General features: G+C 60.2%; 67 protein-coding genes and 2 pseudogenes (2 of these 69 cut by a window edge). 33 read left to right on the top strand and 36 right to left on the bottom strand.

The annotated features are described in order from the left end of the window. Window positions 1-530, bottom strand: partial view of an OmpA family protein gene (locus K8374_RS24950; RefSeq protein WP_054893911.1) — the 5' portion only. Its footprint begins 82 nt before the window's first position; the window shows 530 of its 612 coding nt (coding positions 1-530); its start codon is at window positions 528-530; its stop codon lies off the left edge, out of view. Between the two features lie 222 nt (window positions 531-752). Here K8374_RS24950 and K8374_RS24945 point away from each other — a divergent pair, with 222 nt between their 5' ends. From K8374_RS24945 to K8374_RS24930, 4 genes are all read left to right on the top strand, one after another. After that, window positions 753-1,625, top strand: a complete 873-nt coding sequence (locus tag K8374_RS24945) for a hypothetical protein (RefSeq protein WP_054893912.1) — start codon at window positions 753-755, stop codon at window positions 1,623-1,625. A 64-nt stretch (window positions 1,626-1,689) separates the two neighbouring features. After that, window positions 1,690-3,450, top strand: coding sequence for a type IV secretory system conjugative DNA transfer family protein (locus tag K8374_RS24940; RefSeq protein WP_054893913.1), 1,761 nt, complete (start codon window positions 1,690-1,692; stop codon window positions 3,448-3,450). Beyond that, window positions 3,443-4,717, top strand: coding sequence for a hypothetical protein (locus K8374_RS24935; RefSeq protein ID WP_054893914.1), 1,275 nt, complete (start codon window positions 3,443-3,445; stop codon window positions 4,715-4,717). The genes K8374_RS24940 and K8374_RS24935 overlap by 8 nt, the downstream gene beginning before the upstream one ends. Before the next feature lie 11 nt (window positions 4,718-4,728). Next, the gene (locus K8374_RS24930) at window positions 4,729-5,634 is read left to right on the top strand and encodes a hypothetical protein (RefSeq protein WP_023383780.1); all 906 of its coding nucleotides are present in this window, start codon (window positions 4,729-4,731) and stop codon (window positions 5,632-5,634) included. Window positions 5,635-5,680: 46 nt separating this feature from the next. Here the strand turns inward: K8374_RS24930 and K8374_RS24925 are convergent, their stop codons facing one another. From K8374_RS24925 to ligA, 3 genes are all read right to left on the bottom strand, one after another. After that, on the bottom strand, window positions 5,681-6,217 hold the full coding sequence (locus tag K8374_RS24925; RefSeq protein WP_054893915.1) for a YcbK family protein: 537 nt from the start codon (window positions 6,215-6,217) through the stop codon (window positions 5,681-5,683). Window positions 6,218-6,359: 142 nt separating this feature from the next. Continuing rightward, window positions 6,360-7,427, bottom strand: a complete 1,068-nt coding sequence (locus K8374_RS24920; RefSeq protein ID WP_023383778.1) for a toprim domain-containing protein — start codon at window positions 7,425-7,427, stop codon at window positions 6,360-6,362. Between the two features lie 60 nt (window positions 7,428-7,487). Continuing rightward, window positions 7,488-9,494: an NAD-dependent DNA ligase LigA gene (ligA, locus tag K8374_RS24915; RefSeq protein WP_060495169.1), complete on the bottom strand. Its 2,007-nt coding sequence runs from the start codon at window positions 9,492-9,494 to the stop codon at window positions 7,488-7,490. A gap of 122 nt (window positions 9,495-9,616) precedes the next feature. Here ligA and K8374_RS24910 point away from each other — a divergent pair, with 122 nt between their 5' ends. Both K8374_RS24910 and K8374_RS24905 read left to right on the top strand, forming a co-directional pair. Next, entirely contained in the window at window positions 9,617-10,513 is an 897-nt protein-coding gene (locus K8374_RS24910) for a recombination-associated protein RdgC (protein WP_023383776.1), read from the top strand. Window positions 10,514-10,593: 80 nt separating this feature from the next. After that, window positions 10,594-10,974 (top strand): hypothetical protein, encoded by a 381-nt coding sequence (locus K8374_RS24905; RefSeq protein ID WP_023383775.1) that lies wholly within the window; start codon window positions 10,594-10,596, stop codon window positions 10,972-10,974. Window positions 10,975-11,014: 40 nt separating this feature from the next. On the opposite strand, the gene K8374_RS24900 is transcribed toward K8374_RS24905, so the two are convergent. The 5 genes from K8374_RS24900 to K8374_RS24880 are packed head-to-tail and all read right to left on the bottom strand — an operon-like array spanning window position 11,015 to window position 14,698. Beyond that, complete coding sequence (locus tag K8374_RS24900) at window positions 11,015-11,410, bottom strand: hypothetical protein (protein WP_023383774.1); 396 nt, start codon at window positions 11,408-11,410, stop codon at window positions 11,015-11,017. Window positions 11,411-11,452: 42 nt separating this feature from the next. Continuing rightward, window positions 11,453-12,184: a type-F conjugative transfer system pilin assembly protein TrbC gene (gene trbC / locus K8374_RS24895; protein ID WP_224459419.1), complete on the bottom strand. Its 732-nt coding sequence runs from the start codon at window positions 12,182-12,184 to the stop codon at window positions 11,453-11,455. Further along, window positions 12,132-13,169: a TraU family protein gene (locus tag K8374_RS24890; RefSeq protein WP_023383772.1), complete on the bottom strand. Its 1,038-nt coding sequence runs from the start codon at window positions 13,167-13,169 to the stop codon at window positions 12,132-12,134. The genes trbC and K8374_RS24890 overlap by 53 nt, the downstream gene beginning before the upstream one ends. Continuing rightward, window positions 13,166-13,864 (bottom strand): type-F conjugative transfer system protein TraW, encoded by a 699-nt coding sequence (gene traW, locus K8374_RS24885; protein WP_023383771.1) that lies wholly within the window; start codon window positions 13,862-13,864, stop codon window positions 13,166-13,168. Before traW ends, K8374_RS24890 begins: the two co-directional genes overlap by 4 nt. Before the next feature lie 36 nt (window positions 13,865-13,900). Then, window positions 13,901-14,698, bottom strand: a complete 798-nt coding sequence (locus K8374_RS24880; RefSeq protein ID WP_023383770.1) for a DsbC family protein — start codon at window positions 14,696-14,698, stop codon at window positions 13,901-13,903. Window positions 14,699-14,808: 110 nt separating this feature from the next. Here K8374_RS24880 and K8374_RS24875 point away from each other — a divergent pair, with 110 nt between their 5' ends. Beyond that, window positions 14,809-15,537, top strand: coding sequence for a hypothetical protein (locus tag K8374_RS24875; RefSeq protein ID WP_041925798.1), 729 nt, complete (start codon window positions 14,809-14,811; stop codon window positions 15,535-15,537). Window positions 15,538-15,616: 79 nt separating this feature from the next. Here the strand turns inward: K8374_RS24875 and K8374_RS24870 are convergent, their stop codons facing one another. The 4 genes from K8374_RS24870 to K8374_RS24855 all read right to left on the bottom strand — a co-directional run bounded on the left by K8374_RS24870 (window position 15,617) and on the right by K8374_RS24855 (window position 16,802). After that, on the bottom strand, window positions 15,617-15,880 hold the full coding sequence (locus tag K8374_RS24870; RefSeq protein ID WP_023383768.1) for a hypothetical protein: 264 nt from the start codon (window positions 15,878-15,880) through the stop codon (window positions 15,617-15,619). A gap of 34 nt (window positions 15,881-15,914) precedes the next feature. Next, a complete protein-coding gene (locus tag K8374_RS24865; RefSeq protein WP_023383767.1) occupies window positions 15,915-16,139 on the bottom strand; it encodes a hypothetical protein in 225 nt (74 codons plus the stop codon). Window positions 16,140-16,278: 139 nt separating this feature from the next. Then, window positions 16,279-16,527: a hypothetical protein gene (locus K8374_RS24860; RefSeq protein ID WP_023383766.1), complete on the bottom strand. Its 249-nt coding sequence runs from the start codon at window positions 16,525-16,527 to the stop codon at window positions 16,279-16,281. 11 nt (window positions 16,528-16,538) lie between these two features. Continuing rightward, the gene (locus K8374_RS24855) at window positions 16,539-16,802 is read right to left on the bottom strand and encodes a hypothetical protein (RefSeq protein ID WP_054893917.1); all 264 of its coding nucleotides are present in this window, start codon (window positions 16,800-16,802) and stop codon (window positions 16,539-16,541) included. A gap of 203 nt (window positions 16,803-17,005) precedes the next feature. On the opposite strand from K8374_RS24855, the gene K8374_RS24850 reads away from it, so the two are divergent. After that, window positions 17,006-17,704 (top strand): hypothetical protein, encoded by a 699-nt coding sequence (locus K8374_RS24850; protein ID WP_023383764.1) that lies wholly within the window; start codon window positions 17,006-17,008, stop codon window positions 17,702-17,704. Window positions 17,705-17,742: 38 nt separating this feature from the next. On the opposite strand, the gene K8374_RS24845 is transcribed toward K8374_RS24850, so the two are convergent. Together K8374_RS24845 and K8374_RS24840 are read right to left on the bottom strand one after the other, a co-directional pair. Next, a complete protein-coding gene (locus K8374_RS24845) occupies window positions 17,743-18,204 on the bottom strand; it encodes a hypothetical protein (RefSeq protein ID WP_023383763.1) in 462 nt (153 codons plus the stop codon). A 19-nt stretch (window positions 18,205-18,223) separates the two neighbouring features. Next, a complete protein-coding gene (locus K8374_RS24840) occupies window positions 18,224-19,087 on the bottom strand; it encodes a hypothetical protein (RefSeq protein WP_023383762.1) in 864 nt (287 codons plus the stop codon). A 538-nt stretch (window positions 19,088-19,625) separates the two neighbouring features. Between K8374_RS24840 and K8374_RS24835 the strand changes: the two genes are divergently transcribed. After that, window positions 19,626-20,117 carry a hypothetical protein gene (locus K8374_RS24835; RefSeq protein ID WP_175442733.1) on the top strand — a complete coding sequence of 164 codons (492 nt, stop codon included), beginning with the start codon at window positions 19,626-19,628 and terminating at the stop codon, window positions 20,115-20,117. A 49-nt stretch (window positions 20,118-20,166) separates the two neighbouring features. Here the strand turns inward: K8374_RS24835 and K8374_RS24830 are convergent, their stop codons facing one another. Further along, window positions 20,167-21,225 (bottom strand): tyrosine-type recombinase/integrase, encoded by a 1,059-nt coding sequence (locus K8374_RS24830; protein WP_023383760.1) that lies wholly within the window; start codon window positions 21,223-21,225, stop codon window positions 20,167-20,169. 253 nt (window positions 21,226-21,478) lie between these two features. Here K8374_RS24830 and K8374_RS24825 point away from each other — a divergent pair, with 253 nt between their 5' ends. Beyond that, complete coding sequence (locus K8374_RS24825; protein WP_004574800.1) at window positions 21,479-22,336, top strand: hypothetical protein; 858 nt, start codon at window positions 21,479-21,481, stop codon at window positions 22,334-22,336. A gap of 95 nt (window positions 22,337-22,431) precedes the next feature. Here the strand turns inward: K8374_RS24825 and K8374_RS24820 are convergent, their stop codons facing one another. The 5 genes from K8374_RS24820 to K8374_RS24800 form a co-directional block, all read right to left on the bottom strand. Beyond that, window positions 22,432-23,091 carry a hypothetical protein gene (locus K8374_RS24820; RefSeq protein ID WP_023383758.1) on the bottom strand — a complete coding sequence of 220 codons (660 nt, stop codon included), beginning with the start codon at window positions 23,089-23,091 and terminating at the stop codon, window positions 22,432-22,434. Between the two features lie 159 nt (window positions 23,092-23,250). Beyond that, a complete protein-coding gene (locus tag K8374_RS24815; RefSeq protein ID WP_023383757.1) occupies window positions 23,251-23,541 on the bottom strand; it encodes a hypothetical protein in 291 nt (96 codons plus the stop codon). A 58-nt stretch (window positions 23,542-23,599) separates the two neighbouring features. Further along, window positions 23,600-24,115, bottom strand: a complete 516-nt coding sequence (locus K8374_RS24810) for a hypothetical protein (RefSeq protein WP_023383756.1) — start codon at window positions 24,113-24,115, stop codon at window positions 23,600-23,602. Next, on the bottom strand, window positions 24,112-24,519 hold the full coding sequence (locus K8374_RS24805) for a hypothetical protein (protein ID WP_023383755.1): 408 nt from the start codon (window positions 24,517-24,519) through the stop codon (window positions 24,112-24,114). The genes K8374_RS24810 and K8374_RS24805 overlap by 4 nt, the downstream gene beginning before the upstream one ends. A gap of 201 nt (window positions 24,520-24,720) precedes the next feature. Continuing rightward, on the bottom strand, window positions 24,721-25,182 hold the full coding sequence (locus tag K8374_RS24800) for a hypothetical protein (RefSeq protein WP_023383754.1): 462 nt from the start codon (window positions 25,180-25,182) through the stop codon (window positions 24,721-24,723). Between the two features lie 127 nt (window positions 25,183-25,309). On the opposite strand from K8374_RS24800, the gene K8374_RS24795 reads away from it, so the two are divergent. Continuing rightward, complete coding sequence (locus K8374_RS24795; protein WP_023383753.1) at window positions 25,310-25,885, top strand: hypothetical protein; 576 nt, start codon at window positions 25,310-25,312, stop codon at window positions 25,883-25,885. A gap of 96 nt (window positions 25,886-25,981) precedes the next feature. Here the strand turns inward: K8374_RS24795 and K8374_RS24790 are convergent, their stop codons facing one another. Next, window positions 25,982-26,776, bottom strand: a complete 795-nt coding sequence (locus tag K8374_RS24790; RefSeq protein ID WP_224459418.1) for a hypothetical protein — start codon at window positions 26,774-26,776, stop codon at window positions 25,982-25,984. 84 nt (window positions 26,777-26,860) lie between these two features. After that, window positions 26,861-27,223 (bottom strand): hypothetical protein, encoded by a 363-nt coding sequence (locus K8374_RS24785; protein ID WP_175442734.1) that lies wholly within the window; start codon window positions 27,221-27,223, stop codon window positions 26,861-26,863. A gap of 78 nt (window positions 27,224-27,301) precedes the next feature. Between K8374_RS24785 and K8374_RS24780 the strand changes: the two genes are divergently transcribed. Continuing rightward, window positions 27,302-27,520, top strand: coding sequence for a co-regulatory protein PtrA N-terminal domain-containing protein (locus K8374_RS24780; protein ID WP_004574529.1), 219 nt, complete (start codon window positions 27,302-27,304; stop codon window positions 27,518-27,520). A gap of 152 nt (window positions 27,521-27,672) precedes the next feature. Here the strand turns inward: K8374_RS24780 and merR are convergent, their stop codons facing one another. Beyond that, on the bottom strand, window positions 27,673-28,092 hold the full coding sequence (gene merR / locus K8374_RS24775) for an Hg(II)-responsive transcriptional regulator (protein WP_004574528.1): 420 nt from the start codon (window positions 28,090-28,092) through the stop codon (window positions 27,673-27,675). Window positions 28,093-28,163: 71 nt separating this feature from the next. On the opposite strand from merR, the gene merT reads away from it, so the two are divergent. The 8 genes from merT (at window position 28,164) to K8374_RS24735 (ending at window position 32,309) form a co-directional block, all read left to right on the top strand. Beyond that, entirely contained in the window at window positions 28,164-28,514 is a 351-nt protein-coding gene (gene merT, locus K8374_RS24770; RefSeq protein ID WP_004574527.1) for a mercuric ion transporter MerT, read from the top strand. 13 nt (window positions 28,515-28,527) lie between these two features. Further along, the gene (gene merP / locus K8374_RS24765; RefSeq protein ID WP_004574526.1) at window positions 28,528-28,806 is read left to right on the top strand and encodes a mercury resistance system periplasmic binding protein MerP; all 279 of its coding nucleotides are present in this window, start codon (window positions 28,528-28,530) and stop codon (window positions 28,804-28,806) included. Window positions 28,807-28,818: 12 nt separating this feature from the next. Then, entirely contained in the window at window positions 28,819-29,250 is a 432-nt protein-coding gene (merC, locus tag K8374_RS24760) for an organomercurial transporter MerC (protein WP_004574525.1), read from the top strand. Window positions 29,251-29,262: 12 nt separating this feature from the next. Further along, on the top strand, window positions 29,263-30,945 hold the full coding sequence (gene merA / locus K8374_RS24755; RefSeq protein ID WP_004574524.1) for a mercury(II) reductase: 1,683 nt from the start codon (window positions 29,263-29,265) through the stop codon (window positions 30,943-30,945). 20 nt (window positions 30,946-30,965) lie between these two features. Further along, window positions 30,966-31,382: a hypothetical protein gene (locus K8374_RS24750; RefSeq protein WP_004574523.1), complete on the top strand. Its 417-nt coding sequence runs from the start codon at window positions 30,966-30,968 to the stop codon at window positions 31,380-31,382. Next, entirely contained in the window at window positions 31,382-31,744 is a 363-nt protein-coding gene (merD, locus tag K8374_RS24745) for a mercuric resistance transcriptional repressor MerD (protein ID WP_004574522.1), read from the top strand. Before K8374_RS24750 ends, merD begins: the two co-directional genes overlap by 1 nt. Then, window positions 31,737-31,973, top strand: coding sequence for a broad-spectrum mercury transporter MerE (gene merE, locus K8374_RS24740; RefSeq protein ID WP_004574521.1), 237 nt, complete (start codon window positions 31,737-31,739; stop codon window positions 31,971-31,973). The genes merD and merE overlap by 8 nt, the downstream gene beginning before the upstream one ends. 123 nt (window positions 31,974-32,096) lie before the next feature. Then, on the top strand, window positions 32,097-32,309 hold the full coding sequence (locus K8374_RS24735; protein WP_004574520.1) for a DUF3330 domain-containing protein: 213 nt from the start codon (window positions 32,097-32,099) through the stop codon (window positions 32,307-32,309). Between the two features lie 137 nt (window positions 32,310-32,446). Here K8374_RS24735 and K8374_RS24730 read toward each other — a convergent pair whose 3' ends face one another. From K8374_RS24730 to K8374_RS24720, 3 genes are read right to left on the bottom strand one after another with little or no spacing between them, the layout of a single operon-like run. Then, a complete protein-coding gene (locus K8374_RS24730) occupies window positions 32,447-35,443 on the bottom strand; it encodes a Tn3 family transposase (RefSeq protein ID WP_004574519.1) in 2,997 nt (998 codons plus the stop codon). A gap of 3 nt (window positions 35,444-35,446) precedes the next feature. Then, window positions 35,447-35,857 (bottom strand): putative toxin-antitoxin system toxin component, PIN family, encoded by a 411-nt coding sequence (locus K8374_RS24725; protein ID WP_004574518.1) that lies wholly within the window; start codon window positions 35,855-35,857, stop codon window positions 35,447-35,449. Continuing rightward, window positions 35,857-36,096 carry a ribbon-helix-helix domain-containing protein gene (locus K8374_RS24720; RefSeq protein ID WP_004574517.1) on the bottom strand — a complete coding sequence of 80 codons (240 nt, stop codon included), beginning with the start codon at window positions 36,094-36,096 and terminating at the stop codon, window positions 35,857-35,859. The genes K8374_RS24725 and K8374_RS24720 overlap by 1 nt, the downstream gene beginning before the upstream one ends. Window positions 36,097-36,297: 201 nt before the next feature. Between K8374_RS24720 and K8374_RS24715 the strand changes: the two genes are divergently transcribed. Next, on the top strand, window positions 36,298-37,224 hold the full coding sequence (locus tag K8374_RS24715) for a recombinase family protein (RefSeq protein WP_004574516.1): 927 nt from the start codon (window positions 36,298-36,300) through the stop codon (window positions 37,222-37,224). Here K8374_RS24715 and K8374_RS24710 read toward each other — a convergent pair. The 4 genes from K8374_RS24710 to K8374_RS24700 form a co-directional block, all read right to left on the bottom strand. After that, window positions 37,178-37,435: a replication initiation protein gene (locus tag K8374_RS24710; protein ID WP_079392336.1), complete on the bottom strand. Its 258-nt coding sequence runs from the start codon at window positions 37,433-37,435 to the stop codon at window positions 37,178-37,180. The genes K8374_RS24715 and K8374_RS24710 overlap by 47 nt on opposite strands. Continuing rightward, window positions 37,428-37,715: a helix-turn-helix transcriptional regulator gene (locus tag K8374_RS26365; RefSeq protein ID WP_073656513.1), complete on the bottom strand. Its 288-nt coding sequence runs from the start codon at window positions 37,713-37,715 to the stop codon at window positions 37,428-37,430. Before K8374_RS26365 ends, K8374_RS24710 begins: the two co-directional genes overlap by 8 nt. Before the next feature lie 770 nt (window positions 37,716-38,485). Beyond that, the gene (locus tag K8374_RS24705; RefSeq protein WP_021703084.1) at window positions 38,486-39,127 is read right to left on the bottom strand and encodes a DUF1109 domain-containing protein; all 642 of its coding nucleotides are present in this window, start codon (window positions 39,125-39,127) and stop codon (window positions 38,486-38,488) included. After that, window positions 39,114-39,695 (bottom strand): sigma-70 family RNA polymerase sigma factor, encoded by a 582-nt coding sequence (locus K8374_RS24700; RefSeq protein WP_034011917.1) that lies wholly within the window; start codon window positions 39,693-39,695, stop codon window positions 39,114-39,116. The genes K8374_RS24705 and K8374_RS24700 overlap by 14 nt, the downstream gene beginning before the upstream one ends. 215 nt (window positions 39,696-39,910) lie before the next feature. Between K8374_RS24700 and K8374_RS24695 the strand changes: the two genes are divergently transcribed. The 5 genes and pseudogenes from K8374_RS24695 to K8374_RS24680 all read left to right on the top strand — a co-directional run bounded on the left by K8374_RS24695 (window position 39,911) and on the right by K8374_RS24680 (window position 43,251). Next, window positions 39,911-40,183 (top strand): DUF2282 domain-containing protein, encoded by a 273-nt coding sequence (locus K8374_RS24695; RefSeq protein WP_021703082.1) that lies wholly within the window; start codon window positions 39,911-39,913, stop codon window positions 40,181-40,183. A gap of 206 nt (window positions 40,184-40,389) precedes the next feature. Continuing rightward, a pseudogene (locus K8374_RS26645) lies at window positions 40,390-41,418 on the top strand (methyl-accepting chemotaxis protein); the annotation flags it as partial. 21 nt (window positions 41,419-41,439) lie between these two features. After that, window positions 41,440-42,321, top strand: coding sequence for a methyl-accepting chemotaxis protein (locus tag K8374_RS26640; protein WP_370649567.1), 882 nt, complete (start codon window positions 41,440-41,442; stop codon window positions 42,319-42,321). A gap of 40 nt (window positions 42,322-42,361) precedes the next feature. Beyond that, window positions 42,362-42,616, top strand: coding sequence for a hypothetical protein (locus tag K8374_RS24685; RefSeq protein ID WP_217989955.1), 255 nt, complete (start codon window positions 42,362-42,364; stop codon window positions 42,614-42,616). Continuing rightward, entirely contained in the window at window positions 42,547-43,251 is a 705-nt protein-coding gene (locus K8374_RS24680) for an HD-GYP domain-containing protein (RefSeq protein ID WP_263498546.1), read from the top strand. Before K8374_RS24685 ends, K8374_RS24680 begins: the two co-directional genes overlap by 70 nt. A gap of 11 nt (window positions 43,252-43,262) precedes the next feature. Here the strand turns inward: K8374_RS24680 and K8374_RS24675 are convergent, their stop codons facing one another. Further along, window positions 43,263-43,904, bottom strand: coding sequence for a DUF1109 domain-containing protein (locus tag K8374_RS24675; protein ID WP_021703079.1), 642 nt, complete (start codon window positions 43,902-43,904; stop codon window positions 43,263-43,265). Between the two features lie 342 nt (window positions 43,905-44,246). Here K8374_RS24675 and K8374_RS24670 point away from each other — a divergent pair, with 342 nt between their 5' ends. From K8374_RS24670 to K8374_RS24655, 4 genes are read left to right on the top strand one after another with little or no spacing between them, the layout of a single operon-like run. Further along, window positions 44,247-44,519 carry a DUF2282 domain-containing protein gene (locus tag K8374_RS24670; RefSeq protein ID WP_021703078.1) on the top strand — a complete coding sequence of 91 codons (273 nt, stop codon included), beginning with the start codon at window positions 44,247-44,249 and terminating at the stop codon, window positions 44,517-44,519. 18 nt (window positions 44,520-44,537) lie between these two features. Beyond that, the gene (locus tag K8374_RS24665; RefSeq protein ID WP_021703077.1) at window positions 44,538-45,371 is read left to right on the top strand and encodes a DUF692 domain-containing protein; all 834 of its coding nucleotides are present in this window, start codon (window positions 44,538-44,540) and stop codon (window positions 45,369-45,371) included. Beyond that, window positions 45,368-46,123: a DNA-binding domain-containing protein gene (locus K8374_RS24660; protein ID WP_021703076.1), complete on the top strand. Its 756-nt coding sequence runs from the start codon at window positions 45,368-45,370 to the stop codon at window positions 46,121-46,123. The genes K8374_RS24665 and K8374_RS24660 overlap by 4 nt, the downstream gene beginning before the upstream one ends. 11 nt (window positions 46,124-46,134) lie before the next feature. Then, a complete protein-coding gene (locus K8374_RS24655) occupies window positions 46,135-46,599 on the top strand; it encodes a DoxX family protein (RefSeq protein ID WP_034011916.1) in 465 nt (154 codons plus the stop codon). 142 nt (window positions 46,600-46,741) lie between these two features. Here the strand turns inward: K8374_RS24655 and K8374_RS24650 are convergent, their stop codons facing one another. Next, window positions 46,742-47,449, bottom strand: coding sequence for a glutathione binding-like protein (locus tag K8374_RS24650; protein ID WP_021703074.1), 708 nt, complete (start codon window positions 47,447-47,449; stop codon window positions 46,742-46,744). Further along, entirely contained in the window at window positions 47,446-48,060 is a 615-nt protein-coding gene (locus K8374_RS24645) for a TetR/AcrR family transcriptional regulator (protein ID WP_034011914.1), read from the bottom strand. Before K8374_RS24645 ends, K8374_RS24650 begins: the two co-directional genes overlap by 4 nt. 101 nt (window positions 48,061-48,161) lie before the next feature. Here K8374_RS24645 and K8374_RS24640 point away from each other — a divergent pair, with 101 nt between their 5' ends. Together K8374_RS24640 and K8374_RS24635 are read left to right on the top strand one after the other, a co-directional pair. Next, window positions 48,162-48,860 (top strand): glutathione S-transferase family protein, encoded by a 699-nt coding sequence (locus K8374_RS24640; protein WP_021703072.1) that lies wholly within the window; start codon window positions 48,162-48,164, stop codon window positions 48,858-48,860. Between the two features lie 65 nt (window positions 48,861-48,925). Further along, entirely contained in the window at window positions 48,926-49,600 is a 675-nt protein-coding gene (locus K8374_RS24635; RefSeq protein ID WP_021703071.1) for a haloacid dehalogenase type II, read from the top strand. 213 nt (window positions 49,601-49,813) lie between these two features. Here K8374_RS24635 and K8374_RS24630 read toward each other — a convergent pair whose 3' ends face one another. Next, window positions 49,814-50,050 (bottom strand): DUF2798 domain-containing protein, encoded by a 237-nt coding sequence (locus K8374_RS24630; RefSeq protein ID WP_021703070.1) that lies wholly within the window; start codon window positions 50,048-50,050, stop codon window positions 49,814-49,816. A 360-nt stretch (window positions 50,051-50,410) separates the two neighbouring features. Between K8374_RS24630 and K8374_RS24625 the strand changes: the two genes are divergently transcribed. Beyond that, the gene (locus tag K8374_RS24625; protein WP_060495442.1) at window positions 50,411-51,157 is read left to right on the top strand and encodes an SDR family NAD(P)-dependent oxidoreductase; all 747 of its coding nucleotides are present in this window, start codon (window positions 50,411-50,413) and stop codon (window positions 51,155-51,157) included. 413 nt (window positions 51,158-51,570) lie between these two features. On the opposite strand, the pseudogene K8374_RS26635 reads toward K8374_RS24625, so the two are convergent. Beyond that, window positions 51,571-51,778, bottom strand: a pseudogene (locus K8374_RS26635) (methyl-accepting chemotaxis protein); its annotated part runs 317 nt beyond the window's last position; the annotation flags it as partial.

Here is a 51,778-nt window from a genome sequence, read left to right as displayed (position 1 = left end):
CGCTTGCCCCGGCCGTAAACCTTGATGTTTTTCTTCTTAACACCGTGCCGAACCAGGTAACGCGCAGCTTCGATGGCGCGGTTCTCGGACAGGCGCTGGTTGTAAATCGCCTCGCCCACTTCGTCCGCATAACCGATCAGGGTGATGGTGCTGCCGACGCGAAGTGCGTCAGCGATGACGTTGGTCAGCGGCCACCAGCCCGTAGGCATGCTCTTGTCGAAGTCAAAGTAGAGCGTGGTCCGCGTGTGACGGGCCTCCTCGGCGATCTTTGCATCTTCTGCATCGAGCAGAGCCTCTTCTGCCGGCATCAGGGCCCGAGGCCTGGCTGGCTCAGTCACCGTCCAGACCGGAGATTCGGCTTTCTTCTGGGTGTCGCGAATGGATTCAACAAGCGCGTGCCCTGCATGCGCGGGCTCAATCGCAACGCCGTAGCTGTCTGGAACCACTACCTGTCGCACATCAACGGCACCCGCGGTGCTTGCTGAGAGCGCAAGCGACGCAAGCAGAATGGCTCTGTTCAAGGTGATCATAGAATACTCGTTGGTTTGGAATGCTAAATAACACGTAGCGATAATACAGATAGTTGGCTTTTTGTTGCAACCGTCCTCTTGTGGCGCCTAAAATATAGCGACGTGTTACGTATTGCAAACGCTTTTGGCGATTTCGCGGTCTAGCCCCACCACCTTATCAGCAGCTGTGCTTCATACCCCTGCATTAGGTATTCCCTCTTTGCAGAGTCGTAGGAGTCAAAAATGCAAACCAGAACAGACGCAGCAACCCACCAAAGCTCGGCCAACGGCGAATCGCTGTGGGCCAGCCAGGGCCAGGCCGCGGCTTCTATTGGCCTGCAGGTGTGGAACAAGGTTGAGAAGACCAATCCTGATGAGACCAAGTCCTTCAACAAGGGTGGTTTCCAGGGGACCGCGATCGCGCCCATCTATCAGATCAAGCGTGCTACTGAGGTTTTCGGACCTTTTGGCCTTGGCTGGGGTGTCGAGCTGATCAGTGAAGCGTACGTGGACGGGAAACCGTTCGTTGTGGATGGCCAGGTCGTTGGTAAAGAAGTCATTCACAAGGTGTACGTTGAGCTGTGGTACCTGCAACAGGGATTCCGCGGTTCAGTGAAGCAGTTCGGCGCTACCACCTACATCACGCGAGATTCCTACGGAATCATCAGTAGTGATGAGGATCACGCCAAGAAAAGTCTCACAGACGCAACTTCAAAATGCCTTTCGTTGCTTGGCTTCAGTGCCGATGTCTTCACTGGCAAATTCGATGACACCAAATATGTCGAGGGTCTCCGCGAGGAAGCCCAGCATGGTCAGGTAAACGAATCAGTTGGAGGCACAACAGGTGCAGCTGAGACTGTTCAATCAGATACCCAACAGCAGACATCGACGCAACCGCCAGAGAAATCTCGGTACCAGAAGTACAAGGATCAGCTGGATCAAATTGCTCAAACCGGGCAGACCGTAAAGGACGTGCCAGGCGTTCGGACCACCATCGAGCAGGACAAGCTCCTGTCGCAGATGGAAATCCAAACGCTTTTGCAATCGCCGCTGCTGCGCTTACCCGCAGCAGAGAAAGACAATGCGCAGGCTTCCGAGTCGAGCGTTTTCCTCTAACCCCCACAACCCGGGCGCCTCATGGTGCTCGGGTTTTTTTGTGCGTAGCTTAAGGCTCACCTCCATGAGTATGGATCAGATACTTCGCTCGAAAATCGGTGGCTTCAAAGACACCCTGGCACTGAGTTCGATCGGTGCTGGTGGACTTCTGACATCGCCTTTTTTCAGCTCTGTGCCGGCCACCCTCCCCCTCGCCATGGGGGCTGCGGGTGCGGCGTACGTGGGCAACCGTGTCTTTGATTTCTGGAAGAACCAGCTCCTCCTTGAGTCGAAGATCAATATCCGCTCGGCTACCGATCTGGCGCACGGAGATGGCTTGCTGCTTGGCTTCACTACCGACACGGGACAGCCTGTACGTGTCCCTGATGAAGACTTCATGCGGCATGGATTTATCCTGGGCCAGTCCGGTGTAGGTAAAACCGTATTGGGCAAACTGATGATGTTCCAGCAGATCCAGCGTGGCGGCGGCCTGACGTTCATCGACGGTAAGATGAATGCGGACGACATTCAAACGATCTACCAGTACTGCGTCTGGGCGGGCCGCGAGCAGGATCTGCTGATTCTGAACCCGGGTAACCCATCACTCAGCAATACATACAACCCCATCCTCAGGGGTGACCCTGATGAGATCGCCGCCCGCATCCTGTCCATCATTCCCTCTACCGAGAATAACCCTGGCGCTGACCACTACAAACAGTCGGCGAACCAAGGCATCACCACCCTCGTAGCGGCAATGCAAGCTGCTGGCCTCGCTTACAACTTCATCGACTTCACGATCCTGTTGATGAACCACAAAGCGATCGAGGAACTGGAAACCCTGCTCAAGAAGACCCAGCCTCACAACCCGGCGACCAAGAACTTCTCCCTGTTCCTTGAGCAATACAAGATCGGCGGAAAGCCGGGCATGGAGAACGTGGTTGACATCAAGCGGATGAAGGAAACGTTCGGCGGTCTTGCCGGCCGGATGTACTTGTTCGGTACGGGGAAATTCGGTGACGTGATGAACACCTACGCCCCCGAGATCGACCTGTTCGAAGCAATCCGGGCGAAGAAGATCATCTACGTCGCTCTCCCGACGATGGGTAAAAACGAAGCCGCCTCCAACTTCGGCAAGATGTTCCTGGGCGACCTGCGTACGGCTATCTCGTGGATCCAGGCGCTGCCTGAAGAGGACCGGCCTAACCCCCCGCATTTCAATTTCATGGATGAGCTGGGCAGTTACGCCGTTCAGTCGCTAGCACGCCCCTTTGAACAGGGGCGCAGCGCGCAGATGGCACTGTTCCCCGCAGCCCAGACCTTGGCCAACCTGGATGTGGTTTCTCCTGACTTCAAAGAGATGGTCATCGGTAACACCTGGACCAAGATCTTTTTCAAGATCGGTACCCAGGCCACGGCCGTTGAGTGTGCAGACCTCATCGGCATGAAAATCGGTATCACGAAGTCATTGAGCGGTACGCAGAACGAAAGCAGTAGCACCCCCCTTCTCAATGTGGCGCCAGAGGGTGGCACCGGTGCTGCCGCCGGCATATCGGTCGGTGAGCGAGAGCAGGAGGAGTACAAGGTCTCGCCGGATGACCTCAAAGCGCTCGGTAAGGGGGAATGCATCATCCAGTACGGCGGAGACCAGATCTTCAACGTCCGGGTGCCGATGATCAGCATCGACAGAAAGCTGCAGAAAGAAATCGGCCCTATTCGAATCAACCACTTCCGCAGGCCGTCCGTTAAGGGTGCGGACTTCTTCAAGAATAGTGACAAGTACCTGGGTGGCAGCGGGCTGCCCACTGGTGGGCGGAAGAAACAACAGGAGCAGCTGAGAGATGAGTAACGTAGAACCTAAGGGCGCTCATGTTGTGCCCGGGCATACCCTTGTGCTCGATGAGAGCACTGAGGGCCAGGGGCAACTGATCAGGGAGGTGATTCAGCGACGCATTGCAGCCGGCGCTGCGGTCTTCGTGGTCGGCTCATCGGTCGATGAATCACTTTTGGGAGCGATGATCGGCGCCAGCACTGCAGTTGGCCGGGGAGCTGATCTGCTCATCGTGAATCCTGGTAGTCCCGCCTTGAGCCATACCTACAACCCGGTGCTGCACACAGCTCCTACCAAGGTCGCGAGCCATGTCTTGAATTTCCTCGCGGATCAGGATGCGACGGCAGGTCACGATTCAACCCCAACCGCAGCTCTTGTTCGGGCGATTGTGTCCTCGCTGCAGCTCGCTGGCCTGCCCTACTCGTACCTTGATCTGGGTATGTTCGTGATGAAGCCTGACGCTATTTCAGCGCTGATCGAACACATGGCCACTGCATACCCTCGTTCAGTGCAGCTGGGAGCCCTGCAGCAGGCCTGCAAGGCCTTTCAGGATGATGTTGGCGACATCTGTGCGGTAAAGCTGAAAGGACGCTTCTCGGGCCTCGCTGGGAGCATGTGCATGCTCGGCGCCGGTAGAGCGGGTGAAGTGTTCAACAGCTACCAGCCTGACGTCGTGCTGCACGAGGCGCTGGTAACACGAAAGATCGTGTATCTCGCAATTCCCTACATCGGCCGAGGCCAGGCGGCGTCCAATCTCCGCCGCATCGTGATCTCGAATCTGGCGGATGCTGTTCTGCGGTCGATCGGTGAGCCTGGTGCACCCACTGCGCTGGCTGTGTTCACCGATCCAGGTGGTTGCAATGACCCGAGCATCGAGCAGCTGCTCTCGCCACAGACTGAGCAGGTGATGAGCGTATGGGTTGCAGCTGGTTCGCTCGACGATCTTGGGCGTGAGTCTCTGGATCTGCGCGAGGCCTGCCTGAGTCGAGCTCGCAACCTGGTTCTGTTCAAACCTCAATCCGAGTCGGCAGCGCAGGTCTATTCGCAGCTGTTGCCTACGGAGCCTGAGCAAGCCCAGGGCACAGGGGATGTGATGCAAAAACTCTTGTCGATGGGCACCACCGACTACGCGATTGTTTCCGGCGAGCACCAGGTGACCTGGGCGAGTGTGGCCACCCCTGGTGAAGTGAGGTTCGCCACAGCGGCCGACATCAGATGGCCGGCCAGGCGCCAGCATGCCCGAATGGCTGGCGCAGATCAATTCACGCAAACAGTTCCGGTTTAAGGGTGGTGCCAATGAACGAATTCACTGATATGCCCCTGGGCAACGAGGAAGAAAATGATGTCTTCGGATCTGAGCTTCTATCTGACGATTCTGGCGGTCTTTCTGATCCTGGCGATGTTCGTAACTGGCTTGAGAGCTTTGATAGCGCCAATCTTTTCGAAGGTCTTGACGCCTTCGATCTTGATAACGCTGCAGACGATGCTCAAGTGGATTTTCTGGGGACTGACGAAACTGTGGTCGAGTCATATCCTTTTGCTGAAGAACTTGGGCTCGCCGCACTCAATAATCTATCGAACCTTGGAGCGCAAAGACGAAAACTGAAGAAGGATGAGCTGCGCCGGCTTGATGAAGAGGATTTCGAGGACGGCGTAACGCGTCTCGCGTTTCGCATCATTAAGGCCAACGTCGAGGCTTTGTTCGCGAAGAAACTGCCGACCGATGTGTATGTGACAGCTGCCCAATGGGTGTTCGGGCCTACCCTTGGCGACTGGGCATTTGATAAGTGCTGTGAGGTGCTTGGAGCTCGCAAGGACGTCATTCGTCTGCGGATCCACTACGAGTTCTGGCGTCGCTGGTACGTGTTCCCGGTCGAGTTTCCTTTCATGATCGACCCCGTGCCAGAAGCTGTTGCGGATGAGATCTTCATCCTGGCCGGTGATGAAGGGTACGATCTTGCTCGGGTAGCGTGGGGGCAGCCTGGCATTCGATCGGCTGACCTGCTGGCACTCGCATCCGGCGGCAATGTCACAGAGGCCTATCGTTCGGCTTTGGAGCGGCTGTGTGATCGATACATGCTGAGTCAGCAAAATGATTGCTGGTACCTCACCGGCCGTAACCCAGCACTGAGGGCCGTGGACCTGGCCTTGCTCCCTCACAAGCCCCTCGTCAACCAGATCTCCTGGTCCAGCATGTTCTAAGCATGATCGGGGGCAGCCAGGCTCTTCATCGAGCGAGAGCCTGGTACTATCCCCGCCAGACCCTCAAATTTCCATCGTCTACGTGAATGAAGTTCCGGCCTGGGTAAACGCCCACGCCGCCGCCCTCAAGATATAGGGCTAGTCGTCGAAGGTAGTCTACCGGTACGCCTGGCACTGTGAGGTCGCAAGCGCCACCTCTTAGGTGCGCAGAGTGCTTTTTGCCACCCACCTTCTTGTTGGTCGACTCTTCGCGATACCCTGAAAGCACGATGATGGGCTTCGTTATCCCGTGAATTTTGAACCAACCTTGAATTCCTGCGACGTCCAGGAGCACAGGGCTCATCTGCACAGCCTTGCCCGTGTGAACATCGCGCATCAGTCGGCACACGGGGTCATAGCCGGACCAATCGAGTCGACCGTTCTGGTAATAGACCTTGTCGACCTCCTCCCACTGCCCGGGTTTGATCTCACGCTTCAGCCAGAGACGTCTGGGTTGATCCCAGAAGGTGCTGGCGCTTGAGAGCAGCGGAGTTGAGGAAGCGGCCAAGCCGAGGGCATATTGCAGGAATGTTCGACGGTCCAAAAGGGGGGCTCCACTTCTCTGAGCGGTGATTTTATCACCCGTATTGATGTATGTGTACGCGTTATGAATCTACCGACGCACTCCCCGGGGTCGCATTGTAACAAGCCAAAAAAACCCGGCTGCGAGAGCCGGGTTTGGTGGGTTAGTTTAGGAGGCCACGCATGTGCTTGAGCTGCTCGTTTAAGTCGCCGACCCGGTTGGGTGGATTGAAGGTGCCAAGGTTGGCTTCAAGAGCCACTAGCACTGGCTTGAGGTTCTCTGCAGCCTTGAAGCCCGGCTTATCAGGATCGAGCGCCTGAAGCACGTTCTTCTTGGCCATCATGTTGAACCATTCAGGCTCCCAATTCTCGCAACCAGGAAGCGCGAAGATCGTCCTTTTCGACCCCATTTCGACGGCTGATAACATGTCGATCGGACCTTCGACGATCATGAACTCACTTTCAGAGCCTTCCCAGATCCAAGGAGATTTTCCGCCGTACCGCATGGCCTTCTTCTCCCCTTCTTTGGGTTCACGCATGAGCCTAAACTCAGCAGCACAGTGCGATTGCGACCGAAACCACAGTGGCCGAAATGCACAGGCTGGCGCCTTTTTTTCGGGGTTCCACAGGCCCGCTTTCACCATCAGTTCCTGCCCTGCGACTTCAGTCAAGAACCCCTTGGCTTCCATCGGGTTGTTCGGGATTGTGATGAGGATGCCTCGGTTGCAAGCTTCCCGGGCTACATCCTCAGATATACCCCGGCCAGCAAAGTACTTCAGGGCATCTTTCGAGGGATAACTGCAAGCTTCGGCGACGCGTTGCAATACCAGCGCAAGAGCACTGTCATCGCGTTGGATCGCGTCCATGGGCTTGGGCGGAACATAGTGCTTCAGCAGCTCAACATCGGCGCCCATCAGGTCAAGACCTGCCTCCCGATGAGATTTCCCCCAGTAAAATGCCGCCGCAGCGACCACGTCACCTTGCTCACCGCACGAGTAGCAGAGCCACCCGCCGTTTTTCACGCTGATCTTCACCGAGTGAACGGAAGAAGCTCCGCATTCAGGGTTTGGACAGATGTTGTACCGAATTGCACCTGCTGATGGTCTCGCTTTCGCACCGAGCATGTGCTCGAAGAACCAGTCGAGCGGGACGTTATCTCGCACATACTCAAAGTCGACTTCATAGGCGACTCCATTAGCATCGCGCTTGTATGGTCCATTAGTTACTGACATTTTCTGGTTCTCCAGATGAAATCTTAATGCTCTGTGATGCTTCACGCCGGCCTGTAATACTCAGCCCGCGGCGGCGGCCAATAGCCGGGCTTCATCCCACACATCGATGTCCAGGTCCTTGGCGGCTTCGAGTTTCGAGCCTGCTGCCTCGCCGGCAACGACGAAGCTGGTTTTGCTTGAAACCTTGCTTGAGACCTTCCCCCCGGCTCCTTCGACCAGAGCTTTGGCAGCCTCTCTGCTGAGGGTTGGAAAAGTGCCGGTGAGGACGACAACCTTCCCTTTCAGCGAGGCCCCGCCGATGGCAGCGAAGTCGTTGGGTGTGGTGATCGTGGCCAGCCGATCTGCCTCAGCACCGAGAGTAGAATCCTCGAAGAATCGGGTGATGTTGGTGGCGGTACCATCCCCAACATCCGCGATGGCCAGCAGTTGCGCGTAAGTCGCTGCGCGGAATGCTGACCAGGACCCGAACTGCGCCGCCAGAGCTTTGCTGGTGGCCTCGCCGACACCCTCGATCCCCAGCGAGAAAATGAATCGCGGAAGGTCCGGAGCTTTCGAGCCCTCAATGCCCGCGACCAGGTTCTTCGCTGAGACCGGCCCAAACCCGGGGAGCGGTGCGATGACCTTGTCGTTCAGACTGTACAAGTCGGAAGGCATGCTGATCAGGCCGGCGGCGATCAGAGTTGAGACCGACTTGTCGCCCAGGTTGTCGATGTTCATTCCCAGCCGAGACGCGAAGTGAGCGATCTTGCCCTGCTTCTGTGCCGGGCATTTAATGCCACCTGGGCAATGCAGCTCGACGGCGCCCTGCAGGCGAACGAGGGGGCTACCACATGACGGGCACTCTGTCGGCATCACATAGTGGGAGAGGGTCTTATCGCCGATCGAGGGCACTGTCCGAACGATCTCCGGTACCACATCGCCCGCTCGGCGAACGATGACGGTGCTACCGACCTTGATACCCTTGGCCTCGATCTGATCGGCGTTGTGGAGGTTGGCGCTGGATACCACTACGCCACCGACGCGCACAGGCTTGAGCTTTGCCACAGGGGTCGCAGGCCCCGTTCGGCCGATCTGCACCACAATGTCTTCGACGACGGAGACGGCCTCCTCTGCTGGGTACTTGGACGCAATGGCGAATCGGGGGGTGCGATTGTTCCAGCCAAGGCGTTCTTGGTCGGCGAGGGAGTTGACCTTGAATACGACGCCGTCGATGGCTACTGGGAGGTTGTGGCGATTCGCACCCACCGCATCGTAGAACCCTTTGATGCCATCCCAGCCGTGGACCACGGTCGTTTCCGGGGCAATGCTGAATCCGAGCTCCAGCAAGCCCTCAATGATCTTCCACTGTTTGGTTGCCTTGAACGCAGGGGTGCCGTCGAGCTCTTGGGCGCCATACGCGTAGAAAGACAGTCTCCTGGACGCAGTTACTTTGGGGTCCAGCTGGCGCATGCTGCCGGCGGCGGCGTTGCGGGGGTTGGCGAGGGTCTTCAAGCCCTGGCTCTTGAGGCGCTCATTCACGATCTTAAAATCGCTATTGAGTATGACAACCTCGCCACGAACCTCCAGATCAGTGGCCGCTGGTAGGGTCAGGGGCAAGTTCAGGATGGTTTTGGCCTGTGCCGTTACATCCTCACCGGTCGTTCCATCCCCGCAGGTGACTGCGCGAACCAGGACGCCAGCCAAGTATCGAGCCGAAAGCGCTAAGCCGTCGTACTTCAGTTCAGCGGTGAACTCGATGTCCGCCGGCTGTGACAGCTCATCCACCACAGAGCTTGCAAATGCCCGGGCCTCTTCCTCGTTCATGGCGTCTTTGAGCGACAGCATTGGGACATCGTGTTGTGCTTGGAGGAACTCTTCCAGAACCCGGCCACCGACCCGCTGCGTTGGTGAGTCAGCGGTAGCCAGATCTGGATACGCAGCTTCCAGTTGCTCCAGTTCACGAAACAGGAGGTTGAATTCTCCGTCCGGGATCGTCGGGGCATCGAGTCGGTGGTACGCATCCATGTGTCCAGCGACCTCTGCACGGAGTTGAAGAAGGCGTTGCTCAACCTGGGCGAATTCAGACATGGTTTTTCCACTGGCAGGATAGGTGTGTGCATGATTATAAATCTGCCAGTATTATGCGTACATGTTTCTTTTTCGTGCGCCAAATTGTGCTGGCGGTAAGCCGGCCAGGAGTGAGTTGCATCATGTTTTCGAACCTTCACCTCTACCGGATTACTGAGCCCTGGAGCTTGTCTACGGCCGAGCTTGCGAAACGTCTGGAAAAAAGGGCATTCACTCCCTGTACGGGTAGCGTCATCAAAACCCAGGGTTGGGTGGAGCCCCGGGTTGGCGGTGGCCTCGTGTTCGAGGTGCAGAAGCAGATCCTGCTAAATCTGTGCTTTGAAGAAAAGAAGGTACCCGAGCCTGTATTGCAGCGACACGTGGCGAAGAAGGCGGCCAAGATGCTCTCCGAGAAGGGCTACAAGCCGAGCCGGGACCAGCTCAAGGCGATGAAGGAAGAGGCGTTTATCGAGCTCTTGCCCAGGGCATTCGAGTCACAGAGCACTGAGAAGGTGTGGATCGATACTTCGGCGGGCCTGATCGGCATCGACTGTGGCTCACCGGCGAAAGCCGATGATGTCGTCACTCAAATACATGACGCCATCGATATCCCTGCATCACTGATTCGAACCTCGATGGACCCCTCCTCTGCGATGGCCACCTGGTTGATGAACAACGAATCCCCCGACGAATTCACGGTCGACCGTGAGGTCAACCTGCAGGGGCTGGACCTTGAAAAATCTAAGGTGGGCTACGCCTCGATCAGCCTGGAGCGCGAGGAGATCCGACAGCACCTCCTCGAAGGTCGGCGCCCCGTACGGTTGGCCATGACGTTCAATGAAGAGGTGTCCTTCGTGCTGACTGACAAGTCGACACTCAAGCGCATTGTTTTCCTCGAAAACGTGAACAAAGAGATTCCCGATGAGGAGGAAGAGGAGGCTGCATTCGGCGCGATGTTTCTGACTTACGCCGGCGTGCTGGCAAAGCTCGTACCCGCTCTCATGGAAGCGCTCGGCGGTGAGGAGGCCGCACAGGGATAATCCGATTTGTAGTCGCGTGATGTGCATTACCGGGTACTAGGCAAACGCAAGGCTTAGCCACTCAACCCGGGAGAATGACCATGAAACTGACTATCGACACCGATGTTTGCAAACGTAAGGCTCAAGCTCTGTCGCTTGAACTCGTACTGTTCATCACCGCGTGCTGCATGCGCTTGAAACTGCTCTGCGAAATTGCTGTGATGCTGGCAAAGGCCGGTTATTACAGGATGTTCTTCTCGCAGATCTACACCGCCAGCAACATCGATGTTGACGGTTTTCGTAACGTGTATGAGCTCGAAGGGTATCCAAGTGTCACGCCTGGCTTTGTGCGCTTGCAGTATCGCCAGACAGTAAACGGTCACGAGAAGGCCCGCTCCAGCATGCTGGTTACTGTGCAGGAATGGAATGCAGTGGCCCGTCGTGTGGCATTCGGTTCTGGGCGCTTGGCTCAAGCTGATTAACGTTTTACAGCACCCGGCCTCTCCTGAGGCCGGGTTTTTATTACTCGCCGTACAGCGCGGCCCATGCCTCTTGGACTGCTTCGTCCGAGGCGTCGCTGAGCTCATCCAGGCTGACGTCCGCATACCCACTAGCATGCAACAGGGCGTCGGCATCTGATGGTGCAAGCCCTCGGCAGATTTTGTGAATTTCTTGGCAGCGGCCATAGTTCCATGCCTCATAAACCTGCGCGTTCCAGGTGATGCCCTTTTCGACGTGTGCGACCAGGTCGCGAGTCATGACATAGGCGCCTAGGTAGAAGATGCAGGAATTCAAAGCGCATGCTGATAGTTCGCCTGGGCTTTCTCCACGACGCTTCGCAATCTCCAAATCAGCCCAGGAGCTCAGGTTCAGTTGGAAGCCAGGCTCCCAAGCAATGGTGGTCAGTTCAGTTTGCATAGTTTCACCAGAAGCCCGGCGCGATGCCGGGCTCGATCGTGATCAGTGGACGGTGCCAGGGGCTTGTTGTTTGTAGATCTTCTGCAACCTGGCCTCGGCAAGCTTTGCGATCTCAGGCTGCGCACGGAGGCGGATGGTATCCAGGGCCAACATTGCGCTGATGTCGCCGGTGATCGACGTGAAGGTGGCATCTGGTGAGCAGCCATCGTCCAGAACGGACTCTGCTTCTGCAGACGCCACGACGAACGTTGGTACCGATTCCACTTTGAAGGCCTTGAACAGATTGGGATTGATCTCCCACGGCACACCGGCCTTGTTCACCTCCAGCGCAGCCTGTTTGGTCTGCATCTGGGAGCCATTCTTGAACCCTCTCACGACCATGACAGCACCGGTTTCGCGAGCTTGTTGCGCCAGCCGCTCAAGCCTGTCTTTGGGCATCGAGAACGACACGAAGATGATGAAGTCGTTCGCGCCGTGGCCACCCTTTGCACCTTGTTTTGCGGCGTTGAATCGCGCAATGACGTCGTCAAGCGACTCGGTCTTGGTGGGCGCTGGGGCGTCGATGACCGGTACCGTGGCCTTGAACGTGCCCGGCTTCACCGGATCAATCTTCCCGTTCAGAGCGGCACTTCGAGATGCCGCCTGCTCCTGCATGATCTTCTGGATAGCTTCGTTGGAAGGCATTTCCAGCTGCTGGGACACGGCAGGCACGGCGAAGAAACTAGTTGCTAAGAGTAGCGCCGCCGCAGCAGTCGCGTTTACGGAAAATGCCATAGCCAAAGTCCTTGTATCCTGGGAGAGGGAACTCAGTGTTCGATTCGGTCAGAATTGTCGACCGCCCGATTGGAGAGCAGCACTTGCCTGCGATTTTTGCGGTCTCAGGCTTGGGGTAGAGGCGAGTCAGCTTGTACTGCCGCTTGTCCATGATGATCTGCGGGTAGTAGCCGCACATTGCGTCACCTCCCATTGCCGCCCACTGGGTACCCGCGGCATGGAGTTTCGCGAGGATTCGCGTGGTTTGCAGCCGGGCGGTTTGCTCCATGCTCAGGTGCGCCTCGTTCCGACCGGTCAGCGGGTACATGTGACCGTAGGAGCCGGCGGCCCAGAAGATCGTGGACAGTGGGAAGCCTGTAGCAGCGGCAACGGCATCGGCGGACATGGCCCCGATCGCCAGCATGCTCCCGAAGGGGAACGCGTAGGGGGTCAGGATGCCGGCGAGTTCGTCATCGTTGTGGGTTGGGTCCGCGAAAGACATCCAGGGCACGTCGATACCGCGGTTGTCCATGCACGTGTCGTCCAGGATGGCGCCCATCACATACATGGCCGGGTTGATATAGAAGTTGACCTGCATGAACGAGTCGCGGGTGCTGCCGATGCCGCTGCTCTGATCGTCAGAGATGTAGCCGAATGCATCTGCGTTGACGCCTACGTTGACTTTCACCCCACCGAGCAAGGGGAAGCATCCAGGCACCGTGGTAACGTCGGTCATCATGTCGAACTCCCAGAACGAGGTGGGAATGCCGACCTTGGGCGGGTTATCGCACGTGCAGAATGCGCTTTTGTTCCCGCTGTCGAAGTCTTCCTGGCCATCGGAAATGAGCTCCGTTGAACCGAAAAGCTTGATCGGGAACATGCAGGACCAGCAGACGTCCGAAATCAGGTTCGGGAATTTACCGGTGCACACGCCTTCATCGGCAGAGCTGACCGTACTGAGCAGGGCCGTTGCCACAAAGCCCAGGGCCATAAGCAGTTTCTTCATAGCTTCAACTCCTCGATCTGGAGTTCCCTGCCCTTTTGGGTCAGGACCGCGGGAACGCGCTCGATCCCGAACTTCTTCGTGAGGATGCCCATCTGGTCGAAGTAGACCGGGCGACCCCACTCCCGGTTGAGCTTCAGGAACGAACCCGCGACCAATATCACTTTGTCCCGGGGATGCTCATCGGTGCGCTTCTTGGCGTACTGCAGCTGCTTCGGGTCGCGAGCGTCGATGAAGATGATCGCTTTGCTGAGGGTGATGTGGTCCAGCGGGTTGATGCGAGTGCCCGCCGGCACCAGGATGTTACCCAGATGATCTTTGACGGTCTCAGGGTACGTGTAGGTCGGGTCGTACATCCTGATCTGCGGCTCAACGACGGGCCCAATGCCGGGTACCGGCTTGGGGTTTTCTGCTCCGGCCAACTGCTTGTCGCGGTAGTCGTTCCAGAACTTGTCGAGTTCGCCTTTCTTGTCCATCGCTTTCAACCGACCTTGGATCATGTCGATTGCATCCTGCTCCTGGATCTCCCAGGTGTTTCCGTACTTGCCGAGCTCTTCGGCATGAACAGTGGATGACGCGAGGTAGAGGGCGGTAAGGAAAGCGGATGCGCATAAGCGGCGTAGCTTCATCACAACTCCAATGAGAATGCCCAGCCCGGGGCTCATGACGATCAGGTGATCAGAAACCAACGTGGCCATCGAGATGGCCACGTGGAGAAGACTGTTGGCGGGAGATCAGGAACCGCCGTTGAGCCAGGCGTCGAGCCGCTCGGCCGATACCAGCCCCGGCATCTTCCGACCGTCTTCGCTCACCATGGCGGGAGTACCCTGGAAGCCAATGCTTTCGGCCAGCGCGATGTTGCGCTCGATTGGGTTATCGCATTTCTTCGCCGGCGGCTGGGTGCCTTGCGCCAAGGATTCCCATGCAGCAGCACGGCCAGCCTCAGGCAGACACCAGACCGATTCAGATTTGGCGCGAGCCTGCGGGTGCAGCGACTCCAGCGGATACATGAAGGTGTAAATGGTGACATTGTCCAACTTGCTGAGGACCTCCGTTTCCAGCTTCTTGCAGTACGGGCAGTCAGGATCAGAGAACAGATAGAGCTTGCGGGAGCCGTTGCCCTTTACGCGAGTGAACGCGTCTGCCAGCGGAAACTTCGAAACGTCGATTTTCTCAGCTGCAGCTCGCTTGGGTGCCGTCAGGTCCTTGCGAGTCTGCATGTCGTAAACGCTGCCGAACAACAGGTAGCGACCTGAGGCATCGGTGTAGGCAATGTTCTTGCCCATGGTAATTTCGTAGAGGCCATCGATCGGCGCCCGCTCTACGTTGGTGAAGTTGGTGGAGGGGTATTTGCCCTTGAGCGTGTTGAGCACGGTCATGATCTCGATGTCAGCAGCTGGCGCCGCTGCCGCAGCTGCTGGAGCGGTGGCTGCGGCAGGGGCCTGAGCAACCTCGGGTGCAGGCGACTCGGCCTGGGCGAATGCAGCCAGCGAGCAACTGGCGAGAGCGATAGCGACAACGAGCTTTTTCATCGGTTACCTCAGATTTATAAATGGTGCCGGTAGAATTATGTGTACGTGTGACCATATACTAGCAATACCGACAACTCGTGACTATACGCAGCGAGTATTAAAAGAGAGTTATGGATACCGCAAAGCCGCCATCTCACCCGTTGCAGCAACTGCACCACGCCTATCAGGCAATCAATGAGCGCTTCTTTTCCGGGTCATTACCTGGCTGTGAAATCAGATTCTCGACACGCCAAGGGTCTGAAGGCCATTACCGGCCTGGCGCTCTTCCGAGCGGGGAGCTCTGCCCGGCCTTGGACCAAATCGCCGTTGGGGCGCACCTTTCGAGCAGCAAGATGATCGAATCGCTGGCGCATCAAGCCTGTCATCAGTACCGGCAGCACTCCGGACAGCCCCCGCGGCGGGCCTACCACGACCAGGTCTGGGCCGATAAAATGGTCGAGATCGGTCTGCAGCCGTCCAGTACCGGCCTGCCTGGTGGCCAAGTGATCGGGCAGAAGGTGTCGCACTACCTTCTCGAAGGCGGGGGCCTGAGCCTCCTCATCCGCGAGCTTCACGATCAGGGGCTGAACATCAATCTGGCGGGTGCGGCCGGGCCTGCTGGTGCTGGCCGCCGAAGCGCGCAAAAAAAAGTCTGGGCCAGAACGAAATACACATGTGCTGGCTGCAACAAATCTGTGCTCGGCGGCGACCAGTTCAACCTGGTGTGCGGTGATTGCCAGCTGCCGCTAACGCCTGAGGTATCTACTGCGGGAGCGATCGAGCGCGAAGGCGCCGAGATGCTGGCGGAGGAAGGGGCACTTCATACGGCGCCCAGCTCCTGGGAACAGTCGGTGGCATAAGAAAACCCCCGAACCAATAGATTCGAGGGCGGGTGAAGCAGTTATGCAGAGTTGGAGAACTCGCAAGAGTCCAGCCGACTCACGTCCGGCGTGGATCCTCAATTACGTTGGTTTCTGGAACCGGAATCCCGTAGTGGTCCGCATCGTGGTACACGGCAGAGTTCGGATTGAGGAAAGACAGGTCGTCAACGACCCAGCGTCCTCCGTTGGTTCCGCCGGCGAGGTAGCAGCAGCGGGTACCGGCAGGGACTTCTACTTTGTAAAAACTGCGGGCGACTTTAAATTCGACTTCGGCAGCATTGATGGTCTTGCCCATTTTCGCGATAGGGGTGCGGGTGTTCATGTGTTTCTCCTGAAAGGCGTTTTTTGCTGGCAAATCAAAAAGTGAACAGGTCACCCGCGGATCCATGGCCGTTGTTGAACTTCGTCTCGCGAGGTACCTCGAACCAACTGAATCCGTCCCAGACCTCCAGCTTTTCGCCTGACACACGTGCTTTGAAGTAGCGACATCCCAGCTTCGGGTGGTAGGCGTAGATGCCCGCCCCTTTCAACAGGTGATCATCGATTTTCTTCTTCGCTTGAACTGCGGTGAGAGTGGCCATTGCCTGCTCCTTTCATGTGAGGTGTGCCAGGGCACTTGTCTTGCCGTAAGGCGTTGAACTTGCCTCGGGAGATGAGTCTCAGCTCTCTATAAACCCACATGAAAAAACCCGGCGCATGGCCGGGTTGGATGGAGCGTTTCTAAGCTTGTAGCTGGTAGCTACCAGTTACCTTGGTGCCACGCATGGCGCTGTAGTAATTGACGCGATCGATAAAGGGGATGGCCTTCAACGCGGTTGAACTGAAGCCATGGGTTGAACGTATGGTCTCAATGGTGTCACCAGTTGAGAGCTCCCAGAGGAAGATAGTCCCCCCATTGGCATGTACCGCTGCTTTCCGCGTGATCTGCGCGCCCTTCATAAGCCGCGAGGCTTCAATGATCGGATGCATACCGCCACCCTTCACTTAGCTTTTGCGTTGGCGACGAACGATTCGAGCTCCTTGAGGGTCGACCCGAAATTTACTTTCTCGCACAGCACTTCGATCTCTTGGGTCGACAGGGGCGTGAGCTGACCGGAATTGCTTGCGATATCAAGCAGGCCCGGAGCAGCTGACGCCCCACTTCGGAGGATCTCCTGGTAGTGGCGAAGTGCGGCGAGGATCGTACCTTGCTCACGGTCAGCGACCAGAACTGCAGTTTGATTTGCTTGGATTTGCTTGGACATACTGATCTCCTGGAAAAGCAGGTCTATGCGGGTGACCTGGTCTCCGGAGATGGTGTGCATCGAGCTATAAAGCTGCCCCGGTTTGAGACGGTGGTTGTGATTCAGTGGTGTATACGCGTTCGGCCAGGCCGGCGATCGCCCGGCAAGGCAAAGCTCGGCGGCGGTGCTTAAGTTAAGGAAGTGCCCAAATTTTCAGCAGCATCATGGCCCAGGAAAAGCTGATCACCCGAATAACCGAGATCGCTGAGTCGCTCAACGAGCGCCAGCGTGCCTACCTCGTGGTGGCGTATGACGAAGATCAGCGGGCCGAGCAGGCGAATTCTGGGCCAGGCTCTGCGCCAGCGAGCCAATGGCGGTGGCTGGAATATGGTCCTGACGGTCGGGTCCGAAGAATGACGTACGATGGCCCGTTACGGTACGCGCTCGCGGAGATGAAACTGGTCGGTCATGGCGCCGGCTCAACGTGGCATTCCCTGGAAAGCCGCGGCTTGCTGAACACGGATCACCGGCTGATCGGTTTGGGCGATCTCATGTCTCTTTATGTCAGGCTTACAACTGATGGCAGGAGGGTCGCCAGAGTGCTGAAAGGCTTGCCTATGCAAAAACCAAAAATTGACCCTGCCAGCAAGCCGATGTCGCTCACTGCCCTGCGCATTCTTTACCAGGGGCAACAGCAGCCAAACGAATTCTTGGACCCATTTGAGCCATGGATCGGGCGAAGTTATTACCCTCCTCTCCTGGTCGTGCTTGGCATTGCCCGAGGACTAGCAAACAGGGGGCTTCTGGTGGCCGATAAGCGAAAACTGAGCTTTAAAATTTCCGCTGCGGGCCAGGCCGTCGACATCGAGGGAGCCGAGAATTGGCAGCCGTTCCTTAGGCCGGCCTATGGTGAACCTGATTAGAACGACAAGTGCCTTGAGCTAAGAGCGCTCATAGCCTGCTATTCCTGGCTGCGATCATTGGCCACTGGCTTGACTGGCTTGCTGATGAACTTGTGGGCTGCGCAATCTGGGACTTTCGGTGTGATAGCGGAGAGAGCAGTCATTTCCTGCTCTATCCAACTGAACACCGCAGGAAGATCGAGGCCGCCCCGCTCACGTGTCGCATGGTGAAAAGTGGCGTACGCTTCATGGTCGATTGGCTCATAGTCGGTTAGCCGGTTATCAAGAGCCTCGGCCCACGACTTAGAAAATGGGGCTCGAAAGTAAACCAGCAGGGCAACCACAAGGCTGGTGCCTACTACCAAAAGTGGGTCCTGTTTCATGATGACTCCGACAATGATGGCAGTGGAAATAGAGGCGAGAAGGCTTGCCATCATGGACGGTGGAAGGGTCCCGTTCTGCATGTCCAGCGCACACCTCCTTATGTCCATTAGCTTTTTCTTTCGGGTTTCAAAGTTCATGCTTTCTCTCATCAGTCATTCAGTTTGCTGCTGGGGCTATCAGCTGTAATTTCGCCGCCTCGGCTTCGTACTCGGCAAGCGCTTTGGCGTACATATCAGGGTGCTGCTTGTCGAAGCCGGGCATGTGTTCAGTTTCCACCCACTGACCGCGGATTTGGCTTTTAGCGAGCCAGGGTCTCTTGCTGCCGGCCGGCTGGGTCCATGCGGTGACGCCTATTCCGAACGATGCGATTTGCTTGGCCGTGATGAATCCCTGCTTACGCATCAGGACCACCACTTTCAGTGCCGATTCTTTCCATGGCGTGAGTCGAACCGGGGCTGGAACTCCAGCCGGCAAGGAGGTTACGATGGCCGGTACACGGCAGCGCACTGAGGGCCACCAATCGAACATACGTTCATCAGAGCCTGCGCTGCCCTCTGCATAAAAGAGCCGATGATCAAGTCCGAACGTGTGCACGTAGCCTTGTGCTGTCCATGACTCATATGGGCAGAGTACTTTGACTCCAAGCCGACGGAGCATCTTGGCAATGCCAGCACTGGCATCGGTGATTTTGCTGACGATGACCAGGCGGTGATCTGGGCCCGGACTTTCCCAAAAGTCGTCGCCTTGATTGGGAAGGATCTGTTCAGCGACCTTGGCATTCAGCGAGAGCTTTGCCTGGACACCGATCTGGCGGCCGTCGTCGTTGACCACCAGCACATCGAACCCTGCAGCCTCTGGATAACACGTCCATCCTTTGATCTGGTTGAACTCTTTGATGAATACTTCGCAGAGCGTCGACTCTTTGCTGATGGTTGGAGGCTTGGCTCGGCTTATAGGCTGCATGATGAGCTCGGTGTGTTCCCGGCGTTGCTGCTGGTCGTGTGAGAGTATGGTGGCCATCGTTGTCCCTATTGGGTTGAGGCGGAAGTCGCGCTCGCGCGGTCATAACTCGTACCTATACGCCACATGATTCTGAATGCATGCATTCAGTTTGTCCATTCCGATACTGTGAGTATCTCGCGGGTCGAGTGGAGGGTAGTTAGGCACTCCCTCTGGCCTCGATACCCAACGGAAACGGCGTATTTACGGGCTTTCTGGCGCTCTGACCGCTCGTTCGCATATTTTTATAGTTCCATGTTGCATTGCCAGCGAAACCAGTGTTTAATAGGCCCCATGTAGGCGAACAAGCCTCAACCGACCCAATCTCCTGAAAGGCTGGGAAAATCAACCGAAAGGTTGAACTTGCGACCACAAGGCCCGCTACTTCGTAGTGGGCCTTGTGGTTTCTGGCGTTCGTGAATCAGGCGCGTCTCACCCGCTGGGCCTGGGCCTAGATGCTATAACACGAACACATACACCGACTGTATCTAAATGCTATCCTGCTCAGGTTGGCCATGCGGCCGACCAATAATCCCCACTAGGAGCACAGGATATGAGCATGAGCGAGAAGCAAGTCACGGTGGAGGTCAACGGTGTAGGGGTGGGTTCTCTCTCGATGGAGAAGTACCAGGAGATGCGAAGCCGCGTGCGGCGAGATCCTCGGACGTACGTCAAAGCCCTGATCGTTGTGATGGGCGCCTTGACTCGAACCCTGCGCGGAGCCCTTGCAGCCTTGCCAACGGCCGTTTTCGCTTTAGTGCTGCTTGCGACATTGTTGGAGCCCGAAGCAGTCACCAGAGCACTTTTTGCGTTGCAGTCTGCTAGTCCTGCTGAGATCACTGCGGGGTTGACCAAAATCATTGAGGTGGCGCGATACCTGCTAGTTCCTATGATTGGCCTCTTCACATTGTTCTCGGCCTTCCGTGAAGTGCGGGACGCCTACTATGAGGATGTTTGCCGCGAAGTCCGCATCGCTCTGAATGCCTCTGCCGTTGGCCACGTGCACATCAGCGTGTGCGACGTGGAGGCCGAGGCTCCTCAGTCCGCGTAAGCGTCTGCTGCCCTTTGGGCGGAGGTGGTCACGCCTCTGCCTAGCCCACTTACTCCCCTTGTTCTGTGCCTTTGATGGTCTGCCGCCACAGCTTCCAGGACTCATAAAGCCTCTCGGCCGACACGGGCTGTGCAAAGCCCATCCACTCCGCCACCAGGGCCGGCGTTTCCCCTCTTTCGAACAGCTCAGCCGCAAACGTATTACGCAGGGTCTGCGGGCTAGCTCGATGCTCAGGATCGCGAATGGCCTTCACCCCAGACTCGACGATCACGGCCTCGGTGATCCGGTTCACCGTCGACGGGTTGATCGAGGTGATTTTGCGACCGTTCTTGATCACCGGCGTGATGTCGCTGGGGAATACCAGGTCGCCCTCGGTACCGGCCTGCTGGCGGATGTGCAACCAGGTGGCCAGCGCCCGGGCGGCGTAGTCAAACGGCTTGGTCCGGTGCTCGAACTTCGAATCCGCATAGGAAAGGGTGATCCATGGGGCGGCTTGCGGGGTGATGCAATTAACAGTCAGGCCGACGATGTCCTGCACCTTGAGCCCGGCCCCCACGCACAGACCCACCATCGCCCGATCCCGCGCCTCGCGCCACCGCCCCCGCTCGTTCTGTGCCGTCAGCGGCGCCACCAGGTGATTGGCCAGCAGCTCGGCTTCCTGGGGCCGCAGAAAGCTGGTAGGCAGGTTGCCGTCGACATCCTTCCATTTGACCCCTTCAGCCCTCAACGCCTGCGCCGCCGGGTTGAGGAAACCTGGCTCTTCCTTTTCCTTGAACAGGTCGGCCAACACTCGTTGTATTAGCTTGCGGTACCGGTCGCGCTGCGGCCTATTGTTAACTCGCTTTTCGTTCTTCTCGATCTCAGGGGTTAGGCTATCAAGGAAGTCTGAAATATCGCTTGCATCCACTTCGTCTAATTTAATGCTCTTTTGCTCAATCCAGTCGACAAACCGGCCCCACTGCGAGCGATAGACCTCCGCGGACGATATTCGAATGCGGGCTGAGGTTCCTCTGCCCGCTTGCTGGCTGATCCAGTGGTCGAATGTCTCCTTAGGCCGTTCATTCCAAGAAGGACTGTCAGGTTTGAAGAGGTCTTCAGTAGCGCTCATGGGCGACTCCGGAGGTACAGGATGGACGGGAGCTAGGTCGGCCTGCTCTGACTGTTAATTGCATGTCGGTGAAGTGTAGTGGAGAACATTTGTACTCGCCTGGTTTTTTCACTGACAGAATGGGGGCGTGCCTGGCGCCGGCTTTGCGGGCCGAGAGGGACCGGCGGCTTCAAGAGCACAGAACAAGGGAGGGGGGTATTCGTGCGTGTGTGGCATCCCTGAGGGCAAGTTCAACTACTTTCAGGAGTTCGCCATGAACAACGTATCGCTCATCAGCTTCATCAACCTGCTGCACAGCGCCTCCCACGTGCAGCTGACGCTGCCCGGGCTTACCACGCGCTGCACTGCGGAGGTCGAGCAATCAGGTTCGACAGTCATCCTGCTTCGCCTGTTGTGGTCGAGCAACTGCGAGACGCTGATCACTGCTGAGGCACTGTCGGCTGGCCGCTGGGTCGACGACACGTTCCACTGCCTGGATGCTCACGGCCGCGAGGTCACGCTGCAATTACTGCAGACGACAACAATCAAACCCGACTGCAGCACGCCGAACGAGCTCGATGCCTTGCTCCGTGAGCTGTTGCTGGAAGCTAATCGCCGTGGGTCCTCTCCAACCAACATGCAAAATGCCCTGCAGGTAGCTGTTTGGGAAGGTTCGAAGTCAGTCCGACGGTTGCTCTTCCCGCAGATGCTTGCAACGCTGAACACCGTCCAGGAAACACTCACCAAAGCCGCGCAACTCGGCGTATGGGACTGGGCCTCGATGCCGCAACTGCGTGACCAGGTCACGGCTGCGCTCGCGGCTGATTACGGTACCGAGGTCACCTGGAGTCCGGATTGCGTCTACGACCACCTGGACAGCAGTGAGATCCTCGATTTCTTCGCGGATCTTCGCAAACGCACCGACACTCTCGATGAAGAATCCGAGCTGGTATGGCGAGTCTTGGTCATGGCGGTCAACCTTCTGGAGAAAAAGCAGCTCCACGAGTTGCTCCAGGGCCTGCGTCAACGACTGGAAGACATGAACGACGACATGCGCCAGCTCTGCTCTCTGCCTGTCGCTGATTTGCTGCGGCTGATCGCAGACCCTGAGGCTGATGCCGAGGAGGTATAACGCTCTACCCGCCCCGACCATGTGTCGGGGCTTTTCTTTGGGCAAAAGAAAACCGCCAGTCCGAAGACCAGCGGCGGATGGAGCGTTCGTAGGTGCTATGCCGACTTCAGCACATAGCGTTTCTGCGGAATGAGCACTGTTTCTTCGACGACGTTCAGGCTCAGCATGTCGATGAAGGTTGAGCGGATACTGTCACAAGCATTGTCAAATGCCTCGACGACCTCTACTCGGTTCGCGAGCTGGTCCAGAGACCATTCGTTGAAGTCTTCATCCTGGTCCAACGCCTGGCCAGAGACACGAAGCGTTTTGGGTGGATGCTGGAAGTTTAAACGACCTGCATCACCCTCGGCGCCACAGCGACCGCAGCGATTGTTACCTTCGGTACAGGCTTGGTAATTGCGCTGAGAGCAGCTTTTGCAGTAGGACTGATAGCCGGTGGATTCCCATTGGCTTTTCATGAGCACCAGATACCCGCTCGATCGGCCATTACTGCTGATGGTGAACTCGCCATTCATTTCCACGACGAAGTCCTCGATCACCAGAGACAAGTCATCCCAGTAGTCGACATTGAGCAGCTCAAAGGCCTTCTCTGTCTGCTCCCGATCCAGGCCAAGGGCATGGATCTTCACGCAGTGAGCGTAGCTCGTGGCGCGGTTCCAAGAGTTCATGGTGTCATAGCGATAATGGCCAGCCAGGAAGCTGATCATCGCTTGACGATCGGTGCGGTCCACTGCTGCTTTTTGAAAATGTTGCATTGGGAAATCTCCTGTTGGCTGTATAACCGGAGATGTGCAACACAGAGCGGTAAATCCGGGCAATGGCGCGATCGGGGATCATGGACCTGGGAAGATCGAGTGCTGCAACGGCGAGTTGGCCCGCTGGGTTAGCCCACCCGCCTGGCAACGGTCTGGGCATCACCAAAACTGCGTGATAGGCCGGGTCTCAAAATTGTCGATGGCTTCCTTGTGCTGCTGGTAATGCTGCTCGTACATCTTGATGTTGAGGCGGCAGAACTCTTCCAGCTCAGGCTCGGGTAACCGCGGCGAAAATAGAATCACTGGCCGCTGGTCCTGATCAGCGAACTGTAGGGTGCCGTCAGGGAACATCACCTGAGGTATCCCGCCCAATAGCATCTCCACTTTGGTAATGAACGGGGTGATCTTGGACTGGTCGGGCGCGAAAATGTGCATCACTTGATCGGTCATAGCGGTTATCTCCTAGGTCAATGGAACTGGGGTGCGATTAGGTCCTCTGGTCCCTACATCACACCAGCTTCAGATGGGGTCTTTTAGGGTCGCCTATACGGACCTGCAGCGCCGGCTGCATGTGCATTACGTCAAAACCCATGGACTTGAACCACATAGGGTTCATCAACGTGCGTTTCTCGGTGGGGAGTTCGAAAAAACCGTTGTCCTCGGACCAGAATCGGCCGCTCACTGGATGAACCAGGTCAAGCTCACAAGTGCCGTCGGGATAGGTGCACACCACAAGCTCCCAGGACGGATCGGGGGGGACTGGCCATTGGTAGTCCTCCGGCGCAAGGCGCTTTCGAATTCCCCCGTCACAGCGGCCGGACAACCCATAGACGAATGCACGGACATGCCACATCAAGATCGGGCGGTCTCGCTCAGTCCACCCTGCACATGCGTACTTGAATGCCTGGCGAACCAACGGCCTTGGTAGGCCCCACTGAAAGCACGCGAGGCCCTTCTGATACATATCTTCAAAGTCGAGGTTGGGATAGCCTGCGTCGTCTGCTGCACGTTCCAAGTAGTTCATGCTTCGCGCACCTCCGGGCGATATGCAGACCCTCCGAGACGGTACTCGTCCACCTTGGCCAGCGCGTCTGCCGCTGGGCGCTCGACCAGGGTTTGTATTTCCCCATCGGTGTACAGGCAGCCGGTGATATCCATCACGAGTGCAGCGCCGGCAAGGTCGATTGCAAGGATGTGGGTGTAGTTTTGGTGGCCTGCCAGGCTATTTTCCCCTTGCGTGAAATCTCGACTGATCGGCCCTTTAACAACCCCGCGGTACGGCTCTGGAACTGTCTCGGGCCATCCGTCGCAGAAGAATGACTCGACGAATTTCTGCAGGCCGATTCCGAGCTCGGCAGCAAAGCGTTTGATGCCGTCGATCGATGATCCATCCCACGACCATTCTTCAATCAGATTCCGATTGCACATGCTGGGTCCCTCCCTAAGGCTCCGGCGCCATTGTGTGTTTGCAGCAATTGAGTCATGCATCTTAGAGCATATCGATACTTAACGCGTAAACATAAGGCTAGTTTTCTTTGTACACCATGTTCATCTGGGGCCAGCAGTGAAGCACGCTCATCCTGCGGGCGAAAAAAAACCCGGCAAATGCCGGGCTGTGGGGTTACCTGCTCACGCTTGCGGCGCCAGCAGTAGCTCAAGGTGTTGTCGATCACTTGCGACCATCGACTCGACACCCCGCAAAATAGCTGCAGAGAGCGCTTTTCCAGCGATTTGCTGCGAGTTTGCGTTACCGTTGAGCTGCTCTTGGGTGCAGCACTCATAGGCCTGGAGAATTGACCGGAGATTGCCTAGGGAGAGCCGGCCGACGATGGCATCCAGCACGATGGCAACAGGAGAACCACACACCTGAGTCGCTTTAGCTACAGCGCTCGCTGTGTCAGGTGCAGGATCAGCAGTGATGCCCTGGGCAGCGCCCAAAATCGCATTCAACTGATCAGTGACCAAGTGCAAGAGCTCGTTGTAGCTATCCCCATCAGGAGGTAATACTTTGTCGTTGAGGTCTCGGGCGTGCGCGTTGACGGCACTGAGAAGGCTTTCCACCGCTTGTAGGGAGCTTTTTGGATCGTTCATGAGGGGCACCAGGTAGTTGGTTGTTTAACTGACTTCAGGGGATGCTCCACACAGCCCTACAATCCACCTTCTACATGCCTGTGGGACATCTCCTTGCATCATGAAAAGCCTTTCTAGGAGAGACCCTATGCAATTCCAACCAGCGTTTGAGCAAATGCGTGCCATCGTTGAGGCTGATGACTGCCTTCTGCGTGGATTCAAACAAGACTTTTACCAGTTTGACCTGCTCCACCTCACCAAAACTGGGACGGTCGGCGGTCGATACGTTTGGGTCATCCGCGAAAACGGCACACACCTGGCTTCACTCGGCCTGCATCCCAAGCTCACTGAGTTTGTGGAATGCGCGCTCGACATGAAGGAGGCACTGCAGGTTTTCGAAATCACCCTGCTGAAGGATGGTGCTGCGACGATTAAACCTATCTCCGTGGAGATGGGGCGTGACCTGTTACGGCACCAGCAATACAAGTTCGAGGGACGGCACATCAAACGAGGCGGCCGCCTCGTTGCGCTGGTTGACATCGAGGTGCTGTACAACCGAGGCCAATACGGCGGTACCGTCACCTTCTCCTTCGAATCAACACCGAGCAGGGATGAAGAAACTGACTTCAAGCAAATCGCCCTGTGCCTATTCCAGCAGAAAGCGCAAAGCTTGTTTGCCTGTATGGACCACGTGACTTTCCAGACGCGCAATCTTGCTGCATGAGGTACCAACGCAATACCCCACCGCTGGCCACCTAGGTCAGCGGTTTTTTGTGCCCGAAAAAAAACCGGCCTCAAGGGCCGGTCGGTAGCGTTGCCTTCAGCGTGCAGCGAGCATTGCCATACGGCTCCGCTCCTTGCGTTCAAGCAATTGCTGGCTGTTGTACGGCCCAACCTCCTGGACGCCGCCCAGGTCATCGAGGTGCACCAGGTAATTTAAGTAATCATCACCAGGATTCGACCATAGGTGCCTCAGCCGCTCGTGGTTGAGCACATGTGCCTTGAACTCCTCTCGACTCAATTCACCACGGCCGAGGGCGACCTGCAGTTTCGAATACGCCAGGTAGTCTGGGCGCCAGCTTAAAGGGATAGCGCACAACGCGTGATGTACGCGATCCGAATCGGGCCATACCGGGGGAATGGTCGTCAGTTGTGCCATGGTTAGGCCCACCTCTTCTGCCGGTGCAGCGATGGGCGAGAGTTCGAACCTTGTCACATCGAACCAAGCATGGCCGGTCGCCGAATAAGCACCCGCGCTGATCGGTGACGCTGGTGCGCAACTATAGACCAGCCAGCTCTGGCAGCCAGCCCACTGTCGGATGAATCTCACCATTAGGGTGCCGTCGGCAACAGGCTTCCGCCAGATGCAAGCACGCAGGTGGTAATCGATATTGTAGGGCGCCAGGTACGCAGGTAGATCAGCGTCGACAACAGTATCGAACACCTCAAACCCACTGGCGCCGATTCGCGCCAGGTAGCTGGCCCCCTCGGCGATTTCAAAGGCAGGGTCGAAGTGGAGCACGCCGGCAAGTGCCGTCTCCCCTCCTCCGGTTAGGCGAAACACAATGCGGCCGCGAGGCTTGTAGCTGTGGTTGAACTGTACGGTAGTGGTCATTTGTATACCCTCATCTTGGTCTGAGGGAATGCTTTGCAGCGCCCAATAAAAAACCCACCGCGAACGGTGGGTCAGGTGGAACGTTCAAGAACTGAGCAGGTAGTCCCCTGCGATGACAGCATTCGTAGCCAGGCCCTGCGAAGGGATTTCGACACGCTTGGTGCCGTCATCGATCAGCTCAACGAGTGTGGCGGCAAGTTTACGCACGATGACATTGTCGACCGTTTTGACTGGTACCGAGTGGCCCTTGTCCTGGAGCAGGATTTTGTAGCCGGTATCGTCGGAGTTGTGGGTAATCACCAGAAATCCATGCAGCTTGCTCGTGTTTACATTTACCTGCAGCGCAGGGCGGCGGGCGAGCCGAGATTGGGGTTTGGGGAGCAACGGAACAGAAAGTGCACTTAAGCCCTGCCATTTCCTCTCAGCGCCATAATCCAGGACCTTCATCTCCATCTCTCCTTGATTCCGTACTTAACTACGGAGATAGAGTCGGCTCGTGGGTAGAAAACCCGAGAGGAGGCTGTTATGAAATACCTAAGACTACTGCTGATAGTTGGTGCGACTCTGCTGTCATCCACCGTATGGGCCGAGAGCGGGAGCGACCGTTCAATCGAGCGAATCGCCGCTATGCGCGACAAGGCTGAGGCGGCCTTGGTGGCGGAAACCGCCAAGAAGATTGAGCAACTGGGGGCCACGGCGGCTGGCCGGGTCGAGGCGCAGCCCGGCTGTCCGCCTGCAAAGTAGAACATGAGCTGCTGATGCAGTACTAACCTGTGGCCTATGCAAGTGCTCCTTTGGCCATTCAGCGGCGCTCAATGAGCGCCGCTGTTTTGCCAAGCGCAAGCCGACCCCGGAGGTGCCTCACGCATCGGGAAATCCTCGGTTAACGCGCGGAGTCAGCGCAGTTCCTTTTCCCCCTGCAGCGAAACGATCAGCGGACAGGAAACCGTCCCGTGGCTCGCACAACAATCGTGAACCAGCCGCGCCAACACCGACTCGATCCGCCGCAGATCCGCGAGTTTCCCCCGCACATCCTCGAGCTTCTGCTCGGCGAGCACGCGCGCTTCGTCGCAGTGAGCGCCGTCATCCAATCGCAACAGCCCGGCCACCTCATCGAGGCTGAAGCCCAGTCGTTGCGCGGATTTGACGAATTTCACCCGGGCCACGTCCGCCTCGCCGTAGCGGCGAATGCTGCCGTAGGGCTTGTCCGGTTCGGGCAACAGCCCCTTGCGTTGATAGAACCGGATGGTTTCCACGTTGACCCCGGCCGCCTTGGCGAAGGCGCCGATGGTCAGGCTTTCCACAGTGTTTTCCATACTGCTTGACTCCGTACTTGACTACGGAAGTAACCTTAAACCATCGCTCACATGCTCGAAAGGAGAAATGCATGTCTGAACCATCAAACGGGCGCGCCCCTCTTGTCGCCGGGGGGCTTGCGGCGATTCTCGCCTCGACTTGCTGTCTTGGGCCGCTGGTTCTGATCGCACTGGGATTCAGCGGGGCCTGGATCGGCAACCTGACCGTGCTGGAACCTTACCGCCCGCTCTTCATCGGTGCGGCGTTAGTCGCGCTGTTCTTCGCCTGGCGACGCATTTTCCGCCCGGCTCAAGTCTGCAAACCGGGTGAGGTCTGCGCCGTGCCCCAGGTACGCACCACCTACAAGCTGCTGTTCGGGCTGGTAACGGCCTTGGTGCTGGTCGCGCTCGGCTTCCCCTACATCCTTCCCTTGTTCTACTGATCAGGAGTCCGCCATGAAAAAACTGCTTGCATCCTTCGCCCTCGCCACCCTAGTCGCCGCACCTGCCTGGGCGGCCACGCAGACCGTCACTCTGGCGGTGCCGGGCATGACCTGCGCCGCTTGCCCGATCACGGTGAAGAAGGCGCTGACCAAGGTCGAGGGCGTGACCAAGGCCGAGGTGAGCTATGAGAACCGCGAGGCCATCGTCACCTTCGATGATGCCAAGACCAATGTCCAGGCGCTGACTAAGGCGACCGAGGACGCCGGCTACCCGTCCAGCGTCAAGCAGTAGGCGGGCATTCCGATGGCAAACCCTTTCAATTTGTTCACGCGGATCGGTGACAAAGCCGGGTCCGTTGGCGTGCTGATTTCTGCCATAGGCTGTGCCTCGTGTTTCCCCGCCCTTGCCGGTCTGGGGGCCGCGATCGGTCTGGGCTTTCTGAGCCAGTGGGAAGGCCTGTTCATCACCACGCTGCTGCCGTTATTTGCCGGGCTGGCCCTGCTCGTCAATGCCCTCGGCGGGTTCAGTCACCGGCAGTGGCGACGCGCTGCGCCTGGCCTGATCGGCCCGGCCCTGGTGCTGATAGCGGTGTATTTGATGCTGGCTCACGGCTGGCGGAGCGGCTGGCTGCTCTATATCGGCCTGGCCCTCATGTTTGGGGTGTCCATCTGGGATCTCGTGTCGCCCGCCCACCGCCGTTGCTCCCCGACGTCCTGTCCGACTCCGCCAAAATGAAGGAATAACACTATGACCAAACTACAAATCGTCGGCATGACCTGCGCCTCCTGTGTCGAGCATGTGAAAGAGGCCTTGGAGAAGATCCCCGGCGTGCATCGGGCGGATGTTTCCTACGCCAGCGGGAAGGCCGAACTGAAGGTCGACGAGGGCGTAAGCCGTGAACAGATGCAGGCCGCCGTCGAGGCCCTGGGGTATCGAGCGGCGTTCGAAGACGCCACGGCACCTACCCGCTCAGGCCTGCTCGACAAGGCGCGGGGCTGGTTGAGCGGCAGCATTGGCGCCGGGAAAGATGGCGACAGGCTCCACGTGGCGGTCATCGGCAGCGGTGGCGCCGCCATGGCGGCCGCGCTCAAGGCGGTGGAAGGCGGTGCGCGCGTCACCCTGATCGAGCGCGGCATCATCGGCGGCACCTGCGTCAACGTTGGCTGCGTGCCCTCCAAGATCATGATTCGCGCCGCGCATGTGGCCCATCTGCGGCGCGAGAGCCCGTTCGACGCCGGACTGTCCACCACGAGCCTGACCGTCCTGCGCGAGCGGTTGCTCGCCCAGCAACAGGGTCGTGTCGACGAACTGCGCCACGCCAAGTACGAAGGCATTCTGGAGAGCACGCCGGCGATCACCCTGGTACGCGGCACCGCCCGTTTCCAGGACGGCCGCACGCTCAGCGTGGAACTGGCCGAGGGCGGCGAGCGCATCGTCGCCTTCGACCGCTGCCTGATCGCCACCGGCGCGAGCCCGGCCGTTCTACCGATTCCCGGACTCAAGGACACCCCGTACTGGACCTCGGACGAGGCGCTGGCGAGCGACACCATTCCTAAGCGGCTCGCCGTGATCGGCTCCTCGGTGGTGGCGGTGGAACTGGCGCAGGCCTTTGCCCGGCTGGGCAGCAAGGTCACGGTCCTGGCACGCAGCACGTTGTTCTTCCGCGAAGATCCGGCCATCGGTGAAGCGCTGACGGCAGCCTTCCGTATGGAGGGCATCGAAGTGCTGGAACACACGCAAGCCAGCCAGGTGTCCCACGTCGACGGCGAGTTCATCCTGAGCACCAATCATGGCGAGCTGCATGCCGACCGACTACTCGTCGCCACCGGCCGCACGCCCAACACCCAAGGCATGAATCTGCAAGGCGCCGGCGTGAAGCTGGACGAACGCGGTGCCATCCAGATCGACTCGGGCATGCGCACCAGTGCCCCGGATATCTATGCGGCCGGCGACTGTACCGACCAGCCGCAGTTCGTCTACGTGGCGGCGGCCGCAGGCACCCGTGCGGCGCTCAACATGACCGGCGGCGAGGCGAAGCTCAATCTCGACGCCATGCCGGCCGTGGTGTTCACCGATCCGCAGGTGGCCACCGTGGGCTACAGCGAAGCGGAGGCGCACCACGCCGGCATCGAGACCGACAGCCGCACCTTGACCCTGGATAACGTGCCACGCGCACTGGCCAACTTCGACACGCGGGGTTTCATCAAGCTGGTCATCGAGGAAGGTAGCGGACGGCTCATCGGCGTGCAGGCGGTGGCCCCGGAGGCGGGCGAACTGATCCAGACCGCCGCCATCGCCATCCGGGCGCGGATGACGGTGCAGGAACTGGCCGACCAGTTGTTCCCCTACCTGACGATGGTCGAGGGGCTGAAGCTCGCGGCGCAAACCTTCGCCAAGGACGTCAAGCAGCTGTCCTGCTGCGCCGGGTAATGAGCGCGCGAGGTTGAAGCATGAACGACACGGCAAGCGATCTCGGCAGTCGCGACAGCCTGCGCAAGACCTGGCAGGTAATCAGCTTATGGGGGCTGCCTGCCGTCGTGGCGACCATAGCGCTTGTTCTGGCGGATCGACGCCCTGCGTTGTTCCTGGCAGCGAGCGCCGCGCTACTCGTGATGGGCGGCGCCTGCCTGGTCAACGCCGCGCGCTGTCGCCGCCTTCACTGCTACATCACCGGGCCGTATTTCCTGATGCTCGCGCTGGGTGCGCTGCTGGCTTATGGGTTTGCCCCAAACGGCGAGTATCACTCCCGGCTGTGGTTGCTCCTGGCACTAGGGGTTACGCCATTGCTCATCTGGCTACCTGAACGCCTAGCCGGAAGGAAATATCTGAGCGCCCTAGTTTGCGGGGAAGACCGGGAGTGTCGGTGATGAATGCCTACACCATATCCAGACTGGCCGAGGACGCGGGCGTCAGCGTGCATGTGGTGCGCGACTATGTGCTGCGTGGCTTGCTGCACCCCGCGCGGCGCACGGAGAGCGGTTACGGCATTTTCGATGAGCGGTCCCTGGCGCGTCTGCGCTTCGTGCGCGCCGCCTTCGAGTCTGGTATCGGGCTCGACGAATTGGCACGGCTCTGCCGGGCGCTCGATGCGGACGATGGCGCCGACTTGATCGGCTGCGTCGAGTGCCTGCTCCGGCTAGTCACGGCACGGCAGGCGGCCTTAGCCGCAGTGGCAACCCAGCTGGCCGGGCTGACTCATTGCGCCGGCGAAGGTTCTGCCTATGCGTAACGCCGATCACGTTGAGTCAAGCAAGGTCTTCCGCTGGCGTGCTTACACCTGGGGCGTGCTCGCCGCGCTCACCTGCCCTTGCCATCTGCCGGTGCTGGCATTGCTGCTTTCGGGGACAGCGGCCGGCGCGTTCGTCAGCGAGCAGTGGAGCCTCGCGACGCTCGTGCTGGCGGTTTTCTTCATCCTCTTCCTGCGAGCGGCATTGCAGGCCTTTCGGAAGCGACCGTGACCCGCTCGGAGCACGGCGCGACCACCACTGCCGAGTTGGGCAGGGAGGCTGCAGGTCGATCGGCGCTCAGTCACGGGGGGAAAGCGTTGCTAGGTTTTCTTGGACGATGGAGGAACCCCCATCATGAACACAAACAACACCTCCACCATCAGCTGCTGCGAATGCTGCAAGGACATTCCCCTTGACGCCGCACTGACGCCGGAAGGTTCCGAGTATGTCGTGCACTTCTGTGGCCTGGAGTGCTATCAGCGTTTCATGTCGCGAGCAGATAAGAGGGCGGCATCCGAGCCTGATCACCCCTGCACACAAAAGGTCAGTACCCGTCAGGACGGCTAATTCGCGCTGCACCGGAAAAGTGGCTCTTGCTGGTCGCAGAAAGCGTGAGCCCGAGGACTCCGTCAGTCGCAATCCGTCTGAGCTGGAAGTGGCATCGAGTGCGGTGCCCGGCCGATTTCGAACCCAGGCCGTTACACCTACTGGTCGTCGTCCGGATTGCGCAGCGGCCGCAGTTCGCCGCGGGTAACCTCTTCCGGCACCGCGAAGGAGTAACGGCCCAGCATGTTGATGTGCTCGTGGATCAGTGGCGAGAGCCGCGCGACATCCTCCTCCAGCACCGGGTAGCCGTGCTGCCTGAGCCGTTCTACGGCCGCCGTCATGTAGAGGGTGTTCCACAGCACGATGATGTTCACCACCAGGCCGAGGGCGCCGAGCTGGTCCTCCTGGCCTTCGCGGTAGCGCTGGCGCAGCTCGCCGCGTTTGCCGTGGAACACGGCGCGGGCCAGGCTGTGGCGGCCTTCGCCCCGGTTCAGCTGGGTCAGGGTGGCGCGGCGCTTGGACTCGTCGTCGATGTAGGTCAGGGTGTGCAAGGTCTTCTCGATGCGACCGAACTCAGCCAGCGCCTGGGCCAGGCGGGTGGGACGATCCCCTGTTTGCAGGGTGCGCATGATGCCGGTGGCCGGCACTCGGCCGAGCTTGAGCGAGCCGGCCAGGCGTAGCAGGTCGTCCCAGTGCTCGGCGATCAGATCGAGCTTGACCGACTGCCGGGCCAGGCCGTTGAGTTTGCCGTAATCCGCCTCCGGGCGCGTGCGCCAGAAACGGGTACCGCCGACGTCGGCCAGGCGCGGGCTGAAGTGGTAGCCGAGCAGGCGGAACAGCCCAAACACCACATCGCTGTAGGCCCCGGTGTCGGTCATGATCTGCGTCGGCTGCAACTCGGTCTGCTGTTCCAGCACCACGGCCAGCAGCACCAGGCTGTCGCGCAGGGTGCCGGGCACGGTGATGGCGTTGAGGCCGGAGAACTGATCGGAAATCAAGTTGTACCAGGTGACGCCCCGGCCGGTGCCGAAATACTTCGGGTTGGGGCCAGCATGCACGGTGCGCACCGGTACCACGAAGCGCATGCCATCGGCGGAGGCGACCTCGCCGCCGCCCCAGACCTGGGCCAGCTCCAGTTGGCTCTGCGCCCCCACCAGAATGGCGTTTGCCACTGACAGCGTGTCGTCACGGATATAGTTCTGGCTGACCCAGGACAGCCGGTCGCGGCGTAGCGCCTGATTGTCGGTGCGGATCAGCGGCTCCAGGCCGGTGTTGCAGGCCCCACCCAGCAGCACCGCGCAGAGGCTGGTGACCAGGTTGTCGGCCCGCGCATTGCGCTCGGACACATGGGTGAAGGCCTCGGCGAAGCCGGTGCGAGCGGCGATTTCCAAGAGGATTTCCGGCAGATCGACACGCGGCATCAGATCAGCCACGGCTGCTCGCAGTTGCAGCAGCGAGTTCGGCTCCTCCAGCTTGTCCAGTGTGCCGAGCGAGAGCTCGGTCTTGCCCTCGGCGTTCTCGCTCAGCTGGATCGCGGGGTTGTCGGGTAGGCGGGCCGCGACCGCCTGCCAGGTCGCATCCAACTCGGCGCTCAGCGCATCCAAGGTGGTGCCGGCGTCAATGGTCAGGCCCAGCGAGCGGCAGATGATCGGCCGCGCCGCCAGCCATTCGGCACCGTCGAGCAGGCCGAGACGCGGGTCGGCATAGCGCCAACTGGGCGAGACGAACACGTCGCGCCGGCGCAGGGCCGTGCGCAGCGCATCGAGCGTGCAGAACACATAGGCGCCCATGTCGAGGGAGCCATCCTCGCGGGTAATGTGCTTCTGCCAAGCCTTGGCCACGATCTCCTGCGGCGCGTCATCCTCCGGTTTCCGGCGGGGCAGGTTCAGCTGCAACCAATCCAGGCCGGCGACCACGCCTTTGCCGGCCGGGCTGAAGCCGAAGCGGATGTGCTTGAGCAGGTCGGGCAGGAAACGGCGCACACTGCGGTAGCGCGCCTCCAGGGCGAGAAAATACACATCGTCAACCGGGCGGATCAGCGCATTGACATCTTCCAGGGCTTTCTCCAGCGAGGCCCTCGGCAGGTCGTTGAACAGCCGGGCGCGCACGTTGTCATCGCTGATTGAGCTGTCCAGCACGACCTTGCACGCGGCGGCGAGCGTCGCCGCCGAGCGATCCAGGTCTTTCAGGCTGCGCATGCGGGCTTTCTTGTCGGCCTTCTCCGCGTTGCTGAACAGGTCGCGTAACAGCGCTTCCAGGACCTCCAGGGCGTCGTCGTGCGCGGTGGCCTCCAGGCACAGGGCGAACGCCACCAGTGTCGCCATCCGCCGCGACGCCGGCAGCCGGTTGATCGCCGTGACCTTGGCGGTGTTGGCGAAGCGAGCCAGGGCCGCGATACGGCTGGGCGGGATGTGCGCCGCCGCTGGCAAGGCGATGCCGATGCCGCGCACGTCATCAAGCCGGCGCAGCGCCCGAATCAGTGCGGGGCCACTGACCATCACCGGGCCGGAGCGCAGTTGATCCAGCCGGGAACTGCGGTTGCCTTCGGCGACCAGCAGCAAGTCCTGTAGCTGCTGCCGTTGCGCCTCGCTCACACTGCGGCCAAGGGTTAGCCAGAGGCGTTCTTCGACCCGGCTGCGCAGTTGGGCGATGAACCGTTCCAGAACGGTGACGCCGGGCAGTAAAACCTTGTGCGTCAGCAACCAGGTCGTCGCCCGATTGAACAACTCGCCAGGACGATCTGTCCCTGTCCAACAGAGCGCATACAGCCAGCGGGCAAGTCGAAAGCCGACGCTGGAATCAGCAAACACCCGATAGCCGTAACGCTCCTGAATCTCGGCGGCATGACGTTGACGTTGGCGGGTTTCGGCATAGGCCAGGATACAAGTTGGATCGGTAATGCCTAACTGGCGACTGAGCGCTTGCAGCACCTCTTGGGGGACGGCTGAAAAGTCGTCGGGAAAAGTGCCCAGGTAGCGGATGCTGGTCAGTTGGGTGGCGTAGCCAAGGCGGTTGTGCTCGCCGCGCAGCGGTAGGAGGATTTTGTGGTCGTCGTCGCTCAGGTGGAAGTAGCGTTCCAGCTCCTCACGACTGGGGGCATCGACATAGCGGCCAAAACCGTCGCGTTGCTCCTGGGTCAGAAAACCGACCGGCATCGATCACAGCACCTCGGCGCAGAACACGGCGGGCGTGACAATCCGCGTGCGTTCGATGTGCCCGCGTTGCAGCAGGCCGGCGCGGCGATCACCGGTCACCAGGTAGTCCGCATCGCCTGCCAGGGCCATGGCCAGCAGAAACGAGTCATCCGGATCATCGGCTTCGACCTCGATGGTCAGACGCTCCAGTACCACAGCCCGTTGCAGGTTATTGATCATGGCTCCCACTTTGGCGGGCTGAAGGATGGCCTGGAGCTTGGGGTAGCGGCTGGCTCGGCGGATTTCATCGAGCTGCATCCGCGAGGTCACTACCTCGAAACGCGCCGCCCGCCAGGCACGGTAGATCGCATCGGGCGCGCCATGCGGCGAGATCAGTGCGCTGAACAGGATGTTGGTATCCAACACGACCCGCATCAGCGCTTACGTGCCCAGTCGAGCGCTTCGTCAACCGCTTCGGTCAGCTCTGCCTCGCTCAGATGGGCATTAGCGGCCTTGGCCTGTTCGGCCGTCAGTTCCAGGATGTGGGCCCGCACCGCCTCTTCAATGAAGCGCGACAGGTCGCCTTTCCGGCCACCGCCCTGGCTGGCCAGAAACATCCGAAGCGACTGGTCGGTGTCGGCCGAGACGGCGACATTCCAGCGAATCGTATTCATGGCGTTCCCCGCTAGTAGGTGTTTGTGTGTTTATACGCCAATCACAAAGGGCTATGCAATGGTTCAAAAAAACCTTCGTTTTGCCGAACTTTAAGTGGACAGGAATCGGCTGGTTAACCTACCTGCGCTACGGTTCAAATAACTGGTACGCTTAATCAAAGTTCAACTATTACTAACGTAGTCGAGTAAACGGTACTTTTGATGAAGATCGGTTATGCGCGGGTGAGCACTCGGGATCAGAACGCCGACCTCCAGGTCGATGCCCTGAAACAGGCCGGGTGCGAACGCATCTATCAAGACATCGCCAGCGGCGCGAAAAGCGCCCGGCCGGAGTTGGACAAGTTGCTAGCCCATGTTCGAGCGGGCGACACCGTGGTGATCTGGAAGCTGGATCGCCTCGGGCGCTCCCTCAAACACCTGGTCGAGCTGGTCGGCGAGCTGGCAGAGCGCAAGGTCGGCTTGCAGAGCCTGAATGACCCAATCGACACCACCCACGCCCAAGGTCGCTTGGTGTTCAACCTGTTTGCCTCGCTGGCCGAGTTCGAGCGCGAGCTGATCCGCGAGCGGACTCAGGCGGGTTTGTCGGCCGCGCGGGCGCGGGGCCGGATCGGTGGCCGTCCCAAGGGCCTCCCAGCCAAGGCCGAGGCCACCTCCATGGCGGCCGAGACGCTGTACCGCGAGGGCCGCCTGAGCGTCAGCGCCATCGGCGAGAAGTTACACATCTCCAAGAGCACGCTGTACAGCTACCTGCGCCATCGTGGTGTTGAGATCGGCGCACACCAGAAGAGCGCCCAGCCGCGAGGTCAGCAACGCAATGTCGCGTCGCCGGCAGAGCCCGCCGCCGAGCAGGTGGCCACCGTCACGCTGCGCCTGGCGGTGGTGAACAACAGCAAGTTCGTTCGCGGCCGGAAACGGGCCAAGGAAAATATCGAGCGCTACTGCTTGGAGCCCTACAGTATGAAACGGCTGGAGTCGGGCAACTACGAACTGGCCATTCCGTATCGGAGCGACGATGAGCTGGACAAGACCGTGCATGACTTGCTGACCGAGATCAGCCAGGAAGCCGACATGCGCAACTGCTTTATCGAAGCCGATGCCTGGGAAGAAGGCTCTGAACGGCGCTGGTAGGGCTTAAGTGCACTTTCTGTTCCATTGCTCCCCAAACCCCATCATACAACTCTGCAAAATCATGAGCGCAAACCCGAATAGGACGAGGTAACGGTTTTCTGGGATCAATCTGACTAATAGCAGCCAAGACTAGGCGATGTTCATTGAGAGTTAATCTATAGCTTGCTGCGATCAGGCTATTGGACTTTGTGACCTTATGGCACTTATGCATAAGTGCCTCCTCGCTGAGTCATTCGCTCGGACTTCCGAGGTCGACCAGGCTTTCGTTTTGCGACAGGCCCAGCAGAGTCAATTAAGTCGAGTTGAACAACATGCAGCTGCAGCCAACTCTCAACATCCGCACGACGCCACAATAGTCTGCCTGCACCAGGAATGCGGCAAACAGGAGGCAAGCGCGAGGGATTCTTTGAATGCTGGTTTTTGATGGTGCCGGTAGACCGGCCTAGGATCTCAGCGAGATCAGTAACGGTGAGAAGCTTTTCGAGCGACATGATTCATCCTCGCCCGACCAGAAGGTCAGGTTTGGATGGGTCCACGGCAGCGCTGGTGATTGAGCAAGTGGAACTGCTGCTTCAGTTCCAGGATGCGATCATCCAGACGCGGGGTTGTACCCACAGTCGCCCACGCTTTCCTCCGCACCGCGCCGATTATTTTCCGGCCCCATCAATGCCGGTAGCTTGGTGTCAATCAGGCGATTACCCCCGAGAGAGGGCATCCTTTCTTCCGTGACAGTCTCGTCCGCTTACTACTGCCACGGTGCCGGGCCGAGGGACCCTGCTAACCTTCATCGGCTGCCACACCATTAACAGATAGTGGGGGGCCTCAGGCCAGGGCATTTCTCGTACCTCGCCGGCGCGTTCGTATTCAGACTAATCATTGGCAGTCATCCGCGCAACCACCATGGCACACTTTTGTCACACTGAAGCTGTGAATAATGATGATTCAGCGTGATCGACGATTATCGAGAGCGCCGACGCAGCCCAGGGAAATAAAGGGATTTAACGCTTACAGGCTGTACTTTAAGGCCCCGGCATGACGCCAGGCTTTGCAGTTGCACTGCAAAGGCCCGACGGGGAAGGTTTCGCGGATCAGCTGGGGAGGCGTGGGTTGCATCGGGGTTCCTGCGGGTGGGTGGTGGTTTCTGGCAGGTGCAAAGGGTGAGCCCAAGGGGCGGCGTCATTCAAGCCCTGCCGCCGTGTTCATCGCGCCTGCGCAGCCCCGGCGCCCTGGCCCGGCAGCAGGTGTGCGCCGGGCGGGTTCGTTACCAGCGCAGCAGGTAGGGGCCGACGATAGCGCCGAACAGGGCGGGCAGCAGCATGCCGGACAGGTACCAGACGCCCCAGAACGGTACCTCCATTTCCGGGCAGTGCAGGCAGTAGGCCAGGGTTGCGGTGGAGCCGGCAAGCAGGCCGCCGCCTGCGCCTGCCAGGCGCAGACGGGTCGGGGCCAGGCCACGCAAGGCCCAGAACACCGAGATAAAACCCGGCACGGAAAGCATCGCGATGTTGAATGGGCATTCTTTCCAGCTTATGCCCAGCAGCATGGGCATGCGTGCCTCGGTCGGTGCTTGCCACAGGGCCGCTATCGCGGCCAGCCACACAACGATGATGGGCAGACACAGCGACGCCCAGGCCGCACCGCCTTCGACACCCGGCCGAGCCAGGCGCGTGGAAAGCCACAACGAGCCCAGGGCGAGACTCCCGGGCAAGGCGAGCTTGGCCCAGAACACCGGTGTGCGCGCCACTTCGGCCAGGTCTGGCCGCACCCCGAAATACAACGCCATCAGCACAACTGCCGCGACACCGCCGACGAGCAGTGCCAGGGCGAAACGCTTGGCCATGGCCAGCCTGTCCATTGCAGGCTCACCCGCAGCAAGCATGGAAATCAGGTCATCCGTTTTCATGGCTCTGTTTACCTCTGATCACCATCGCCAGCGCTTTCAGGCCGCGATGGATACCTACCTTGACCGCAGAACTGGAAAGACCGGTCAGTTGAGCCGTTTCCTCTACCGAACGGCCTTCCAGTTTCACATGAATGATGGGCAGACGCTGACGCTCGGGCAGGTGCTGTAACAGCTTGCCCAGATCACGCCGGGCCTCCGCCGGGCGGCTATCCTCCACCTCGAACATGTCTTCGTCCAGCGAATCGGACAGCGCATCGCGGCGGGCGAACGCACGGAAGTGATCGGCCAGCTTGTAGCGGGCGATCGCCTGCACCCACACGGTCAGCGGCTGTTCGGCGCGATAGGTGTGCCTTGCGTTGTGCACGGCCAGCAGTACCTCTTGCAACAGGTCCTCGACCTCTCCCGGGCGCTGCGCCAGGCGTCGGCGAAGGAAACCGCGCAGGTGCGAACTGAGCGCGGTGAGGAATTCGCGGTATGCGGCCTCGTCGCCTGCCAACCCACCCAGAAGCAATGACTGCAGGCGCTCTTCGCGCGTGGCCATGACCTCATAGCTTGTAGTTCGCTCCATTGGCCGCCTTAGTTACACCGCAGGTGGATATTTTTCATTGAGCCCAGACTGCATCATATCGGCCGCAACGCCAAAGGTTTCAATCGGCGCAGGTGCACCGAAAGAAATCTCAACATTTTTCTGCCGCGCTGTAACCGTATCGACTGCTACGACGAATTACCTGTCGGACCGTCACACCGAGCTGACGGCCATCCAGTCCATTACGGAGATATGCCATGAAAAGCATCGCCCTCGCTACCGCCGCACTCGCCCTCGCCTCCATTGCATCCACCGCCATGGCCGACAACCAGGCCACGCCAAGCGTGGAAAAATGCTACGGCGTGTCCCTGGCCGGCAAGAACGACTGCGCCGCCGGTGCCGGCACCAGTTGCGCCGGCACCTCCAAGGTCGACTACCAGGGCAATGCCTGGAAGAACGTCCCGGCAGGCACCTGCACCTCGATCAAGACCCCCAAGGGCATGGGTTCGCTCACGCCGATCAAGTCCTGACCCACGGGGTTGCCGACCACGCCCGCACGGCACCGATGCGTGGCGTGGCCGGCGCACCGCTTTAGCACCGCCTGCCCGTCACCACGCTGCGCCCATGCAGGCCGCAGCCCGGCGGGATGCAAGCACCAACGTTGTGTATTCCCTGACGCCTTGCCGATACGACAGGCAACGCGCCAGGCCGTTTCAACGATCAGGGAGCGTTCAGCATGTTCGCCGTAGTGGGTCGGTTCTTCGGTAAGTCAGTCCATGGCAAATTGACCCTGGGCTTTGGCGCGGTGCTACTGCTATCGATCACGCTGTCCGGGATCGCCCTGCGCAGCATCAATCAATTGACCGACCGCAGCGAAGCGCTGGTCGAGAGTGCCTCTCTCGCCACCCTGATCGCGGCGGTTCGCCTCAAGGAAAACGAATTCGACCGCAATGGCCAGAGCAGTGCTGCCCAGGCCTACACCCGCGAGGTCGAGAAGCTGGGTGCGCGGGTGAATGAAATCCGCGCCAGCCTGGGCCCCGAGGCCCGCGAAACCCTGGATCACATCAGCGCCGTGGCGGGAGACTACGAACAAGCATTCGACAAGCTGGTAACGGCACGCCACCAGGCGACAAGCGCAGAAAAGGCCATGCTCCCCGCCATCGAGGCCATCGAGCAGCACTTCGGCAATGTCCGCCAGGCACTGTTTGACCTGCTGCCGGGCGGCGACCCGCAGAGCATCGAGCGGGCGCGCATGATCGTTGAGCTCGAAACCATCATTTCCCGGCTGCGCGAGCAGGTCCAGAGCTACATCGCCCGCCCCACAGCCGAAGGCGAACAGCGGGTGGCCCAGACCGCCGACAGCATACGCAATCGCGGCAATGAACTGTGGGAGCGGCTACCCAACGACACCCTGCAGGCGCAACTGGTGGAAGGGTTGCGGGCCGTGCTGGCCTACCAGGACCGGGTAAAGGAGTTGCAAAGCAGCGTGAGCCAGAGCGAATCGGTGAAGCAGACCCTGCTCGCACACTCCGAGGAGCTGCAACGACTCGCCACGATCGCCTACCAGCAACAGGTGCAGGGGCGCGATACCGATGTGCGCTCCGCCCATGGCGAACTGCTGGTGGCCCAGGCACTGGCATTGCTGCTGGGCCTCGGCGCCGCCTGGCTGATCACCCGGCAGATCGTGCCGCAACTGCATCGGGCCCTGGCCCTGGCACGGCACATCGCCGCCGGGGACCTCACCGGCAACCTGGACCATCGCCTGCACGATGAACTGGGTCAGTTGATGGATGCCATGCGGGAAATGGCGCGTCATCTCAGGCAGATCATAGGCCATATCGGTGCGAGCACCGAACGCCTGACGGTATCGGCGACCGACCTGTCGGGCGTGGCGACCCGCAGCAGTGCCGGGCTCAGCGACCAGCGCCACCAGACCGAACAGGTGGCGACGGCCATGGGCGAAATGGTCGCCAGCGCCCGGCATGTGGCCGAGGACGCGCGCCAGGCCTCACAGTTGGCGATCACCACCGAAGCCCGCAGCGTCGAGGGCGACCGGGTCATCAGAGAAGCGGTCGAGCAATTCGAAGCCCTGGCCAGCAATGTGCAGGTGTGCAACCAGGCCATGGCCCGCCTGCGCCATGATGGCGAGCGCATCAGTGGTGTACTCAACGTGATTCGTGACGTCGCCGACAAGACCAACCTGCTGGCGCTCAATGCCGCAATCGAAGCCGCCCGCGCCGGTGAATCGGGGCGCGGGTTCGCCGTGGTCGCCGATGAAGTGCGGGCGCTGGCGCAGCGCACCCAGAGTTCCACGCGGGAAATCGAAGCGCTGGTCCATGCCCTGCACACCGGCACCCAGGAAGCCACCACGCTGATGGAGCGCAGCGAAAGCATGAGCCACACCAGCGTGCAGCTTGCGCACAGCGCCGGGCATGTACTCGAGGAAATCCGTGAGTCGGTGGCGTCGATCCAGGCGGCCAACCAACAGATCGTCGTCGCCGCAGACCGGCAGACACAGCTTTCCGAGCATATCAACGAAAACATCACCACCGTGCGCAGCATCACCGAAAACTCGACCAAGGCGGGTGCTCGCATCGCCTCGGCCAGCCAGGAGCTCTCCAGCCTGGGCGCAGAACTGAACGAGCTGATACGGCACTTCACGTTCTAGGCATTCGACTGAAACCATACGGCCCGACCAAGGAACGCCTATGAACATTCTCCACTTGCTGGGCAAGCGCCCCGCGCGCCCTGTCATCGACGAAGCCTTGCTGTCCAGCCTGCTGACGCTGGCCTGGGTCGTGGAAGCCCGCGATCCCTACACCGGCGGCCATCTCTGGCGCGTTGCCCAATACTGTGCGCTGAAGCCGAAAAAAGCGGCTTCGCACCAGCGGAGGTGGCGCGCCTTGCCCTGGGTGGTTTCGTTCACGACCTGGGCAAGGTCGGCATCCCGGATGCCATATTGAGAAAGCCCGGCCCGCTGAACGATGACGAATACGCGGTGATCCGCACGCACCCGGAAATCGGCCGGCGCATGCTCGAAACCCATCCGATAGCCGCGCTGGTGATGGATGCCGTGGCCTCGCACCACGAAACCCCAGACGGCAGCGGTTATCCCCACGGGCTCGGCGCAGCGGATATTTCCACGATGGCCGCCATTACCGGTATCTGTGACGCCTTCGACGCCATGACCAGCTCCCGCGCCTACCGCCCGGGCATGCCGCTGGACAGGGCGCTGGGCATCATCGGTCAGAACCTCGGCACGCAGTTCAATACGCACTATGGCCGCCTGTTCATCGAACTGGGGCACGAGGGCCTGCTCGACGCCGTAATGGGGCATACCGACGCGGGCATTCCCCTGCGTCGCTGCGCGATGTGCGGCCCTACCGTGGTCCTACAGCAGGCTCACGTCGAGGGCGATCATGTCTTCTGCCCTTCGTGCGCCAGCGGCTACGAGTTGGTTCGCCCCACCCCGGACGCTGCCCTGGCACTGCGTGCAACCGGGCAAACCGGCAGCCCGGACGACCTTGCGCCCCAACCCGATACCGACCTGCTCGCCCGCCTGGCCCGGCAATTCAGCCCGGCCCGTGGCCCGGCCTGAGCCGACAGCCCCTACCAGCGCAACACACAACGCCCCAGCAACGCCCCCAATGCGGTGGGCAGGGCCATGCCCAGCACATACCAGACGCCCCAGAACGGCACGGTCATTTCCGGGCAGTGCAGGCAATAGACCAGGGTGGCCAGCGTACCGGCCAATGCACCGGCACCCGCCCCGGCCAGGGGCAGCCGGGTGGGCGCCAGGCCGCGCAGCGCCCAGGAAAAGGCAACGATACCGGGGAGCGAGAGCAGCAGGATCTTGAACGGGCAACCCTTCCAGGTTCTACCCAGGGTCAATGGCAAGCGGGCGGCCAGCGGTGCCTCCAGCAGGGTATAGGCACTGGCCAACCACAGCACCAGCAACGGTATGCACAGCATGACCCAGGCGCCGCCGACCCGCCCGCCCGGACACGCGGTGCGCCGCGTCAGGTACAGCGCCCCCGGCAGCAACGCGACCGGCAACGCCAGCTTGGCGTAGAAAAGCGGCAAGCGAGCCACCTGCGCCAGATCGGGACGTACCCCGAACAGCAGGGTCATCAGCAACGCGGCCCCCAGGACACTGACCACCAGCGCCAGGGCAAAGCGCTTGCCGAACAGGTGCTTGTCGACCGCCGGCACACCGGTCGCCAGCAGGGTAATCAGCTCGTCAGTCCTCATCGTCCAACTACCTCTGCTACCCGATGCCAAGCGGGCCTTGGCACCAGCGGGCGCCCGGCCATCGAAGCCATGTGCGGCCGAGCGCGGTGCCGTTGGCACCGGCCAGGCCCTGTGGAGGTAGTTCGCTGCCAAGGGGGTAACGGTTACAGCCTGGGTGAATTTTCCCGCGCTGTAGCACCAGGTGGTTGCGCCCCCGGGGCATGGGCAGGCGTCAAGGCGGCGAGCGTGAGCACGTCGAAGGAAATATTCGATGTGCTGTAACCAAGTGCGCCGCCAGAGCGAATTACTGGTCGGACCGTCACGTTGCGCTGGCGGCCATTGAGCCTCTCACGGAGATACACCATGAAAAGCTTCGCCCTCGCTACCGCCGCACTCGCCCTCGCCTCCATTGCATCCACCGCCATGGCCGACAACCAGGCCACGCCAAGCGTGGAAAAATGCTACGGCGTCTCCCTGGCCGGCAAGAACGACTGCGCCGCCGGTGCCGGCACCAGCTGCGCCGGCACCTCCAAGGTCGACTACCAGGGCAATGCCTGGAAGAACGTCCCGGCAGGCACCTGCACCTCGATCAAGACCCCCAAGGGCATGGGCTCGCTCACGCCGATCAAGTCCTGAGCGCAGGCGCCGCCGATCATGCACGCTCCTATGCCACTGGGTGCCGGCCTTGGTTTGAAGGCCGAGCACTACGACGCCGCCCGGGACTGCAGCGCAGCCGGGCTGTGGTTTGAGGTCCACCCAGAGAACTACATGGTTGGCGGTGCTCGCCTGGCCCACCTGGAAGCGGTGGGCGAACGGCATCCGCTGTCGCTGCACGGGGTCTCCCTGTCCCTGGCGGCGGACGCCGCCCCCGACCCGACGCACCTCCAGCGCCTGCGCAGGCTGGCAGACCACGTGCGACCGGCGCTGGTATCCGAACACCTCGCCTGGTCCACCTGGCGCAATCACTATTACCCGGACCTGTTGCCATTCCCGCGCAGCCACGAGGCCCTGGTACGCATCGCAGACAACATACAGCGTACCCAGGATGCCCTGGGGCGCAGCATTGCCATCGAAAATCCCAGCCATTACCTGCACCTGGACGGCCACGACTGGGATGAAATCGACTTTCTCACCGAGCTGACGCAGCGCACTGGTTGCGCCCTGCTGCTCGACATCAACAACGTGCACGTCAGCGCGCACAACATCGATTTTGATCCGGCCGCCTACATCGATCGCTTCCCGGGCCAGGCCGTCGCGGAGATTCATCTGGCGGGGCACAGCCATGACGCCGGCGGTGCGTTGCTCATCGACTCCCACGACGCCCCGGTCGCTGACCCGGTCTGGGCCCTGTATCAGCGCTTGATCCAGCGCATCGGCCCGCGCCCGACGCTGATCGAGCGCGATGACAACGTACCCGCGTTCACGGCATTGCTCGGCGAACGCGCGCACGCCCAGGCCATGCTCGACCGACTGGGAGCGACGCAATGATCAGACGTCTCGAACACTTCCAGGACGCCTTCATCGAGGCCTTGCAGGTACGTGCCGCCCCGGAACTGTCCGCCCTCACCGCGCAACCCGGCTTTCAGGTGTACCGCAATACCGTACTCAAGGGCTGCGTCGAGGCGCTGTGTGACAACTTCCCCAGCGTCGAACGCCTGGTCGGCCGTGACTGGCTGCGCGCGGCGGCGGTCGTTCATGCCAACGCCTGCGCACCAAGCGATGCCCGCCTGATCTTCTACGGGGCGGACTTTCCCGCGTTTCTCGCGGCCTTCGAGCCGGCCCGGGAGCTGCCCTACCTGGGCCCGGTGGCCCAACTCGACTACCTGTGGATAGAGGCCTTCTGTGCCGTGCAGGAGCCCGCGCTGGAACTTGCCAGCCTGGCCGGCGTGTCGCCCGAGGCACTGGCAACCTGTCACCTGCGCCCGCGCGCCAGCGCACGCTGGCGGTGGTTCGACGAGCAACCGATCTACAGCCTCTGGCGCTGCAACCGCGAAGGGGTGGACCTGCCTGACAACCTGCCCTGGCAGGGCGAAGGCGCTTTGCTGGTGGGCCATTGCGATGGCGTCACCTGGCACGCGCTCGAACCCGCTGGCTGCGTGTTTCTGGACGCCTGCGCTGCCGGACACGATCTGGAGCGGGCCTCGGCCCTGGCCTTGCAGCGGCAAGGCGACCTGGACTTTACCGACCTGCTCAGCCGCTTGCTGGGTGCCCGCGTGTTCTCTCCCCTTGTTCTTGCATGAAGGAAATAGCCATGGATATCACCCAGCCGTCGTCCAACAACAGCCGCGCCACAGTGCGTCAACGCTGGGACCAGGTTGCGACCTGCTTGATCAGCGACTCGACGCTCAGCCTGGTGGCGCGCATCAGCGTTGCGGCGATCTTCTTTCTCTCGGGGCGCACCAAGGTCGAGGGGCTGTTGACCATCACCCCCGGTACCTATGAGCTGTTTCGTAGCGAATACGCCCTGCCGCTGCTGTCACCGCACCTGGCCGCCCACCTGGCGACCTATGCCGAGCATGTGTTTCCGCTGCTGCTGATCGTCGGCCTGTTCTCGCGCCTGTCTGCCCTGGCGCTGCTGGGCATGACTGCGGTCATCCAGGTATTCGTCTACCCCGATGCCTGGCCAACGCACCTGTCCTGGGCCGGATTGCTGCTGGTCATCATCGGCCGGGGCGCCGGGGCGTGGTCGCTGGACAGGCTGCTGCGCATTCGCTGAATGCGACTGGCGCAGGCAATGCTGTGCGCTTCAGGTCGTGGGCGCTCCGTGCCCCTCTACCGTTTATGAGAGAGGGGCAGGAACCGAGGCCCACGGCTGAATGCATCAAGGCTATTACGGCAGGTACGGCAGGCTCAGGGGCTCATTGCCCGGCCGGTACATTGCCCGCCGTCTGCCCGAAGAGGATCTTCTTGCCCGCCTCGGTCACCGTCGGGCGGCTGGAGAACGGCTCACCCCTGGCGTAGGCCCTGACCGTGGCCGGGCGCTGGGCGATGGCCTCGAACCAGCGGCGCACATGGGGGAAGTCGTCGAGGTTCTGCTGCTGGTTCTTCCACGGCACGATCCAGGGGTAGCACGCCATGTCGGCAATGCTGTACTGCTCGCCGGCAACGAAGGTGCTGTCCGCCAGGCGACGATCCAGCACGCCATAGAGGCGGTTGGTTTCGTTGACGTAGCGGTTGATCGCGTAGGGGATCTTTTCCGGTGCATAGATCCCGAAATGATGGTTCTGCCCGGCCATCGGCCCAAGCCCGCCCATTTGCCAGAACAGCCATTCCGTCACCGTCTTGCGGCCACGCAGGTCGGTGGGCAGGAACAACCCGGTTTTTTCCGCCAGGTACAGCAGGATGGCGCCGGATTCGAACACCGTCACTGCTTCCCCGCCATCGGCCGGCGCAGTGTCGATGATGGCGGGCATGCGGTTGTTCGGCGAGAACGCGAGGAAATCGGGTTTGAACTGGTCGCCCGCGCTGATATCCACCGGGTGGATGCGGTAGTCCAGGCCGGCCTCTTCCAGAAACAGGGTGATCTTGTGGCCGTTGGGTGTTGGCCAGTAGTAGAGCTCGATCATCGTTGGTGGTCCCCGTGAAGGTTCAAGTGACTGTCAAGCAGGGTCAGCGCTGGCCGTACCATGCCTTCGAGCAGTTCACGCTCCGGCCGCGTTCGGGCCAGGACGCGAACGCCCAGGAGAATGCCCAGCAGCAGGCGCGCCAGATCGTCCGCCGGCTGCGCGCAGGTAATGGCGCCGCTGTGCTGGCCGGCCAGCACGCAGCGCCGGAAAAAGGCCTCGATCTGTATCAGGACAGCAGCCACGGCGCGCTGGAAGTCGGGGTCGTCCGGTGAGGCCTCAAGGGCGGAATTCACCAGCATGCAACCCTTGTGCTGGGGGTCGTTGAGCGAGCGTTCGAGTATCTCGTCGAAGAACGCCCCGATGGCCTGGCGCGGCGGCAGGACGCCTTCGAATCGCCGCACCCGGTCGGCAAAACCCTCTTCGACGTAATGGTCCAGCGCACGGCGATACAGCGAGCGCTTGTCGCCAAAAGCGTTGTACAGGCTGGCACTGGTCAGCCCCATGCCCTGGGCCAGGTCACGCACCGAAGTGGCCTCATAGCCACGGGCCCAGAAACATTGAACGGCTGCATCGAGCACCGCCCTCTCATCGAACTCTCTTGGCCGAGCCATCCGTACTCCCATTGCCAGGCCAACACAGGTGTTGCCCTTTTTCTGTAGACGGCCCTATTCTAGATCGAACGATCTAAAACACAAGACAGGACCCCACCCGCATGATTCATTTCTACTACCACCCCACGCCCAACCCGGCCAAGGTCGCCCTGTTTCTGGAAGAAACCGGGCTGCCCTACCAGCTGGTTCCTCTCGATACCGGCAAGGGCGAACAGCACACCGCGCAGTTCCGGGCCATCAACCCCAATGGCAAGGTCCCGGCCATCGTCGACAGCGAAGGCCCCGGTGGCCGCGAGGCACGGGTGTTCGATTCGACCGCCATCCTGCTCTACCTCGGCGAAAAGACCGGGCAGCTCATGGGCGCGCCGACCGACAAACCCGAACTGCTGTCGTGGCTGATGTTCATCGCCACGGGTATCGGGCCGTTCTCCGGCCAGGCCGTGCACTTCCAGTATGCCGCGCCGGAGAGCATCCCCTATGCAATCAACCGTTACCGGCGCGAAGCCGAACGGCACTACCAGGTGCTGGATGAGCACCTCGCCGGGCGCGACTACATCGTGGGCGACAGCTACACCCTGGCGGACATCTCAGCCTGGGGCTGGATCGACCGTGCCTCGCGCGTGCTCAAGGGCGAAAGCGACCCGCTGGCCGCCTACCCCAACATCCAGCGCTGGTTCCAGGCCATCGATGCGCGCCCGGCGGCGGCCCGTGCCCGTGAAGTGGGCAAGGACCACGCCTTCAAGAAAGACCTCGACGAGCAGATGCGCCGCGCGCTGTTCCCCTCCAACTACCCGGCGTAAGCCTCACCGGGTCAGCGTGCCCAGCGCACGCTGACCCCCGGACACGATCCCCAGAGAGGTGTGGCATGCAACCCATTGAAGGCATCGTTTTTGATCTCTACGGCACGTTGTACGACGTGCACTCCGTCGTCCAGGCCTGCGAAAGCGCCTACCCGGGCCAGGGTGAGGCCATCTCCCGCCTGTGGCGACAGAAGCAGCTCGAATACACCTGGCTGAGCAGCCTCATGGGCCGCTATGCCAGCTTCGAGCAACGAACCGAAGAAGCCCTGCGCTACACCTGCAAGCACCTGGGGCTCGCCACGGATGAAACCACTCTGCGGCAGCTCGGCCAGGCCTACCTGCACCTGGCTCCCCACCCGGACACGACCGCGGCCTTGCGGCGGCTGAAAGCAAGCGGCCTGCCCATGGCCATCGCCTCCAACGGCTCGCACCACTCCATCGAGCAGGTCGTCAGCCACTCGGACATGGGCTGGGCATTCGACCACCTGATCAGTGTCGAAACGGTCAAGGTGTTCAAGCCGGACAACCGCGTCTACAGCCTGGCCGAACAAACCATGGCCATCCCCAGGGACAGGCTGCTGTTCGTCTCGTCCAACAGTTGGGATGCGACCGGCGCCCGGCACTTCGGCTTTCCGGTGTGCTGGGTCAATCGTCAGGGGGCCGTGTTCGATGAATTGGGCGCCACCCCGACCCGTGAAGTACGTGACCTGGGCGAGATGAGCGACTGGCTGCTCGATTGAAGCTGTCCGCGCGAACGGCGCCCATGGATGATGGCCGGGGCGCCGTTCGGGCCAGGGCTGCTAGTGAACAAGGCGAATGCCGTCGATGCGTACCTGTTCCCCAGGCGAGAAGGCTTGCCCCGGCGTACGGAAACGCTCGCGAGTGCCGTCATCGTTTTTCACCCTGTAGGCGTTTTCACTCAGGCCCGCCGATGCCATCGCTGCGCGGTGGGCTCAGAGGTTGTCGCTGTCGGTCAGGTAATTGACCAGGCGCCGAAGCCAGGGCGCGATCAACAGCACCACCGGAATCATCATCAGCCAGGACAACACCCAGGCCTTCGACCAGTGCCCCATGAACCGTTCCACGGGAAACAGCGGACGGCTGGCAATTGCCGAGGCAATCGCACAGGTAATGGCCGACTGCAACAACGCAAAAAGATGGTGCCCGTGGCGTTTCGATAGCTTGATCACTGTACATGCCCCCTGGTTACGGGAAGCGCGCCATGCGCCTCCGCCTCGATGCCCTCAACGCGTGAACGCCACAAAGGCGCCTGGCATGGCTGTTATCCTGCCGCGAATGCGCACAGTGGTTTTATCCGTCCGTGCAGAACATTTTACCGATTGTCCCCACTGCGCATTCTATGCGGAACGAGCCTGGAGGCAATGCGCTCGCCTGGCCGGGTCATCGCGACCACCGATGAGTCACCGCGACCACAAAAACTCCAGGTCATAACGACAACAAAAATCACAACCTACTGTTTTTAAACAACTTATATACTGGCATGGTTTGTGTTCAGCACAGTGCTCACCCACTGAATGCAAGGACAAACCATGCAGCACAACGAATTCGACAATCGCCTGGCTGTGGTCACCGGTGCCAGCTCGGGCATCGGTTACGCGTTGACGACCGGCCTGCTCCAGGCCGGGGCCAGGGTGTTGGCCATGAGCCGTCACCAGGGTGAGCTGGGGGCTTTGCAGGAACACTACGGAGAACGACTGACCTGGCTTGAAGGCGACATCAGCCGCGCCGACGACCTCGCCAGGCTGGCCCGGTATGCGCACACCCTGGGCCCGATACACTACCTGGCCCCCAATGCCGGGATCGCCCAGTTGGCCGATGGCCTGGATGCCGCAGCCTTCGAGCGGCAATGGGCCGTCAATGGCGCGGGCGCGCTCAATACCCTGGCCAGCCTGAAAGCCCACCTGGCCCGCCCAGCCTCGGTCGTGTTCACCGGCACCTTTCTCTCGCAGGCAACCTTTCCCGGCCTCGCCGCCTACATTGCCTCCAAGGCGGCCCTGAAAGCCTTTGCGCGCAACCTGGCCGTCGAGCTGGCAGCCGACGACATCCGGGTCAACATGGTATCGCCAGGGCCCACGGCAACACCGATCTGGGGCACCCTGCAACTCAGCGACGACGCGCTGGCGGCGGTGGCCAAGACAGTGAAACAGCGTTTGTTGAATGGGGCATTTCTCGAACCCGCCATGATCGCCGACGCCATGCTGCACCTGCTGTCGCTGGGCGCACGGGGCATCCACGGGCAGGACCTGATCGTCGACAACGGCTACACCCTGCGCTGACCATGGCATGCGCCGGCAGGGCATATGCCCTGCGGTGCATGTTCATCGCAGCAAGGCCGCCATCAGGCGGCCGTCAGGCGCACTCAGGCAAACTGGCTGAACGACATATTGTCGTCCACATTATTGCCGGTACTGGCTGTGGTCGGACCACCCACCAGTTGGCCGCCCCAGGGATTGCTCTTCGGTTCGCCCTCATTGATGGCGACCTGCGAACGCTCCTTGATGGGGGAACCGCAGAATTCGGAAAAAATCGTACGCTAAGCTAACGGTGTTCTCGTGACAGCTCTTTGACTAGGCTTTCTAAGGCCATTCTGATAGCCCTGACTTCCTGAAAAGCCATGGCTAAAATTTGTGCGGCTAAAAGGGATAACCGATGGTAAAGTAAGTTATCCCTGTCGAGATACTGAAAAGCGTTATCCTCGTTTTTCCCAAAACTGTTTTGCCAGTTCGCTCAGAGCGCTAGTTAACTGAGCGACAGATTTCGCACTTTGCAAATTATTCTGCCCGGTCTGTACATTGGTATCAGCAGCATCGCGTATATTGTTAATACTGCGGTTGATGTCTTCACTTACTGCTCCCTGCTGCTCGACCGCAGTCGCTATTTGCGCGTTCATGTCGGTA

The organism is Pseudomonas sp. p1(2021b) (genome assembly GCF_020151015.1).
Taxonomy (GTDB): domain Bacteria; phylum Pseudomonadota; class Gammaproteobacteria; order Pseudomonadales; family Pseudomonadaceae; genus Aquipseudomonas; species Aquipseudomonas putida_K.
Note: the sequence above shows the minus strand (reverse complement) of the source record. Positions and strands in the feature narration are given on the sequence as shown.

Bases quoted from the DNA above. Each gene is read 5' to 3' on its own strand.
- K8374_RS24790 (WP_224459418.1), bottom strand. From the start codon at position 26,776: ATGACCACTACCGTACAGTTCAACCACAGCTACAAGCCTCGCGGCCGC.
- K8374_RS24725 (WP_004574518.1), bottom strand. From the start codon at position 35,857: ATGCGGGTCGTGTTGGATACCAACATCCTGTTCAGCGCACTGATCTCG.
- K8374_RS24930 (WP_023383780.1), top strand. From the start codon at position 4,729: ATGAACGAATTCACTGATATGCCCCTGGGCAACGAGGAAGAAAATGAT.
- merC (WP_004574525.1), top strand. From the start codon at position 28,819: ATGGCAAACCCTTTCAATTTGTTCACGCGGATCGGTGACAAAGCCGGG.
- K8374_RS24815 (WP_023383757.1), bottom strand. From the start codon at position 23,541: ATGACCGATCAAGTGATGCACATTTTCGCGCCCGACCAGTCCAAGATC.
- merE (WP_004574521.1), top strand. From the start codon at position 31,737: ATGCGTAACGCCGATCACGTTGAGTCAAGCAAGGTCTTCCGCTGGCGT.
- K8374_RS24700 (WP_034011917.1), bottom strand. From the start codon at position 39,695: ATGGAGCGAACTACAAGCTATGAGGTCATGGCCACGCGCGAAGAGCGC.
- merA (WP_004574524.1), top strand. From the start codon at position 29,263: ATGACCAAACTACAAATCGTCGGCATGACCTGCGCCTCCTGTGTCGAG.
- K8374_RS24650 (WP_021703074.1), bottom strand. From the start codon at position 47,449: ATGATCGAGCTCTACTACTGGCCAACACCCAACGGCCACAAGATCACC.
- ligA (WP_060495169.1), bottom strand. From the start codon at position 9,494: ATGTCTGAATTCGCCCAGGTTGAGCAACGCCTTCTTCAACTCCGTGCA.
- K8374_RS24920 (WP_023383778.1), bottom strand. From the start codon at position 7,427: ATGTCAGTAACTAATGGACCATACAAGCGCGATGCTAATGGAGTCGCC.
- K8374_RS24910 (WP_023383776.1), top strand. From the start codon at position 9,617: ATGTTTTCGAACCTTCACCTCTACCGGATTACTGAGCCCTGGAGCTTG.
- K8374_RS24685 (WP_217989955.1), top strand. From the start codon at position 42,362: ATGAACATTCTCCACTTGCTGGGCAAGCGCCCCGCGCGCCCTGTCATC.
- K8374_RS24810 (WP_023383756.1), bottom strand. From the start codon at position 24,115: ATGAACTACTTGGAACGTGCAGCAGACGACGCAGGCTATCCCAACCTC.
- K8374_RS24850 (WP_023383764.1), top strand. From the start codon at position 17,006: ATGGCCCAGGAAAAGCTGATCACCCGAATAACCGAGATCGCTGAGTCG.
- K8374_RS24880 (WP_023383770.1), bottom strand. From the start codon at position 14,698: ATGAAAAAGCTCGTTGTCGCTATCGCTCTCGCCAGTTGCTCGCTGGCT.
- K8374_RS24695 (WP_021703082.1), top strand. From the start codon at position 39,911: ATGAAAAGCATCGCCCTCGCTACCGCCGCACTCGCCCTCGCCTCCATT.
- K8374_RS24795 (WP_023383753.1), top strand. From the start codon at position 25,310: ATGCAATTCCAACCAGCGTTTGAGCAAATGCGTGCCATCGTTGAGGCT.
- K8374_RS24645 (WP_034011914.1), bottom strand. From the start codon at position 48,060: ATGGCTCGGCCAAGAGAGTTCGATGAGAGGGCGGTGCTCGATGCAGCC.
- K8374_RS24940 (WP_054893913.1), top strand. From the start codon at position 1,690: ATGAGTATGGATCAGATACTTCGCTCGAAAATCGGTGGCTTCAAAGAC.
- K8374_RS24785 (WP_175442734.1), bottom strand. From the start codon at position 27,223: ATGAAGGTCCTGGATTATGGCGCTGAGAGGAAATGGCAGGGCTTAAGT.
- K8374_RS24635 (WP_021703071.1), top strand. From the start codon at position 48,926: ATGCAACCCATTGAAGGCATCGTTTTTGATCTCTACGGCACGTTGTAC.
- K8374_RS24890 (WP_023383772.1), bottom strand. From the start codon at position 13,169: ATGAAGAAACTGCTTATGGCCCTGGGCTTTGTGGCAACGGCCCTGCTC.
- K8374_RS24830 (WP_023383760.1), bottom strand. From the start codon at position 21,225: ATGAGCGCTACTGAAGACCTCTTCAAACCTGACAGTCCTTCTTGGAAT.
- K8374_RS24845 (WP_023383763.1), bottom strand. From the start codon at position 18,204: ATGAACTTTGAAACCCGAAAGAAAAAGCTAATGGACATAAGGAGGTGT.
- K8374_RS24870 (WP_023383768.1), bottom strand. From the start codon at position 15,880: ATGAACACCCGCACCCCTATCGCGAAAATGGGCAAGACCATCAATGCT.
- K8374_RS24835 (WP_175442733.1), top strand. From the start codon at position 19,626: ATGAGCGAGAAGCAAGTCACGGTGGAGGTCAACGGTGTAGGGGTGGGT.
- merP (WP_004574526.1), top strand. From the start codon at position 28,528: ATGAAAAAACTGCTTGCATCCTTCGCCCTCGCCACCCTAGTCGCCGCA.
- K8374_RS24900 (WP_023383774.1), bottom strand. From the start codon at position 11,410: ATGCAAACTGAACTGACCACCATTGCTTGGGAGCCTGGCTTCCAACTG.
- K8374_RS24655 (WP_034011916.1), top strand. From the start codon at position 46,135: ATGGATATCACCCAGCCGTCGTCCAACAACAGCCGCGCCACAGTGCGT.
- merR (WP_004574528.1), bottom strand. From the start codon at position 28,092: ATGGAAAACACTGTGGAAAGCCTGACCATCGGCGCCTTCGCCAAGGCG.
- K8374_RS24750 (WP_004574523.1), top strand. From the start codon at position 30,966: ATGAACGACACGGCAAGCGATCTCGGCAGTCGCGACAGCCTGCGCAAG.
- K8374_RS24800 (WP_023383754.1), bottom strand. From the start codon at position 25,182: ATGAACGATCCAAAAAGCTCCCTACAAGCGGTGGAAAGCCTTCTCAGT.
- merT (WP_004574527.1), top strand. From the start codon at position 28,164: ATGTCTGAACCATCAAACGGGCGCGCCCCTCTTGTCGCCGGGGGGCTT.
- K8374_RS24825 (WP_004574800.1), top strand. From the start codon at position 21,479: ATGAACAACGTATCGCTCATCAGCTTCATCAACCTGCTGCACAGCGCC.
- K8374_RS24805 (WP_023383755.1), bottom strand. From the start codon at position 24,519: ATGTGCAATCGGAATCTGATTGAAGAATGGTCGTGGGATGGATCATCG.
- K8374_RS24780 (WP_004574529.1), top strand. From the start codon at position 27,302: ATGAAATACCTAAGACTACTGCTGATAGTTGGTGCGACTCTGCTGTCA.
- K8374_RS24855 (WP_054893917.1), bottom strand. From the start codon at position 16,802: ATGTCCAAGCAAATCCAAGCAAATCAAACTGCAGTTCTGGTCGCTGAC.
- K8374_RS24820 (WP_023383758.1), bottom strand. From the start codon at position 23,091: ATGCAACATTTTCAAAAAGCAGCAGTGGACCGCACCGATCGTCAAGCG.
- K8374_RS24665 (WP_021703077.1), top strand. From the start codon at position 44,538: ATGCACGCTCCTATGCCACTGGGTGCCGGCCTTGGTTTGAAGGCCGAG.
- K8374_RS24710 (WP_079392336.1), bottom strand. From the start codon at position 37,435: ATGCATAAGTGCCATAAGGTCACAAAGTCCAATAGCCTGATCGCAGCA.
- trbC (WP_224459419.1), bottom strand. From the start codon at position 12,184: ATGGCATTTTCCGTAAACGCGACTGCTGCGGCGGCGCTACTCTTAGCA.
- K8374_RS24640 (WP_021703072.1), top strand. From the start codon at position 48,162: ATGATTCATTTCTACTACCACCCCACGCCCAACCCGGCCAAGGTCGCC.
- K8374_RS24945 (WP_054893912.1), top strand. From the start codon at position 753: ATGCAAACCAGAACAGACGCAGCAACCCACCAAAGCTCGGCCAACGGC.
- K8374_RS24735 (WP_004574520.1), top strand. From the start codon at position 32,097: ATGAACACAAACAACACCTCCACCATCAGCTGCTGCGAATGCTGCAAG.
- K8374_RS24670 (WP_021703078.1), top strand. From the start codon at position 44,247: ATGAAAAGCTTCGCCCTCGCTACCGCCGCACTCGCCCTCGCCTCCATT.
- K8374_RS24660 (WP_021703076.1), top strand. From the start codon at position 45,368: ATGATCAGACGTCTCGAACACTTCCAGGACGCCTTCATCGAGGCCTTG.
- K8374_RS24935 (WP_054893914.1), top strand. From the start codon at position 3,443: ATGAGTAACGTAGAACCTAAGGGCGCTCATGTTGTGCCCGGGCATACC.
- K8374_RS24875 (WP_041925798.1), top strand. From the start codon at position 14,809: ATGGATACCGCAAAGCCGCCATCTCACCCGTTGCAGCAACTGCACCAC.
- K8374_RS24625 (WP_060495442.1), top strand. From the start codon at position 50,411: ATGCAGCACAACGAATTCGACAATCGCCTGGCTGTGGTCACCGGTGCC.
- K8374_RS24905 (WP_023383775.1), top strand. From the start codon at position 10,594: ATGAAACTGACTATCGACACCGATGTTTGCAAACGTAAGGCTCAAGCT.
- merD (WP_004574522.1), top strand. From the start codon at position 31,382: ATGAATGCCTACACCATATCCAGACTGGCCGAGGACGCGGGCGTCAGC.
- K8374_RS24720 (WP_004574517.1), bottom strand. From the start codon at position 36,096: ATGAATACGATTCGCTGGAATGTCGCCGTCTCGGCCGACACCGACCAG.
- K8374_RS24730 (WP_004574519.1), bottom strand. From the start codon at position 35,443: ATGCCGGTCGGTTTTCTGACCCAGGAGCAACGCGACGGTTTTGGCCGC.
- K8374_RS24675 (WP_021703079.1), bottom strand. From the start codon at position 43,904: ATGAGGACTGACGAGCTGATTACCCTGCTGGCGACCGGTGTGCCGGCG.
- K8374_RS24865 (WP_023383767.1), bottom strand. From the start codon at position 16,139: ATGGCCACTCTCACCGCAGTTCAAGCGAAGAAGAAAATCGATGATCAC.
- K8374_RS26640 (WP_370649567.1), top strand. From the start codon at position 41,440: ATGGATGCCATGCGGGAAATGGCGCGTCATCTCAGGCAGATCATAGGC.
- K8374_RS24840 (WP_023383762.1), bottom strand. From the start codon at position 19,087: ATGGCCACCATACTCTCACACGACCAGCAGCAACGCCGGGAACACACC.
- K8374_RS24860 (WP_023383766.1), bottom strand. From the start codon at position 16,527: ATGCATCCGATCATTGAAGCCTCGCGGCTTATGAAGGGCGCGCAGATC.
- traW (WP_023383771.1), bottom strand. From the start codon at position 13,864: ATGGCCACGTTGGTTTCTGATCACCTGATCGTCATGAGCCCCGGGCTG.
- K8374_RS24715 (WP_004574516.1), top strand. From the start codon at position 36,298: ATGAAGATCGGTTATGCGCGGGTGAGCACTCGGGATCAGAACGCCGAC.
- K8374_RS26365 (WP_073656513.1), bottom strand. From the start codon at position 37,715: ATGTCGCTCGAAAAGCTTCTCACCGTTACTGATCTCGCTGAGATCCTA.
- K8374_RS24705 (WP_021703084.1), bottom strand. From the start codon at position 39,127: ATGAAAACGGATGACCTGATTTCCATGCTTGCTGCGGGTGAGCCTGCA.